This window comes from Micromonospora sp. NPDC048839 (assembly GCF_040649915.1).
In the GTDB taxonomy this organism is placed as follows: Bacteria; Actinomycetota; Actinomycetes; order Mycobacteriales; family Micromonosporaceae; genus Micromonospora.
The window spans coordinates 222789-279289 of sequence record NZ_JBEZGL010000009.1 but is presented as its reverse complement, the minus strand read 5'-3'; the positions used below and the strand labels follow the sequence as shown (position 1 = coordinate 279289).

Below are 56501 nucleotides of genomic sequence, written 5' to 3'. Positions count from 1 at the left end.
GTTCGACTCCGTCTTCGCCGACGGCTTCTCCGAGATCGACGTGAACGTCGCGGCGAAACCGAAGGTGGAGCTCAGCGAGATGGAGGGCGAGCAGACCTCGGCTCCGCTGCCCGCCGCCGTGGTGGAACGGGTCAAGCAGGTGCCGGGGGTGGCTTCGGCGACCGGCATCGTCAACGCCGACGGCGCCCGCGTGGTCGGCAGCAACGGCAAGGTGATCACCTCGTTCGGTCCGCCCCAGTTGGGCGAGAACTGGATCGGCGAGAGCGACCTGATGCAGTTGCGGGAGGGGCGCGCGCCGCAGGCCGAGGACGAGGTCGTGCTCAACAAGGCGCTGGCCACGGCGGCGAAGGTGCAGGTCGGCCAGAAGGTGGGCGTGCTCACCGCGTTCGAGTCGAAGAAGCGGGACTTCACCCTGGTCGGCATCATGGGCTACAGCGGTGACCGGGACTCGATCGGCGGGGTCAACGAGGTCTTCTTCACCACGCCGGTGGCGCAGCGGCTGATGCTCGGCGAGCCGGACACGTTCAGCAGCGTCACCGTCCGCACCGCCGGTGGGGTCTCCGACGAGACGCTGCGCGACGACGTGGCCCGCGCGCTGGGGCCGGACTTCGAGGTGAAGACCGGTGAGCAGGTGGCCGCGGACGCGTCGGCCGGCCTGAAGGAGGGCTTGTCCTTCTTCAACAAGATCCTGCTCGGCTTCGCCGCAGTGGCGTTGCTGGTCGGCACGTTCCTGATCCTCAACACCTTCTCGATCATCGTCGCGCAGCGCACCCGGGAGTTGGCGTTGATGCGCGCCATCGGGGCCAGCGGTCGGCAGATCATCGGCTCGGTGGTGTTGGAGGCCATCGCGGTGGGGCTGATCGCCTCGGTGCTCGGTCTCGCCGCCGGCATCGGGGTGGGGGCGCTGCTGGCGTTCCTGTTCGGCAAGCTGGCCGGTGGGCTCACCCTGGCCGGGATCGGCGTGCCGGCGGCCGCGGTGATCGGCTCGTTCGCGGTCGGTCTGGTCATCACCGTGGTGGCGGCGCTGCTGCCGGCGCTGCGGGCGTCGCGGATCCCGCCGATCGCAGCCATGCAGGACGTGGCCACCCCGGACCGGCCGTTGACGAAGATCACCGTGACCGGGTCGGTGGTCACCGGCATCGGCGCGGTGCTGCTGTTCCTCGGGCTCAGCGGCAACGCCCGGGGCAGCACGCTGCCCACCATCCTGGGTGGGGTGCTGTTCGCCTTCATCGGTGTGGCGCTGCTGACCCCGCTGATCAGTCGGCCGGTGGTGAACCTGCTCGGCGCGATCTTCTCCTGGTCGGTGCCGGGCAAGCTGGGCCGGCTCAACTCCGGGCGGAACCCGCGCCGCACGGCGATCACCGCCGCGGCGCTGATGGTCGGCATCGCGCTGGTCACCGGCGTCACGGTGATCCTCGACTCGGCCAAGGGCAGCATCAGCGCGCTCGCCGAGGACACCATCAAGGCCGAGCTGGTGATCTCCGGCCAGCAGGGCGGTCCGCGTCCGCCGAGCTTCGACCCGGCGGTGCTGGACAAGGCCAAGGCCCTGCCCGGCGTGCAGCTGGTCGACGGCGAGTACGGCGACATGGCGAAGCTCGACGGCGAGAGCACCTGGGTCGGGGCGAGCAGTGACATCGCGTCGTTGCGGCAGATCTTCGGGGCGAAGGCCACCGCCGGTGACATCGACCGGCTCGGGCCAACCGAGATGCTGTCCAGCTCGGACACGGCCACCTCGCGTGGCTGGTCGGTGGGTTCGACGGTCAAGGTGCAGTTGACCCGGGGTGAGGTGCGGACGTACACCGTCAGCGGCATCTACGAGTCGTCCCAGCTGACCAACCCGGTGATGTTGCCGGTGCAGGCCGCGAGGGACTTCACCATCCCGCAGCCCAGCCAGGGATTCATCCAGCTAGCCCCCGGTGCCCGGGTCGCCGACGTGCAGCCCCAGGTGGAGACGCTGCTGGCGGACAGCCCCGAGGTGTCGGTGGCTGACCGGGACGCGTTCATCAAGCAGCAGACCGGTCAGCTCGACGGGCTGCTCACGATGATCCAGATCCTGCTGGCCCTGGCCATCGTGATCGCCGTGCTCGGCATCATCAACACCCTGGCGCTGTCGGTGCTGGAGCGGACCCGGGAGTTGGGTCTGCTGCGGGCGATCGGCCTGCGCCGGGGCCAGACGATGGGCATGATCACCGTGGAGGCGGTGGTGATCTCCGTGTTCGGCGCGCTGCTGGGCGTGGCGGTCGGCACCGGTCTCGGCGCCGCGGTGGTCGAGGCGCTCAAGGACGAGGGCATCACCGACCTGATCCTGCCCTGGGGACAGATGGGTATCTTCCTCGGTCTCGCCGCGATCATCGGTGTGGTGGCCGCGGTGCTGCCGGCCATCCGGGCGGCCCGGATCAACGTCCTGGGAGCGATCGCCCACGACTGATCGGCAACAGCCGACGCCCCCGGTCGCCCAGTGCGATCGGGGGCGTCGGCCGTCTCGGGGCGATGCGTCCCCGGTCGACGCTCAGGCGGCTGGGCGCCGAATCTCAGCCGGTCGCCGCGGCCCGGTCGGCCAGCAGCGTCGCGAGCAGCCCCAGGTCCACGCCGGTCAGGCTCTCCACCTGGTGTACGCCGGCAGTGCGCGCAAGCGCCACCTCCGCCGGTACGGCCAGCACCGCCGCACCGGAGGCGAGCGCGCTGGCCACCCCGGTCGGCGAGTCCTCGATCGCCACGCACCGCGCGATCGGCACACCGAGTAGCCGGGCGGCGGTCAGGTAGGGCTCCGGGTGCGGCTTGGCCGCCACCACCTCGTCGCCGGCGACCACGGTGTCGAAGTTGTCCCGGCCCAGGGTGTCCAGGGCGATCTCGACAAGCGCCCGAGGGCTGGAGGTGACAAGCGCGGTGGGGATTCCCGCCGCGCGGACCGCGCGCAGCAGCTCGTACGCGCCGGGCCGCCAGGGCAGTCCGCTACGGAACAGCTCCAGGATCCGGGCGTTGATCCACGCCGCGCTGATCTCCGGATCCCGTTCGGGCTGCCGCAGGTCGTCGTGCAGGATGCGCATCGACTCGGCCATGGCCGTGCCGATGATCGACCGGCGGGCGTCCTCGGACAGCTCCCCGCCGTACTCCTGGGCGAGTTCCTGGAGCGCGACGTCCCACAGCTTCTCGCTGTCGACGAGCGTGCCGTCCATGTCGAAGAGCACGGCGGCGGGGTGGTGGTGGCTGCTCAGCGGATCCTCCAGGGTCGTGGCCGACACCGGCGATCCTGCCAGGCCGGCGTCCCGCCGGTGACCGCGATGGACGCCGACGTGATCGGGGCAACCCGCTCAGCCCAGGTCGCAGGCCGCCAGTGAGCGCTCGTAGCCGCGGAAGAACGAGTCGGTGCGCTGCTCGGCGGTGCCGTGCGAACCCTCCGCGAACCACGGCTGGTCCGGGTCGTCGCCGACGGCCGCCAGCCCCTCGCGGAACTCGTCGAGGTCACCATCGGCCAGGGTCAGGACCTTGGCGCGCACCGAGTCACCGAGGTACGCGCCGGCCATGCAGTCGGCCTGCAACTCCTGCTGGATGGTGAAGCTGTAGTTGATGCCGAGCCGTACCTGGATGCCGTGAGCGTACTCGTGACCGAGCAGGTAGAACACGAACGCGTCGCCGACCTGGCGGAACGCCGCCACCGACCAGGCGACGTCGTACGCGATGAAGTCGCCCTGCGAGCAGTAGACGGCGTTGTTGCGGGGCAGCGGCTCGCCCCCGCAGGACACCTCGCCCGCCCGCTGGTACGGGGTGATCCGCCGGATCGGTTGGAACCGCTGCCCGGACTCCTTGAACTGCGCCGCCCAGTACCGTTCGGCGATCGTCTGCGCGTCGGCGACGTCCTGCTCGAATTCGGCGACGCTTGTGGTGCCGTCGGCCCGGGTGGTGTTCGGCGTCGGGGAACCCTGCGAACGGGCGGGCGCGGGGCGCTCGCCCTCCGGCTCGGCCAGCCCGCCCCCGGCGCAGGCGAGCGACAACAGGGCGGCGATCAGCAGGGCCGCAACCGGTCCCCCGGCGGCGCGTCCTGACCGTGTGCCCACTGTGCCTCCCCAGACATCCGTGCTCGCGCTGGTAGTACCCCGACAAGGTGACCGAAACGCCCGTCACCGGATTCACGTGCGCCGGCTGCGGATGGTTCACGGCAACCGTGTCGTACGGCCAGAATGGCCGGGGGCGGGTGCGGCCGTCCGGCGCGGAGGGTCGTGGTGCACGAGCTGGGCAGTCGCCGTCAGCCGGCCTCGCGGCCGCGCTGCCAGGTGTCGCCCTGGTCGCCGTGTCGCTCGGCCTCGTAGCGCTGCTGCCGGCCGTGGGCGTCCCGACCGGCCGCGCGTGCGTCGCTCCCGATCTCGCCCGTCCGTCGCCCCCGCCGAACCACCACCCCGAACGCGACAACAGCTACTGCCGCGAACCCTCCAACCACGACCCAGACCACCGCCATGCCCGCCAACCTAACCCACCCCACCCACCCCACCCCACCCACCACTCCCCCGTTGATCATGGAGTTGTTGCCACCGGCATCGGCGTGTCGGAGCTATAACCTCATGATCAACGGATCGAATCGGGCGAGGGTGGGGTGGGGTGTCCGGGTTGGGGGTTGGGTTTCGACGTTTCTGGTGAGCGGCGCCGGAGGCGGTGCCAGCGACACGAGGAGACACCCGTGAAGTACATGATTTTGCTGTACGGCTCCCAGCAGGACTACGACGTGTTGTCGGGGCGGGCTTCCGAGCGGCCCGCGATGTCGGCCGAGCAGATCGCGGCGATGCACCAGCACATGGAGACGTTCCACCAGGCGCTGGCCGAGTCCGGGGAGTTGGTGGACGCCCAGGGCCTGAGCGAGCCCGTGCACGCGCGCCGGGTGCAGGTACGCGAGGGCGCACCCGTGGTCACCGACGGCCCGTACCCGGAGACCCAGGAGGTCCTCGCCGGTTACACGATCGTGGAGTGCGCCAGCTTCGACCGGGCCACCGAGATCGCCGCCGGACTGGTCGACCCGGACGCCCCCGGCGGCTACGTGGACGTGCGGCCGGTGCTGGAGGGCATCGGGGACCTGGCCGGCTGACCGATGCCGCAGACACCCGTCGAGGACCTGCTGCGCGCGCTGGCGCCGCAGGTCCTCGGCGCGCTGGTACGTCGCTACGGGCACTTCGACACCGCTGAGGACGCCGTGCAGGAGGCGCTGATCGCCGCGGCCGACGGTTGGCCGCGCGACGGCGTACCGGACAATCCGCGCGGTTGGCTGATCACCGTCGCGTCCCGCCGGCTGACCGACCTGCTGCGCCGGGAGCAGGCCCGGGTGCGGCGGGAGGACACGGTGGCGCGGTGGGTGCTGCCCGAGCAGTGGTGCGCCCCCGCCGCCGACCATCCGCCCGCGGACGCCGACGACACGCTCATCCTGCTGTTCCTGTGCTGCCACCCGGCGCTGTCGCCGGCGTCGCAGATCGCGCTCACGCTGCGGGCGGTCGGCGGGTTGAGCACCGCCGAGGTGGCGCGCGCGTTCCTGGTGCCGGAGGCGACGATGACCCGGCGGATCAGTCGGGGCAAGCAGCGGATCCGCGACAGTGGGCTGCGGTTCGCGCCGCCGACGGGCCCGGAGCGCGCCGACCGGCTCGCCGCCGTGCTGCACGTGCTCTACCTGATCTTCACCGAGGGGTACGCCCGCACGGCCGGGCCCGGGTTGCTGCGCGCCGACCTGACCGCCGAGGCGATCCGGCTGACCCGTCTGGCGCACCGGCTGGTGCCCGAGGATCCCGAGGTGACCGGGCTGCTCGCGTTGATGCTGCTCACCGACGCCCGAGCGCCGGCCCGGATCGGCGCGCACGGCGAGCTGGTGCCGATGGCCGAGCAGGACCGCTCCCGGTGGCGGGCCGACCAGATCGCCGAGGGGGTCGGGTTGATCAGCGCGGCGCTGCCGCGCGGGGTCGTCGGGCCGTACCAGGTGCAGGCGGCCATCGCAGCCGTGCACGATGAGGCACCCAGCGCGGCAGCCACCGACTGGGCGCAGATCACCGCCCTGTACGAGGTGCTCCTCGGGATGTCCGACAATCCGGTGGTGGCGCTCAACCGCGCGGTGGCGGTGGCCATGAGTCGGGGCACGCCGGCCGGATTGGCGCTGCTCGCCGACCTGGCCGACGACGCGCGGCTGGCCGACGACCCGCGGCTGCCGGCCGCCCGCGCCCACCTGTGGGAGCTGCTGGGTGAGCGGGTCGCGGCGCGGGAGGCGTACCGGATGGCGGCGGCGCGCTCGACGAACCTGGCGCAGCAGCGCTACCTGAACGCCCGCGCGGACCGCCTCGCGGGCGACCCGCCGCCCGCCGGCTGAGCCGGCGGCGGACGGTCAGGGGCTCGCGGCCAGGAAGACGAAGGCGGCCAGCAACACCAGGTGTACGCCACCCTGCAGCACGTTGGCCCGGCCCGGCACGACGGTCAGCACCGCGGTCACCGCGGTCAGCGCGAGCAGGGCGAGCTGGGTGCCGCCGAGGCCGAGCAGCAGGGGGCCGTCCAGCCAGATCGAGGCGATGGCGATGGCCGGGATGGTCAGGCCGATGCTGGCCATCGCGGAGCCGAGGGCGAGGTTCAGGCTGATCTGTACGCGGTCGCGGCGGGCGGCGCGCGCGGCGGCGAGGGTCTCCGGCAGCAGTACCAGCAGGGCGATGATCACACCGACGAACGCGTGCGGCAGGTTCGCGGCCGCGACACCGGCCTCGATGGTCGGCGACACGGTCTTCGCGTCGCCCACCACCGCGATCAACGCCACCAGCAGCAGCCCCAGGCTGATCAGCGCCGCGCGGGTCGACGGCGGCTTGGCGTGCTCCTCGGCGTCGATCACCCGGCCCTGGCTGTCGACCGGCAGGAAGTAGTCGCGGTGCCGGCCGGTCTGGACGAGCACGAACAGCCCGTACAGGGCCAGCGACGCGACGGCGGCGAAGGTGAGTTGGGCCGGGCTGAACTCCGGGCCGGGGCGGGCTGTGGTGAAGGTCGGGATGACCAGACTCAGCGTGGCCAGGGTGATCACGGTGGCCAGCGCGCCACCGGTGCCCTCCGGGTTGAACACGGCGACGCGCCGGCGCAGCGCCCCGAGCAGCAGCGACAGGCCGAGGATGCCGTTGCAGGTGATCATGACGGCGGCGAAGACGGTGTCGCGGGCGAGCGACTGGGTCTTCTCCGGCCCGCTGATCATCAGAGTGACGATGAGGGCGACCTCGATCACGGTGACCGCGACGGCGAGCACCAGCGACCCGTACGGCTCCCCCACCCGGTGGGCGACCACCTCCGCGTGGTGCACGGCCGCCAGCACCGCGCCTCCCAGCAGCACCGCGACCACCACGATGATCGGAGCGGGCAGGTCCCGTCCCCAGGTGGCGAGCAGCACCAGCACGGCGAGCACGGGTACGGCGACGGTCCAGTCGGTCATCCGGGAGCGGAGCAGGGCGGCCATGCCGTACAGAGTGCCAGGCCACCTGATCATGTGCCCACCATCGACGCAGGCGGGTCACCAAATCCGTAACCTATGGGTTACGCTTCCGGCGTGGACGAGGTGGCCACCGCAATCGCGGACCCGGTGCGACGGCACATCCTGACCATGCTGCGCGCCGAACCCCTCTCCGCCGGCGACATCGCCCAACGGTTCGCGATCAGCCGACCCGCCATCAGCCGCCACCTACGGGTGCTGCGCGAGAGCGGGCTGGTCCGCGACGAGGTCGTCGGCCGACGCAGGATCTACCGCCTCGACCCCGGCCCACTCGCCCCGCTGGCCGACTGGCTCGCCGGGCTGGTCGGCGCCGACCGGTGGGAGCGACACCTCGACGCGCTGGAGACCGAGATCTATCGCACCCGCCGAGAGCGCCGCAGCAGCGGCCCGGCGGAGCATCGAAGGGAGCACACGGCATGACCCGTACGCCCACCGGACGCCTGTTTCGCACCGACACCGGCCACGACCTCGTCCTCACCCGGACCTTCCGCGCCCCGGCGGAGGACGTCTGGGCCAGTCTGACCGAGCCGGAGCGCACGGCCCGCTGGTACGGCCCGTGGGAGGGCGACGCCGCGCCCGGACGGACCGTCCGGCTCCAGATGGCCTTCGAGGAGGACCAGCCCTGGTCTGAGGTCCACATCGACGCGTGCGAGCCACAGCGACGCCTCGCCGTGTCGCTGATCGACAGCTACGGCACCTGGCGGCTGGAGCTGGCGCTGACCGAGACCGACGGCACCACCGAGCTGCGGTTCGTCCAGCACCTCACCAGCGTGGAGGGCATCGCCGAGGTCGGCGCCGGCTGGGAGTACTACCTGGACCTGCTCGTCGCCTCCCGGGAGGGCTCACCCCGGCCCGAGTTCGACGAGTACCACCCCGCCATGCAGCCCTACTACCAGGGGCTCGCCGGGCAGCTGGTGGACGAGGGCCGGCAGTGAGGGGCAGCAGGTCACCCGAGGTCGTGAGCGCGACGCGCACCGACCGCTGCGCCGAGTGCGGAGGGGCGCTGCCGACGAGCGGCGACTGCTGGACGCGACTGCACGAGCTGCTGGAGATCGAGACCCGTGTGCTGCCCACTCTCGACCCGCAGGCGGGAATGCGCGCGCACTTCTTCGCCGTGGCCACGTACCAGCTTCAGCATCCGTCCCGGCTCACCCGCGAGGCGCTCGACGGCCTACACGCCGCGGTCGACGCGATGACCGGCGCCTCTCCGCCTCCGATCGCGCACCTGCGCCGCGACACAGGCCGCTTCGCCGCCGGCTCGCGGAAGGTCACCCGGTCGGCGCCGCCCACCGATCGTTCGCACATCGACAGGCGCTGGCCGGTGTCATGGTCGGTCACCGCCCATGACGTGACGGAGGAAGCGGAGACGGAGTACCCCGACGCCGTCGGCCGCTGGGCGGTCGCGACGCTCGCCGACCTCCGTGTCGCGATGGCCGCCACGTCACGGTGAGCCGTCACCAGTCCGACAACGGATCCACCAGGCACGGCTACCCGGGGTCGAGCTCCCGCCGCAGCCTGGCGAACTCGGCGGTCAACGCGGGCAGGGGGAAGTGCGCGTTCAGGCCGCTGGGGTTGGGCAGCACCCACACCCGGGCCGGACCCAGCCGATCCGGCTGCGGACCCAGCCCGGCCTTCGGTCGGACAAAGGCGATCCGGTACGCGGTCACCCCGAGGATCGCCACGCACCGCGGCCGGTACCGCTCGGCCTTCACCGCCAACCCCGTCACCCCGGCCACCAGCTCCGCCGAGGTCAGCTCGTCGGCGCGGGCGGTGGCGCGGTTGCTCAGGCTGGTGATGCCCAGACCCTGGCGCAGCAACTCGTCGTGCTCCCACGGGTGCAACTCCCGGTCGGTGAAACCGCCACCGTGCAGGGCCGGCCAGAACCGGCTGCCCCGGCGGGCGAAGGGCAGCCCCACGGCGGCGGAGTAGAGACCCGGGTTGAAGCCACAGAACAGCACCCGCAGGCCGGGGCCGATCACGTCGGCCAGGCCCCGGCCGGCCGCCGCCGCCACCTCCTGCGGGGTCGGCCGCCGAAACGGCCCGGCCCGCTGCGCGTCCACCCCACCGATCCTGCCGTACGCGCGGGCACCGGACGCGGCGCACGCCGATGATCACAACGTGGCACCCTCAACGGATGGATTCAGCCGACCACCTCGCCGCCAGCCGCCACGCCCGGATGCGTTGGAACACGCCGCTGGCACCGGAGCACGCGGCGTTGCTGCTGCAACGACTCGACGTCCGCCCCGGCGCGCGCGTCCTCGATCTCGGCTGCGGTTGGGGTGAGCTGCTGCTGCGCGCGGTCACCGCCGGCGGCGTGTCCGGTCCGGTCGCGACGCGTGGCGTCGGCGTCGACACCGACGGCGACGCCCTGGAACGGGGACGGCGACTGGCCGCGGACCGGTCGCTGAACCGGCACGTCACCTTCGTCGAGGGTGAGGCGGCGGCCTGGCAGGAGCCGGCCGACCGGGTGCTCTGCATCGGATCGGCGCACGCCTTCGGCGGCACCCTGCCCGCGCTCGACGCCCTCACCACCGTGGTCCGACCCGGTGGCCGACTCCTGCTCGGTGACGCGTACTGGGAGCGCCCTCCGACACCGGAGGTCGAGGAGATCTTCGGCTCGGACGTGGTGACCCTCCCGGGGCTGGTCGAGGCCGCCCGGGAACGCGGCTGGCGGGTGCTGCACCTGAGCACCGCCGACCAACGGGAGTGGGACGACTTCGAGTCCACCTGGCTCGCGGGCCGCCAGGAATGGCTGCTGACGTACCCGGAGGATCCCCGCGCGGCCGACGTCCGCACGCAGCTCGACGACAGGTTGCGCGAGTACGTCGACGGCTACCGGGGCATCCTCGGGCTCGCCTACCTCGTCCTCGGTCGCTGACGGACCGTGTTGCCGCCACTGGCTACGCTGCCGGTGGTGAACGCCAACCCTCGCGTCGCCCTGCCCGGGCGGATCCTCGTCGTCTACGCGGGCGCCGTGCTGGTGTGGCTGGCGCTCGGGGCTCTGCTCGACCGCGAGTACGACCGTCCGACCCATGCCGCCGGGGCGGTCCTCACGACGGCGCTGGTCGTACCCCTGGTCGTGGTTGCCCGCCGCCGGCTCGACCGACGCCCCTGGGCCGGTCTCGGCCTGCCCTCGCTGCGGTCCGGTTGGCGGCGCCTGCTGCTCGGGATGGCCTGCTGGCTGGTGCCCGCCGCCCTCGGGTTCGCGCTCTGCCTCGGTCTCGGCTGGGTCGAGATCAGCGTCCGGACGTCCGTCGGGGACGCGCTGCGGGTGGCGGCGCTGTTGCCCGTGCTCGTCCTGCTGAAAGAGGCGCTGCCGGAGGAACTCGTCTTCCGTGGCTACCTGCAGCACAACCTCGCCACCCGGTGGCCGGCCGGGCCGGCGGTGATCGGGCAGGCGGTGTTGTTCACCCTGTTCGGGTTCCTCACCGGGGCCGCCCGGTCCGTCGACCGGATCGCGCTGTTCCTCGTCTTCGCTCTCCTGCTGGGCGCCTTCCGTGCCGCCACCGGCGACATCTGGGCGAGCATCGGCTTCCACGTCGCCTTCCAGACGGTCGCCCAACTGTTCGGTGACGTCGGAGCGGTCTTTGACGTCACCGGTTCGGCCGTCCTGGGAGTCGTGGCCATGGGCGCGATCCCGTTCTCGGTCGGCTGGCTGGTCGTCCGTCGTCACTACCGCGACCGACTGGACTGGCGGGCGGTCGCACCGGACCCGGTGCGCTGAGGGCGCGAGCGTCGGCGTTTCGCCCACCGGCGCGACCGTCCTGGGGAAGAGTGGCAGGCGAGAGCTGTCGTCGACGACCCAGCGGTGGCACGGCGTCGCCCCGCCCGCGGAGGTTTCAGATGAGCGACATGTCCCCCGCCATGCAGGCGCGCAACGTCGTGCTGGTCCACGGCGCGTACGCCGACGGCTCCTCCTGGTCCGACGTCATCCCTCTGCTCCAGCGCGCCGGGCTGACCGTCACCGCGGTGCAGAATCCGCTGACGTCCCTGGCCGACGACGTCGCCGCCACCAACCGTGCCCTCGACCGCCAGGACGGGCCGACGGTGCTGGTGGGCCACTCCTGGGCCGGCACGGTCATCAGCGACGCCGGTGACCATCCCCGGGTCAGCGCCCTGGTGTACGTGGCGGCCCGCGCGCCGGACGCCGGCGAGGACTTCACCGCGCTCGCGGCGACGTACCCCACGCCGCCGGCGAACGCCGGTCTCGTGCACCACGACGGGTACGCCCAGCTCAGCGAGAGTGCCTTTCTGACCGACTTCGCCGGCGGGGTGGAGGAGGCCCGCGCCCGCGCCCTCTACGCGGTGCAGGGGCCGATCGCCGGGGACCTGTTCCAGGGCCGCACGACGACGGCCGCCTGGCGGAACCGACCCTGCTACTACTCGATCTCCACGCAGGACCGCACGACCGCGCCGGAGCTGGAACGGTTCCTGGCCGACCGGATGGACGCAACGACGATCGAGGTCGAATCGTCGCATCTTGCCATGGTCACCCACCCGGAGACGATCGCCGACCTCATCCTCATGGCGACCCGGGGCACTCGCGGTGGCGCGTCGGACGAGCGGGGTTAACCACCCGACGCGCACCGGGGTCGACGGGGCAAACCGGCAGCGTCGCGCCCTGATCGGCGCGAAGTTCTCGTCTTGGCGGGTGGGCCTGCCGCCGGCCACGCGTCGTGTCGCGCTGCCCGCGCCGCCCGCGGAGCCGGACCTCTGGGCCGGAGCACGTGGGCTTGACGAGGGCCAGACATCGGAGGTTTACTGCGTCAGCGATGCCAGTCGATACAATTGATCGTCCACAGTGTCGGTCGAGTCGGCCGACTGGCGCAGCGCTCCGTCCCCCATTCACCCCACCACCCCCGCACCACCTCAGCCGAGCATCGGCGGCCCGGCTTCCGCACCACCGCCACTGCGGCCCCGGCCTGCCCCCGTGCACAGCCTGAGGTCGACGCTCAGCAGAGGAGCAAGACCATGCGTTCCCGTCCCCGTTTGTTGGCTCTCATCACCGGCCTGGCCGTGCTGGTGGCCGGCCTGATAACCCTGCCCACGCAGGCCTCGGCCGCACCGCTGACCAAGGTCCTGGTGTTCAGCAAGACCGCCGGCTTCCGCCACTCGGCCATCCCCAACGGCATCGCCGCGATCCAGCAGCTCGGCTCCGCCAACGGCTTCAGCGTGACCGCGACCGAGGATGCCGGCCAGTTCACCACCTCCAACCTGGCCCAGTACCAGGCGGTGGTCTTCATGTCGACGACCGGTGACGTCCTCAACTCCAGCCAGCAGACGGCGTTCGAGTCGTACATCGCCGGTGGTGGCGGGTACGTCGGCGTGCACGCCGCCGCCGACACCGAGTACAGCTGGCCGTGGTACGGCGCGCTGGTCGGGGCGTACTTCGACTCGCACCCGGCGATCCAGACGGCGACCGTGAAGATCGAGGACCGCACCAACCCGTCGACCGCGCACCTGCCGAGCACCTGGTCGCGCTCCGACGAGTGGTACAACTACCGCACCAACCCCCGGTCCACCGTGCGGGTCCTCGCCAGCCTCGACGAGTCGTCGTACAGCGGCGGCAACATGAACGGCGACCACCCGATCACCTGGTGCAAGACGGTCGGCAGCGGACGGGCGTGGTACACGGGCCTCGGGCACACCGAGGCGTCGTACACCGACCCGAACTTCACCCGGATGCTGCTCGGCGGCCTGCAGGTCGCCGCGGGTTCCGTGAGCGCCAACTGCTCGCCGGGGACGTCGCCGACCACCCCGCCGCCGACCACCGCCCCGCCGACCACCGCGCCGCCGACCACGGCCCCGCCGACGACGGCCCCGCCGACCACCCCGCCGCCCGCGGCCGTCGGTTCCACCCTGCGGGCCCGCGCCAACAACCAGTACGTCAGCGCGCCCAACGCCACCACCCCGCTGATCGCCAACAAGACCTCCGTCGGGACCAGCGAGCGGTTCGAACTGGTCAACCTCGCCAACGGCAACGTCGCGCTGCGCGCCAAGAGCAACGGTCAGTTCGTCGCGGCGGAGAACGCCGGAGCCTCCGCGCTGATCGCCAACCGGGGCAGCGCCGGCGCCTGGGAGACGTTCCAGCTCGTCCGCAACTCCGACGGCACGGTGAGCCTGCGGGCCACGGTGAACAACCGTTACGTCGCGGCTGACAACGGTGGTGGTTCTCCGCTGATCGCCAACCGGACCTCCATCGGTCAGTGGGAGAAGTTCGACCTCGTCACCACCAACTGATCGCGTCTCGACGCGCTCTTCACCACCCCCACCTGGCCGTGGTGCGCCCCCGCACGCCCCGGCCCTGGTCGTCGAGAAAGGACGATCATGCTTTCGAACCCCCGGCGCTGGTCCCGGGCACTCATCGCGGCGGTCACCACCGTCGCGAGCGTGACCCTGGCCGTGGCCGCTCCCTCCACCGCGCAGGCGGTGGTCATCCCCGCCTCCGATTACCAGCAGGTCAAACTCGCCACCGGCTCCGCCGAGCTGGGTGAGGCCATGTCCCTGGCCGTGCTGCCCAACCGTTCGGTGCTGCACACCGCCCGCAACGGTGTCCTGCGGGTCACCGACGTGAACGGCAACACCAAGACCTCCGGCACCCTGTCGGTCTACACGCACGACGAGGAGGGGTTGCAGGGCGTCGCCGTCGACCCCAACTTCGCCACCAACCGGTGGATCTACCTGTACTACTCGCCCACGTTGAGCACCCCGTCCGGGGATGCCCCGACCACCGGCTCGCAGTCGGACTGGGACCGGTGGAAGGGGCACCTGCGGCTGTCCCGGTTCACCCTCAACAGCGACGACACGCTCAACCTGAGCACCGAGAAGATCGTGCTCCAGGTCGCCAACGACCGTGGGCAGTGCTGCCACGTCGGCGGTGACCTGGACTTCGACGCCGCCGGCAACCTGTACCTGACCACCGGCGACGACACCAACCCGTTCGAGTCGTCCGGCTACGCGCCCCTCGACGAGCGGACCAACCGCAACCCGCAGTTCGACGCCCAGCGCTCGGCGGGCAACACCAACGACCTGCGGGGCAAGGTGCTGCGGATCAAGCCGCAGGCGGACGGCACGTACACCGTCCCGTCGGGCAACCTGTTCGCCCCCGGCACGGCGAACACCCGCCCGGAGATCTACGCGATGGGTCTGCGTAACCCGTTCCGGATGAGCGTCGACAAGGCCACCGGCGTCGTCTACCTGGGCGACTACGGCCCCGACTCCGGGTCCACGAACTCCAGCCGCGGCCCCTCCGGTCAGGTCGAGTTCAACCGCATCGCGGCACCGGGCAACTTCGGTTGGCCGTACTGCACCGGCAGCAACAGCAGCACCGAAACGTACAACGAATACACCTTCCCGTCCGGGCCGTCGCAGTCCAAGTACAACTGCACGGGCGGGCCGACCAACAACTCGTTCCGCAACACAGGGCTCGGCACGCTGCCCGCGGCGAAGCCGGCCTGGATCAAGTACGCCGGCGACTCCGGTTCCCCGTCGGAGTTCGGCAGCGGATCGGAGTCGCCGATGGGCGGCCCGGTCTACCGGTACGACGCCTCGCTCAACTCCAGCATCAAGTTCCCGTCGTCGCTCAACGGCCAGTTCTTCGCCGGCGAGTACGGGCGGCGTTGGATCAAGCCCATCGCGATCAACTCCGACGGCTCGCGCGGGGAGATCTCCACCTTCCCGTGGAGCGGCACGCAGGTCATGGACATGGCCTTCGGCCCGGACGGCGCGCTCTACGTCCTGGACTACGGCACCGGCTCGAACAACCAGGCGCTCTTCCGGATCGAGTACATCGGTGGTGGCAACCGCAACCCGATCGCGGTGGCCGCGGCCAACCCCACCTCGGGATCGAACCCGTTGACCGTCAACTTCTCGTCGGCCGGCTCGTCCGACCCGGAGGGTGGGTCGCTGAGCTACCTGTGGACGTTCGGTGACGGCACCACGTCGACGGCGGCCAACCCGACGAAGACGTACACCACCAACGGCACCTACTCCCCCACCCTGAAGGTCACCGACCCGACCGGCCTGTCCGGCACGGCGAGCCTGGTCATCACCGTGGGGAACACCGCGCCGACGGTGACGCTCACCTCGCCCGCCGACGGACAGCTGTTCACCTTCGGTGACACCGTGCCGTACCAGATCTCGGTGAGCGACCCGCAGGACGGCACGATCGACTGCTCGAAGGTGAGCCTGACCTACGCGCTGGGCCACGACAGCCACGCACACCAGATCACCTCGAAGACCGGTTGCAGCGGCTCCATCACCGTCCCGACGGACGGGGAGCACGACTCCGCGGCCAACATCTACGGAGTCTTCGACGCCGCCTACACCGACAACGGTGGGCTCACCACGCACAGCATCAAGACCCTGCAGCCGAAGCACCGTCAGGGTGAGCACTTCAGCGCCCAGTCCGGCGTCCAGGCGACCGACCACACCAACGCCGAGGGTGGTCGCACCGCCGGGTTCATCGAGAACAACGACTGGATCTCGTACCAGCCGTACAACCTGTCCAACGCCAACCGCATCACCGTGCGGGCGTCGTCGGCCGGCGCCGGTGGCACCATCGAGGTCCGGGCCGGGTCGGCCACCGGCACCCTGCTGGGCACCGTCACGGTGCCGGTGACCGGTAACTGGGAGACCTTCGTCGAGTCGTCCGGCACGATCAGCAACCCGCCGAGCGCGTCGACCACCCTGTACCTGGTGTTCAAGGGCGGGTCCGGCTACCTTTTCGACGTCGACGCGTTCACCTTCACCACCGGCACCACCACCCCCAGCGGAGGGATCACGCTGCGGGCGCAGGTCAACAACCAGTACGTGTCGGCCGTCGGCACCAACCCGCTGATCGCCAACAAGGCAAGCGTCTCGACGACCGAGCAGTTCGACCGGGTGGACGCCGGCAACGGCAACATCGCCCTGCGCTCGCGCGCCAACGGGTTGTACGTCTGCGCTGACAACGCGGGCGCGAGTCCCTTGGTCGCGAGCCGTACGACGGTCGGGCCGTGGGAGACCTTCACGATCATCAACAACTCGGACGGCACGGTCGGCCTGCGGGCTCTGGCCAACAACCAGATCGTGGCCGCCGAGAACGCCGGGGCGGGCGCGTTGATCGCCAACCGTACGTCGGTCGGGTCGTGGGAGAGGTTCATCCTGACCAGCTAGCCGGCGGTGCCCGGCCTGGTCGGCGGCCGGGACCGCCGAACGGCGGGAGTCCGGGGCGGACGGTGAAAACCGTCCGCCCCGGTTCTTTGTGCCACGCGCCCCGGGCTACGAGAGGTAGGTCGAGCGGCTGCTGGGTGGGCCTTCGCCTCGGGGGCGCGACCGGCGCAGCGGACCGGTGCCCACGGTGGCTTGACAAACCCCCCGGTCCGGACTGGACGATGCACCGTGCGGATTCTCGTGGTGGGTGGCAGTGGCCTGATCGGCGCTCATGTCGTGGACGTGCTGCGCGAGCGCGGGCATGCCACCACCACCGTGGCGCGGACCGCCCAGCCGGGGGTCGATCACCGGCTCGATGTCGGGTCCGCCTCGATCGAGGACCTGCGGCCGATGCTCGCCGGTCACGACGGTGTCGTGTACGCCACCCGCACCGACGAGCAGCGGCCGCTGCGCAAGCCGATCTACCCGGAGTTCCGCCGCGACAACGTCGAACCGGTGGTACGCCTGTGCACCGCCGCTCGCCAGGAGGGTCTCACCCGCGCGGTCGTGATGGGCTCGTACTACACCTATTTCGACCGGCTGCATCCGCAGTGGCGGCTCGCCCAACGGCACACCTACATCCGGTGCCGTGTCGAGCAGGCCCGGGAGGGACGGGCGGCCGCCGGCCCGGCTCTGCCGGTCGCCGTTCTCGAACTGCCCTTCGTCTTCGGTCGGGCCGGTGACCGGCTGCCGAACTGGGCCGGGCCGCTGGACCGGTGGGCGCGGTCGCGTACCCCGCTGGTCGTGCCGACCGGCGGAAGCGCCGCGGTCGCGGTGCGCAGCGTCGCCCAGGTCGCGGCGGACGCCTTGGAGCAGGCCAGCGGCGCGGACATTCCCGTCGCCGACGAGAACCTGACCTGGGACGACATGATCGGGCGCATCGCCGAGGCGGTCGGCCGACGCCGCCGGGTGAGCCGACTGCCGGCCGGCGCGGCGAAGGCCGCGTTCCGACTCGGCGGCACCTTGCAGGGCCTCGGGGGCAAGGAGTCGGGCATCAACGTGACCCACCTCGCGGACCTTCTGCTCGCCGAGCTGTTCGTCGAGCCGACGACCGGCCGGTCGCTGGACCCCGCGCTGCGCGAGACCTTCCCCGTCTAGGGCTGTCTCGCCGGGCCGAGCGCCTAGCTCTCGGAAGCCGGTGGTCGCGCCAGGTACGCGGTCTTGACGTCCGGCGCGAACCCGCAGGCGCGGTAGAAGGCGTGCGTCGCCGGGGTACGCGACCCCGTCATCAGCATCGCCTTGTAGCAGCCCGCGTCCCAGGCGGCCTGGAGGGTGCCGGCCATGATCTGCCGGCCGAGCCCGGTGCCGCGCCGCGACTCCTCGACGACCACGTTCTCGATGACGGCGTACGGCGACGCCGACCGGCTGAGGTTGGGGATCAGGTTGAGGTACGTCGTGGCGACGACGACCCCGTCCAGTTCGAGAACGAACAGACGCAACCCCGGTGTGTCCACGATCTGCTGGAAGACCTGCTCGTCGGATCCGTCGTCGAGCACCGGGTCGTCCGGGTTCAGTTGCCGGTAGAGGCGGATGATCTGCGCGAAGTCATCAGGCCGCGCCGCACGGAACATACCCTGAGCGTAACCAGGAAGCCGGAAGCCGCCACCGCGCGGGCACGCGCCGTGCCGCTAACGGTCGACGCGTCGGACACCGCGGTAGACCGCCGTGATGACCACGAAGAGCGTGCCCACGAGCACGATGGTGATGGCGGCGTTGACCACCACGGGCAGGTCCCGGACCAGGTACTGCTTCACGTAGTTGCAGCCGAGGATGACGCACAGGTAGACCCACCAGGGCGCCCATTTGCTCCTCTGTTCTTCGTTCCCGCTCACGTACTGCCCTCTCTCGATGTGGCTGTCGGGACCTCGACCCGTCGACGACGGCCGTGGCTCCGCGGCCGGCGATGCGACACTGCGTCCACTCTGGCCCCGAAATACGGCCGTGCCATCGACACCGGGAACGAGAGGGACCTCATCAGTTGGTACTACGACCGCCCAGCTCAGCGAGTGATTTCCTCGTCAATGGCGGCGGGGTCTGGGCCTGTGGCAGGGTGTGGCGGTGCAGAACGTCGATATCCGCGCCGCCACTCCGACTGATCTCGCGTTCCTGGTCGACATGCTGGTGGAGGCGGTGAACTGGCTGCCCGAGCGCGACTGGTCTCGCGAACGGATCCTGGCCGACCCCGCGCTGGCGCACTACGTCACCGGGTGGATGCGGCCGGACGACTTCGGGGTGGTCGCGGTGGAGCCGGCCGGTCAGCCGGTCGGCGCGGCCTGGCTGCGGCACCTGACCGCCGCGGACCCGGGATACGGGTACGTGAGCGACGACGTGCCGGAGCTGACCATCGGCGTGGTGCAGTCGTGGCGGGGTCGAGGGGTGGGCCGGATGCTGCTGCGCGCTGCCCGGGAGGCCGCACGCGCACGCGGCATCCCTCGGGTGTCACTGAGTGTGGAGCGTGCGAACTTCGCCGCGAAGCTCTACGCCGCCGAAGGGTTCCGCACGATCGAGTCGTTCGAGAACGCGGACACGATGGTCACCGACATTCGCGCCTGACCCTCGCGGCGCTGGCCTTCAACCGAGCTGTTCGGCCAGGCCGACGATGATGCCCTCCGGGCCGCGGACGTAGCAGAGCCGGTAGGTGTTCTCGTACTGCGCCAGCTCACCGACGAGTTCGGCCCCGTGCGGACGCAGGCGGGCGATGACGTCCTCGACGTCGTCGACGGCGAACATGATCCGACGAATGCCCAGCGTGTTCGCGGGCGCGTCCGTCGACTCGGCCCGGACCGCCGCCGGCGTGTGGAACATCGCCAGTTCGACCTTGCCGTGGCCGTCCGGGGTCCGCAGCATCGCGACCTCCTGCCGAACGTCGTCGAGCCCGATCACCCGCTCCACCCAGCGCCCCTCGACCGGACCCCTGCCCTCCAACTCCATGCCGAGTTCGACGAAGAACGCGATGACCGCGTCGAGGTCGTCGACAACGATGAGGATGTTGTCCATCCGCTGGATCGCCATGCCGGGCCTGCCTCTCCTCGGTGCGGTCATGGTGGCCGCTCACCACTGGGACGGAACCGACCGGCCGTTCTCGACGTCCTGTCCTGTCCGTTGGCGCAGCACAACAAGATGGACATGGCGGCGGCGATACCAACGAGCAGGCCGTGCGCGACGGACGGGTTGGACCGACAATACCGGCGCGGCCCGGTCGGGCAGGGAACAATGGATCCCGCTGCCGCTGCCGCGCGGCTGTTCGACGCACACCCGGTGGGTCCGCGCCGATCGCTGTGGGAGGAGGACGCGATGCAGGCCATCCAGAAGATCCGCCACCGACAGGCCGACGTCGACGGCCTGTCGGTGTTCTACCGCGAGGCCGGCCGGACCGGGCAGCCGGTCGTACTGCTGCTGCACGGATTTCCGAGCTCGTCGCACACCTTCCGCGAGGTCATGCCCACGCTGGCCGACGTCGCGCACGTGATCGCACCCGATCTCCCGGGCTTCGGCATGTCCTCGTCGCCCACCGTCGACGAGTACGACTACACCTTCGAGAATCTCTCCCGGACGATCGATAACCTGCTCGACCAGCTCGACGTCGAGCGCTTCTTCGTCTACCTGCACGACTTCGGCGCACCGGTGGGATACCACCTGGCCACCCGCGCCCCGGATCGCATCCGCGGCCTCATCGTGCAGAGCGGCAACGCGCACTCCGACGGTCTCGGCGAGCAGTGGGACGACGCCAAGGCGTACTGGGCCGACCCGACCGACCAGCGGCGCGCCGCGCTGCCGGACTGGTTGACCTTCGAGGGGACCCGTGACCAGTACCTCGCCGGGCTACCCGGGGACGTGCGTGCGTGGCAACCTCCCGAGTCGTGGCACCTCGACTGGGAGCGCATGCGACGACCCGGCAACATCGACGCCCAGTTCGCGCTGTTCACCGACTACGCCAACCATGTCGCCCGCTTCGCTGAGCTGGCCGACTACCACAGAGCCCACCAGCCGCCGGCGCTCGTGCTCTGGGGACGGCACGACCCGTTCTTCGGCGTCGAGGAGGTCCTCGCCTACCACCGTGCTCTCGATCGGATGGAGGCGCACATCTACGACGGCGGGCACTTCCTGTTGGAGACACACGCGGCCGATTGCGCCGACCTCATCCGGACGTTCGTGCTCGACAACGCCTGAGCCGGCGCGTGGTGCGGCGGGGTCATCGACGTCGACCGGATGCTCACGGTCGGACCGAGCGCGTACCGCGGGTGTCCGGAACGCCAGGTCATGGCGCGGCCGTGGAGCCCTGGTCATGGCACCGGTGTGCTGAGCCAACTCTCGATGCGTGGCATCGCGCCGCCGAGCGTCTTGGTGATGTGGTGTGCGCCGGTGAGCTGGGCGGCGGAGTGGGTGGTGGTCAGTGCGATCACGGTCATCCGCGCCGCGCGAGCTGCTTCGATTCCCGCCGGTGCGTCCTCGATGACCAGGCAACGCTCCGGCGGGGTTCGCAGAAGGTCGGCCGCGCGGAGGTAGCCTTCCGGGTCTGGTTTTCCGAGGGCGACCTGCGTGCTGTCCACAAGGACCGGGGGGTCAGGTAGACCACCTGCTCGCAGTCGTTGCCGCACGGTAGGGGCTCGGCCCGAGGTCACCACACCCCACCGCCGGTCCCGGATGGCCGTCAGCACGCCCGGGGCGTCGGGGTACACCGGGAAGGCGTCACCTTCGTCAGCCATGAAGTCGCGTACCACCTGGTATTCGGCTTCGGTGTCGAGGTTTGGAGCGACGACTGCGATGGTGTCGATCGGGCGGCGGCCGTGGGTGTGACTCCAGACGGTCTCCGGGTCCAGGCTGTGGTGCAGCGCCCAGCGGTCCCAGATCCGGCGATACGTGGCGTAGGAGTCGACCAGAACGCCGTCGACGTCGAACAACACGGCAGCGCCGCGGTCGGCGTCTGCGCTGACGCGAGCGAGGGAGGTCATGGGTACGAAGTCCCGTCTGCCGCCTGCATCGCGCGGCCCATCTGCTCGATGACGTCGACGGTCTGCGCCGTGAGTTCGTGGATGAGCCGGCCTGCTGGCCGGACGTCCCTGACGAGCTCGACCGATTGGCCGGCGTAGAGGGCCATGTCCGCCAGGGCGCCGGTCATGCCGGGTAGGGGCATCAGATCCTCGTACCGGTAATGGGCCTGGCCGGCGGCGTCGACGGCCACGACGTCGCCCTCGCCCGGGCGCCCCGGCGCTGGGGGTGAACCGGTCAGCTCCCACCGTCGCAGGGTCGGATTCCGCAGTGCGCGGTGCGCGGCGTCGGGCCATCCGCCGTCGAAGCAGTGGGTGTGGACGGCGTCCTCGGCGGTGGCAGCGAGGAGGTGCTGCCGATACAGCTGGTGGGTGAAAGCTTCGGTGGTCGCCAGGAAACGCGTACCCATCCATGCGCCCTGTGCGCCCAGGGCCAGGACGGCGGCGAGGCCGCGGCCGTCGCTGATTCCGCCGGCGGCCATGACCGGAATCGGGTGCACCGCGTCGACGACGGCTGGCACCAGAACCATGGTGGCGGTCGTACCGCGAACATGACCGCCGGCCTCCCAGCCCTGCGCCACGATGACGTCGACGCCGCAGCCGGCGGCGTGCACAGCCTCCCGCACACTGCCGACGGTGTGCATGTGCAGCGCACCGGCAGCACGGATCCGGTGGCTGACGGGTTCTGGATCACCCCAGAAGGTGGAGATGACCGGCACAGCCTCGTCCAGGCACACCGCCAGCGTGTCGATGACGGGAAAGTCCAGCACCAGATTCACCCCGAACGGCCGCGCCGTCCGCTGCCGAACATTGCGGATGCCGAGGCGCGCGCGTTCGGGACTCTGCCAGGTCGACGCCAGCATGCCGAGCCCACCGGCTTCGGCCACCGCCGCAGCCAGTTCGGGCGCCGCCGCGGAACCTATCGGCGCCTGCACCACCGGCACGTCGATACCCAACCGCTCACACAAAGCGGTACGCAACCTTGACGTCATGTGTGCCCGACCCCCTGCGCTTCGGAAACCGAATCACTGGCGAGGAGGTAGCGTATCGGAAAAAGAAGCACCAGGAGAAGTGGGACGAGCCAATGGCAGTGCCGAGGCCGGGAACCCCGGTTCGCGGGTCGAACACCGGGCGCCCCTTGATGGCGGCACTCGACCTCTTCGGACGTCGATGGAGCCTGCGCATCGTCTGGGAGTTGCAGCGCGGCGCACTCGGCTTCCGCGCGCTGCAGCACCACTGCGACAACATGTCGTCAAGCGTCCTGCGGCAGCGGCTGACCGAGCTGATCGAGGCCCGCCTCGTCACGCAGGAACCGGACGCCGCCTATGCCCTCACCCAGCTCGGACAGGGCGCCTACCGAGCCCTGCGTCCGCTCGTGCGCTGGTCGGACGACTGGGCCGGCGCCCTCGCCGACGGCGACCCGGCCACCGAGGAGCAAACCCCGACATGACCGGAAGCAACGACAACGACGTGACGATCGTCGACGCCTGCACTCGCCGCCGGGAAGGTGGCAGCCCAACCGCCGTGCTGATCGACGACAGCACGCTCAACGACAGCAGTCGGCGCGCGATCGTCCGGCGCGCCGGCACCTCGCACGCGGCGTTCGTCGACGCCGACGCGGAAACCACGCCCACGGTACGGTTCTTCACCGCACACGGTGAGCTCACCAACTGCGGGCACGGGACAATCGCCGCCCAGGCGTTCCTGCTGCACCGTCGCCGGGTCCAGGAACATCGCGTACGTCAGCGGACCGGTGGCCGCACCTTCGACACCACCGCGATCCAGCGCGACGACGGCATCGAGGTCTGGTTCGACCAGGGCACGGTGGAGCTTCAGGGCGGCACAGCCGCAGGACTCGACAGCATCCTCGGCGCCCTGGGCATCACACCGTACGACATGGCCGCCGACGACGCCCCGTGCGTCGCCTCACCGGGAACGCCACGCCTGCTGGTACCGGTCAGAACGCTGCCGACCCTGCTCGCGATGCGCCCTGACCTGCGTCGACTCGCCGCCGAATGCCGTCGTCTCGGCTATCTCGGCTGCTTCGTCTACCTGCTCTCCCCAACCCGCAGGGCGGCGTCCGCGCGCATGTTCGCGCCGGCGATCGGAGTCGGCGAGGACGTCGTCAACGCCAACAGCACCGGATGCCTCGCCGCGCATCTGTTCGCGAGCCACGGCCACCGCAGCATCGACGTCGAGCAAGGGCACACCGCAGGTCGCCCCTCGTCGGTCTTCGCCACCGCAACCGCCACCACGGAAGGCATTTCCGTCCGGGTCGGCGGAATGGCCACCATCCGATCCGGAAGGGTGGACCATCGATTGAGTCCGATGAGTTTCGGGTGACGGCGAGAAGCCTCCACCACCCGTCGTCGCCTGTGCCACATCCGCGTACAGGGGACCAGAGACGTAGCCGGCGAGGAAGGTCGTGCTGGTCTGCTTCCAGTTCGGCTCGCAACGCCGTGATGAGTTCCCGCAGATCGGGATTCAAGGGAGGCGTTGTGTTGACGCCTCCACCAGTCAGGGTCCGCGACCCGCCGTCGTACAGGAGGCGCGGCTATCCACACTTTCGTCGGTCGCTCTTGCCTGAGCCATGCCCGCACGGAAGGGTTCCGGGAGTGATCCCCCCAGAACTCGGCGCGTTGTCGCCGACGGAGCAGCGACTGTGGGACGCCTTTCCGCGTGGCACGCGGGTAGTGCTGACCGGTGACACTCCTCGCACGGTACGCGCCACGGTGATCCGGTCTCTGCTCCTCGGCGCTCGTGAAGCCGAACCAGGCCACCGCGCGGCGCTGCACCTGTGTGGCGCCGACGTCGTTGGCTGCCTCGATCTCGCCCAAGCCGAGATCGAGCCTGCGGTCGACCTCATCGGCTGCACATTCGATGCGGTGCCGTTGCTGTCATTCGCGCGCCTCCGCGGCGTGTCCTTCGAGGGCAGCACACTGCCGGGTCTCGACGCGTTCGCGGCGACTGTCCAGGGCACCCTCAGCTTCGTGAAATGCACCTTCACCGGCGCGCTCGTCGTCTACGGCCTGCACGTCAGCGGTGACCTGGACCTCGACTGGGCTCGACTGGCCGCCGACCGGCGTCCGGAGGAACTCTTCGGCGACCGGACGGCCGCAGTGTTCGGCGACGCGGTCCACGTGGGCCGGCATCTCTATCTGCAGGGCACGGCCGCCACCGGCAATGTTGAACTGGCCGGCATGCGCGTCGGGGGCACGATGCACGGCCACCAAGGGCTGCGGGTCGACGGCGAACTTCGGCTGCGCCGTGCCGAGGTGTCGGGAGAAATCAACCTGACCGACGCGGTCCTGTTGAACCCCGGTGGCGTGGCCCTCGGCGCGTGGGGCCTGCGGGCCGGGCAGTTGTCCCTGCTGCCTGAGCGCATCGACGGCGCGGTAGACCTACGGCACGCCCGAGTCGACGTGCTCCGCGACGATCCGGACCGCTGGCCAGCCCAGCTACTGCTGGACGGCGCCACGTACACCGCGCTGGAACCGGTCGGCACCACTGGAGAACGGCTGAACTGGCTGGACCGGGATCCGGCCGGATACCGGCCGCAGCCGTACGAACACCTGGCCAGGTTCCTTCGGCAGATCGGGCACGAGGCCGACGCGCGCACCGTACTGCTGGTCAGGCAGCGACGCCGCCGGCGGCAACTGTCCCCGGCAGGCGCGGCGTGGGGCCTGCTGCAGGACGGATTGGTCGGATACGGCTACCGCCCGACGTGGGCGGCGCTGTGGCTGCTGGTGCTCACCGCGCTCGGTACCACCATTTTCAGCCTGAACCCGCCGGCGAGTGGGGCAGGCGGCACGGCTTTCAACCCACTCGTCTACACCCTGGACCTGCTGATCCCAATCGTCAACTTCGGGCAGGAACGCGCGTTCGGCATCGGCGGGCGGGCGCAATGGCTGGCGTACGTCCTGACGGCGATGGGCTGGATCCTGTTCACCGCAGTGGCCGGAGCCCTGACGCGTACCTTCAACCGCTCGTAGACGAACCGCGTGACAGTCTGCGCCTGTGGGAGGCAGACCATGGACGACTGCCCGGCAGGACCGCCGGCATGTTGACTCCTGCCGGGCGTCCTGCCTGTCTACCGGCAGCGGACGTTGCTTGACTCAGCGGCATGACATCACTTCGGAAAGTGATCACCCGTACGGTGGTCGTCGGGGCACTGATCGGCGCGACGTCGCTCACCGGTCCCACCTCCGTGTACGCGGAGCCCGGCCAGCCGGCGGCCGCCGGGGCCGCCACGTCCCTCCTGGACATCATCCCGGCACAGACCCTGGACGAGATGGTCGCTCAGGCCCCCCTCGTCGACGCGGCCAATGTCATCCGCACCGCTGTGGAACGCGGGCCGGCACGCGGCTATGCGGGCATCGGCCTGGTCGGCGACCACGTCACCGTGTGGTGGAAGGGCGCGCCGCCCGCCGACATCGCCGCAGCCGTCACCGCCGCCCGCCGCACCGCACCGGTCGAGGTGGTCAACGCCAGCTACTCCCGCGCCGACCTGCGCAAGGCGGCCGCCAGACTCACCCCGGTGGTGGAGGGCGACCCGACGGACGCCAGCCACTCGGTCCGGCTGCGCACCGACGGCACCGGCATCGAGATCGCCGTTGACCACACCCCGGGCGCCAAGCTGCCGAAGCTGCCGGCCACCGGCGTCCGGACCAGCATCGTCGAACGCGACCGGATGGTCGAACGGTCCCGGGCCAACGACGCCGCGCCGTTCGACGGCGGGGCCGGCATCGGGTTCACCACACCCGGGTGCACCGCGGGCTTCGGCGTACGCAACGCGGACACCAACGCCGGTTACATCCTCACCGCCGAACACTGCGGAGCCATCGGCTCACCCTGGCACGTCGGCTGGAACACCACCACCGGCGCCGGCACCCTGGTCGGCTACGCGGTCGACAGCAACGACAACCACGACACGATGATCATTTCGACGTCGACGCCCGGCAACCACCTCTACGTCGGCGGCCAGCAGGACGAGGTCCGCGCCCAGGTGGTCGGTTGGACCGAGGTCTTCCCCGGCCAGCTGCTGTGCCAGTCCGGCTACACCTCCGCGGGTGCGATCGGCGGTCCGGTCTGCAACCTGCGGGTCGACTTCCACTACGACGACATCGAGGACCTCGTCGAGGCCACCCAACTCGACGGCCAGGAGGCCGCGCGGGGCGGCGACAGTGGCGGCCCGGTCTACGCCGTCAACGCCAACGGCAGCGTGCTCGCCGCCGGCACCACCACCCGATCGGCCGGTCGGGGCTTCGGCTTCCAGGACTTCGCCACCGCTCGTGACGACTACGGCAACATCGTGCCGGCGACACCGATCGCCAGCACGTGCCGGGTCTCCTTCGTCGTCACCAACTCGTGGGGCACCGGCTACAGCGCCAGCGTCACCGTCTACAACGACGGCCCGGCCACCAACGGCTGGTCGCTCGGCTTCGCCTTCCCGAATGGACAGCTCGTCCAGGGCCACTGGAACGGCAACTTCCAGCAGACCGGCGCGGCGGTGACCGTCACCAACGAGAACCACAACGCCAGCATCCCGACCGGCGGCGCCGTCAACTTCGGCTTCACCGCGAACGGCTCCCCCGCCACCCCGGTGCCGTTCACCCTCAACGGCACCACCTGCAACTGACCCCTGTCCGCGCACACCGGGCCCCGCCGCATCGTCGGCGGGGCCCGGTCCGTGTCCGGGATCAGGACTCGGCCAGTTCCCGTCGCAGGGTGGCGCGCAGGGTCCGCACCTCCGGGGCGTCCAGTTCGCCGCACCGGTCGAGTGCGCGCTGGCGCAGCAGGCGGGCGTCGGCGGCCCGGCCCGGCGCCGAGCCGGCCAGCGCCGCGAGCGCGGACAGGGTCTGCGCCTCCCACCACGGACAGCACAGCGCGGCATACAGGGCCAGCGCCGCCCGCAGCGCCACGGCCGCCGCGTCGACCTCGCCCAACGCCTGAAGCGCGAGCCCGTAGCGATGGATGGCGATGGCCTCGCTGAACGTCGCGCCGCACCTGTTGAACACCCGCCGGGCGCGGGCGTACTCGTCGGCGGCGCTGCGCCAACGGCCCATTCCGGCCAGATCCGCGCCCAGACTCATCATCGCGCCGGCCCGGGCCACCGCCGCGCCGGTAGGGCTGAGACCGTTGCCCTGGACGTAGAACGCCAACACGTCGCGGTGCAACTCGGCCGCCTCGGCGAACCGGCCGAGCGCGGCCAGCGCTCCGCCCAGCGCGCTCGCCGCGCTGTGCTCGCCGAGGGCGTACCCGATCTCGCGGAACAGGCCCACGGCCCGGCGGCAGTGGTCGACGGCCCACCCGCCGCGGCCGATCCGAATGAAGATCGCGGCGGTGTAGGTCAGCGCCCACGCCTCCTCCCGCCGGTCCCCGATCCGCCGGGCCAGTTCCAGCGCCCGGGACAGGGCGTCCAGCCCGTCGGTGTTGCGGTCCCGACAGAAGTACCGGGCCCAGCCCAGGAAGTTCAGCAGGACGGCCTCGTCGCGGGGGCTGCCGGCGGCCCGGGCCGCGGCCACTCCCAGCGAGAAGATCTCATCCCAGGAGTGCCGGTGGCTGTTGGCGTCCGAGTACCAGTGCAGAGCCCTGGTGACCGCGACCACGTCGGCGTGCCGACCGCGCCGGGCCGCGTCGCGCAACGCCGCCAGCCAGTTGCCGGACTCCCGATCCAACCAGTACGCCGCCGCTCGATCGTCGTCGAACGGGGACTCGGCCCGACAGGCGACCGGTTCGAACATCAAGCCCGCCTGCCGGGTACGCCGCAGCAGCCAGCCGACCATCTGATCGTGCGCAGACGTCCGGCAGGCCTGTGGTTCCTCGGCGTCGAGGCGTTCCTGGGCGTAGAGCCGGACCAGGTCGTGGAACTGGTACCGGTCCCCCATGCTCAGGAGAACACCGGCCTCGACCAACTCCTCCAGCGCCGCCGCCGCGGTCTCCTCGTCGGTGCCGGTCACGGCGGCGACCAGCGCGGGTTCGAAGTCGGTGCCGGGAATCAGCGAGGCCCGCCGGAACACCCGCGCGGCCATCGGGTCCAGTTGCCGGTAGGAGACCTCGAACGCGGATCGGACCCCGAGGTCTCCAGCGGTCAGCACGGTCAGCCGTCGACGCTGGTCGTGGAGCAGGTCCACCAGCCAACCGACCGACCATTGTGGTCGGCTGGCGAGGCGGTTGCCGGCGATCCGGACGGCCAGCGGCAGCCGGCCGCAGAGTTTGACGACCTGGTCGGCCGCGGCCGGCTCGGCGGCGATCCGGTCGGCACCGACGATCGCCGCGAGCAACAGTCGACCGGCTGCCGGGGCGAGCAGGTCGAGCGGCAGGCGGACCGCACCGGCAAGACCCGTCAGTGGACGCCGGCAGGTGACCAGCGCGAGGCATCCCCGCCCGGCCGGCAGCAGCGGGCGTACCTGCGCCTCGCTCGCGGCGTTGTCCAGGACCACCAGCAGCTGCCGGTCCCGGGTGAGGGTGCGGAACAGTCCACCCCGCTCGGCCGGCGACACCGGCACCCGGCTGTCCGGCACCCCGAGCGACCGCAGCAGTCCGGCCAGCGCCTCGGCCGGGTCGACCGGGCCGTCCGGCGAGGCGCCCTGCAGGTCGACGAAGAGCTGTCCGCCGGCGAAGGCCGGGCTGAGTCGATGTCCAGCGGCGACGGCGAGGCTGGTCTTGCCGATCCCCGGCGGCCCGTGCAGCACCACCACCGAGGCGGTGTCCGGCCGCTCCGCGCTGACGTCGGCGGCCAACGCCGAAAGCCGTTCCAGGATCTCGGCCCGGCCGGCCAGGTCCGGAACGGCGGCGGGCAGTTCCCCGGGTACGACCACCGCCGGCCGGTCGTGCGGCACCGGCGAGCGATCGTGCGGCACCTCCGCGCGGTCGCCCGGCACCGCGACGCGATCGTCCGGCACCACCGCTCGGTCGTCCGGCACCGCCGCTCGGTCGTGGGGCTGCCGCTCGACCCGGGCCAGGGCGACGAAACGGTCGCGGTCCGCCCCGGCCAGCCGCAGGGCATCGGCGAGCAGCACCACCGTCCGTCGTTGCGGGCTGCGCACCCGGCCGCGCTCCATCTCCCGGATGCCGCGGACACTGGAACCGGCCGCCTCGGCAAGCTCCTCCTGGGTCAGCCGCCGCTCCAAGCGGAGGGTTTTGAGGAGGCCCCCGAACTGGTCACGTCGCACCTGACTCTTGGGCATGATCCCCCAACCACCCAACGCCCACAGTTACGTAACGTGCGTTGATGCTTGCACGTGCGTGACGAGTTACCGACCACTGTGCACAGAGTGTGAGTATCGCCATGACTAATCCTCGACAAGTCACCGGAATCCAGGGTGCGATCGGCCGGCGGCCTGTCCGGCGACCTCAGGTGCGGGTCAGGGCCAGTGCGGTGCTCGGGCCGGCACTATCGTGACCCGATGACGACCGACAGGTGGGCACAGTGGTTGTTGACGCGCCGAGACGGCGGCAGCCCTACCCTGCGCGCCCGGCACGCCACAGACCTGGCGTGGTTCCGCGACGGCGTCCTCGACCGAGCCGATCTGAAACCCGATGACGTCCTCCTCGACGTCGGATGCGGAACCGGACTGATTGGGTTTGGTGCGCTCGACCGTCTCGGCCCGGACGGCCGCGTCATCTTCAGCGACGTGTCGCAGGACCTGCTCGACCAGTGCCGGCGGATCGCCGACGGCGATGAGCGGTGCAGCTTCGTAGAGTCGCCGGCCGAGGACCTTACCGGCGTGGCGGATGCCTCCGTCGACGTCGTCACCACCCGGTCAGTACTCATCTACTCCGACCGCAAAGCCACCGCGTTCGCGGAGTTCTTCCGAGTGCTGCGGCCAGGCGGAAGGCTCTCCCTCTTCGAGCCCATCAACCGCTTCCAGCTGCAACACCGCCCCGACGAATTGTTCGGCTTGGGCGGCTCCCCCGTCGACGAACTGGTCGCCAAGGTCAACAACCTGTACCGGGGACGCGTACAGCCGATGGTCGACTTCGACGAGCGCGACCTCATGACCTGGGCAGAGACTTCGGGCTTCGAGGCGGTGGAGCTGGACTACCGCGCCCGGCTCGACGTACCCGCCGAGCCGATCAGCGACTGGGACGCGCTCAAGCGGGTCGCCCCCAACCCCCTGGTCCCGACGTATGGCGAAGCCATCGCCGCCGCGCTGACCGACGACGAGTGCGAGCGCCTCGACGCGCACATGGCTGCCCTAGCAGCTGCCAGGACGCCTACCCGCCGCACTGACGGCAGATGAGTTCCCCGCCACGATTGGGACACCGCCAACACCAGTCGACGTCGATGAGCCGCCTCCCTTCGACTTCTGGCCCTACTACGACGCCATCCTCCATGACCACTTCGCCGACCACGACTTCAGCCGGGAGGAGGTGACGAACGTCTGGCAAATGCCCGACGGCATCTACCAGCATGTCCTCATCGCGTCCGGAACCCCGAACGTGTACATGGCGCTCGTGCTCGACCTCCGAACAGCCGCAGTGCTCGGCCACCACCTGCTCGACCTCAACGAGCTCTACGGGCTCAGTCAGGCGCCCGTGACACCTTGATGACGGCGCCCAGGTCCTTACCGAGATCCCCGGCACCACTCCGAAGGCGGTCGCCCGGTTCAAGGTCCGCACCACCACGAACCCGTTAAGGTGCACTCTCAGCCCGTCGGCAGAGGACACACATGGATAACCGAACCGACCCAGTTTTGATCATCGCCGGGGTGTCAGAGAGCGACGGCAAGCAGCGCGCCTTGGAGGTGTGGCTCTACAAAGCCACCAAGGAAGGCTGGTCCGTGACGGTGGAGTCAACCTCGGTAGACGAGCCAGGTGACCAGTGCGCAGTCGTACACATCGAAGGTCTGAAGTATCGCATCCGCCACGCGAAGCGCGTCCGGCAGCACGTCACCATCGTGCCGGCAGGGCAGCACCTGGTCGATGCGGCCGTCAACCTGCGCATGGGCGAATCAAACGGCGTCACGCAGACCTGGGAGTTCGGCCACGCGGCTTGGGCCGAGCCTATCGTCGAGGACGACTAGGTCATGCCGGCACTTGGCGTTGTATTGATCAAAGGTAAGGCATAGTCGATCAACACGGAAAAGATGCCGTCTGAGCTGCTCGTTCATTGGTCATCGGTGGTCAACGTTCGTTGCTCTTGGTTCACCTCTGACGGCCTGGATACGGCCTGATCTTGGGACTCGCCCGGGCGACGTCGGGATGGACTACGACGGCGCTTTGCCCATCATCTAGATACGAGAATGTCGTGACCTGGTGGGGGCGCTGTAGTGCCTTGCTGCGGCTCGCATGGACTCGATGAGCGTGAAGCCCGGGTAGTAACGCGGGTCGGAGTACAAATGCCGGTAGTAGCAGGCCCAGTAGCTCGCCACTCGCTCACGCGTGACGGCGAGGAAGGCCGGGTTCGCGGCGAGAACCTGTCCATAGACAGCGTGCTGCGGGGTCGTGGGGTCGTCGAGCTCGACGAGTTCACGGCGGACGTCGAGCAGGATCTCTAGGACGTACTCCCCGACCAGCCGGACCACGAATGGGACCACCCACGGCTCGTTCAGCCTCAGAACGTGCTCAAGCCGTCGCTGCCGTACTCGACCGTCGTGGTGACGCGTATAGAGGCAGTTGAGAATCGCGAACTGAGTCGGCGGCAGACTGGCCTCCGCACCGGCTGGGGGTTCGGCTTGGTAGATGCGGTACGGGATGACCAGTGGCTGCTCATCGACGGTTACACCGAACGGCAGGGCCGGCTCCAAGGGTGCCGACGGTAGGAGCTTCAAGACGGTCTGCACGTCCCGCTGAAGGTGGGCCGGGAAGGCAGCAGCCAGTGACGGCCCGGTAGGGGTCCTCGGCGCAGGGCTTTGCACGGTCGGACGGTACAGCCTTCCAGCCGTCGGGACTGGCCCACAGCGGGATGGTCCTTTCCCGGGAGGTAAAGCCGCGACCGGCCGCTGTCAGCCGGCCTACCGGGCTGCCATTGACCGCTACGTCGGGCAGGCATCGGGCATGCCGACCGAGCCACTCATCATGACTCAGTCGCAAGGGGACGTCCTGCTTCAAGTGCAGCGCGGCCGGCATCCGTGACCATCGCCTTGGTCAGCACTGGCTCACCCGACTTCTCTATCACGAAGCCTTGCTCAACTAGGTACGTCGTGACATCACATCCCGTCTGGAGAGCGGGCCGCCGCCCGGCCCGCCACGTCAAGACGGCCCTTGACGCACGGTCGGACGCTGGCGGGTCGGGCGGTGGTCTGCTCGGCTTGCCCGGGTCGATGGCAGGCGGGATGGCTTACCGTAACCACCCACGGAGCGCAACGCGCCGACGGGTTTGCAGCCATCTCGGAGCCCGAGCGCCCCCGCCGGAGGCGCAGTAACCACGACCCCACGCGCCGCGCCATCGACACCGCGTTTGGCGAGGACCAGGCCGCTACTGACGGCCGGGAAGCCGTTGACGGCCTGGAGACGGCATGAACATGGTTCAGCGGCCTTCCGGACGATGATCAGGCGCAGGTCAGGGCACCTGCGCCCGTTACTTGGCGTTGAAGTAGCTGGCCTCCGGGTGGTGGACCACGATCGCGTCGGTGGCCTGCTCCGGCATCAACTGGAACTCCTCGGACAACTCCACGCCGATCCGCTCCGACCCGAGCAGGTCCACGATCTTCGCCCGGTCCTCCAGATCGGGGCAGGCCGGGTAGCCGAACGCGTACCGGCAGCCCCGGTAGTCGTTGCGCAGGATCCCCGCCAGGTCCATCGGGTCGTCGGTGGTCAGCGGACGGCCGTCGGGCAGCGTCAACTCGGCCCGGATGCGCCGGTGCCAGTACTCGGCCAGCGCCTCGGTGAGCTGCACGGACAGCCCGTGCACCTCCAGGTAGTCGCGGTACTCGTTGCGGGCGAACAGCTTCGCCGCGTACTCGCTGACCGGCTGACCCACGGTGACCAGTTGCAGCGCGACCACGTCGAGCTGGTCGCCCTTGGGCTTGAAGAAGTCCGCCAGGCAGAGCCGACGCTCCTGGCGCTGGCGGGGGAACGAGAAGCGGGCGCGCTCCGCGTGCCCGTTCTCGTCGAGCACCACCAGGTCATTGCCCTCGGAGTACGCGGGAAAGTAGCCGTACACCACGGCTGCCTCGAGGACCTGGTCGGCGATCAGCCGGTCCAGCCAGTACCGCAGGCGCGGCCGACCCTCGGTCTCCACCAGTTCCTCGTAGGACGGACCGTTGCCGCCACGGGCGCCGTTCAACCCCCACTGCCCGCGGAAGGTGGCCCGCTCGTCGAGCAGCGCCGCGTACTCGGCCATCGGCACGCCCTTGACCACCCGCGTGCCGAAGAACGGCGGGGTGGGCACGACCACGTCCGTGGCCACGTTGGAGCGGGTCGAGGAGTCGTGCAGCTCGGGCAGGGACTCGGTCACCATGGACCGTTGCCGTTCCCGGCGGGCCCGCCGGGCCGCGAGGGCCGCCTCCCGCTCCGGGTCGATCACCGGGGCTCCGCCGCGCTTGGCGGTCATCACCTTGTCCATCAGGGACAGCCCCTCGAAGGCGTCCCGCGCGTAGTGCACCTGGCCGGGGAACATCGCCCGCAGGTCGTCCTCGACGTACGCGCGGGTCAGCGCGGCCCCGCCCAGCAGGACGGGCCAGCGCTCCGCGACCCCGCGCGTGGCCATCTCAGCCAGGTTTTCCTTCATGATGACGGTGCTCTTGACCAGCAGCCCGGACATGCCGATCGCGTCGGCGCGGTGCTGCTCGGCGGCGTCCAGGATGGCGTTGATCGGCTGCTTGATGCCGATGTTGACGACCTCGTAGCCGTTGTTGGACAGGATGATGTCGACCAGGTTCTTGCCGATGTCGTGCACGTCGCCGCGCACGGTGGCGAGCACGATGCGACCCTTGCCGCCGTCCTCGATGGTCTCCATGTGCGGCTCCAGGTACGCCACCGCGGTCTTCATCACCTCGGCGGACTGGAGCACGAACGGCAGTTGCATCTGGCCGGAGCCGAACAGCTCACCGACCACCTTCATGCCGTCCAGCAGGATGTCGTTGATGATCGACAGTGGAGACCGGCCGCCGGCCATCGCCTCGTCCAGATCGGCCTCCAGGCCGTTGCGCTCACCGTCGATGATCCGCCGCTTGAGCCGCTCGTCCAACGGCAGCGCCGCCAACTCCTGCGCCCGGCTGGCCCGGGCACTCGTCACGTCGACGCCCTCGAACAGCTCCAGGAAGCGCTGCAACGGGTCGTACCCCTCGCGGCGCCGGTCGTAGACCATGTCCAGGGCAACCTCGCGCTGCTCGTCGGGGATCTTCGACATCGGCAGGATCTTGCTGGCGTGCACGATCGCCGACGTCAGACCGGCCTGCACGCACTCGTGCAGGAACACCGAGTTGAGCACCTGCCGGGCCGCCGGGTTGAGCCCGAACGAGATGTTCGAGATGCCGAGGGTGAAGTTGATCCCGTCGTAACGCCTGGCGATCTCCCGGATCGCCTCGATGGTCTCCAGCCCGTCGCGGCGGGTCTCCTCCTGCCCGGTGGCGATCGGGAAGGTCAGCGTGTCGATCAGGATGTCGGACAGGTCCATCCCCCACCGGCCGGTCAGGTCGTCGATGGTGCGCGAGGCGATGCGGACCTTGTCCGCCGAGGTGCGCGCCTGCCCCTCCTCGTCGATGCACATCACCACCACGGCGGCGCCGTGCTCCCGGATCACCGGCATCACCCGCCCATAGCGGGACTCCGGGCCGTCGCCGTCCTCGAAGTTCACCGAGTTGACCACACACCGGCCGCCGAGCATCTCCAGCCCGGCCTCGATCACCGCCGGCTCGGTGGAGTCCAACATGATCGGCAGCGTGGAGGCCGTGGCGAACCGGCCGGCCAACTCCCGCATGTCCTGCGTGCCGTCGCGGCCGACGTAGTCCACGCACAGGTCGAGCAGGTGTGAGCCGTCGCGGGCCTGACTGCGGGCGATCTCCACGCAGGCACGCCAGTCGCCGGCGAGCATCGCCTCCCGGAACGCCTTCGAGCCGTTGGCGTTGGTCCGCTCCCCCACCATCAGCACCGACGCGTCCTGGGCGAACGGCACCGGGTGGTACACCGACGAGACGCCCGCCTCGTGCCGGGGCTCCCGGGACGGGGCGGTGACGCCGTGCAACCGCTCCGACAGCACCCGGATGTGCTCCGGGGTGGTGCCGCAGCAGCCGCCGATCAGCCCCACGCCGTACTCGTTGATGAACCGCTCCAGGGCCTCGGCCAACTCCACGGGAGTCAACGGGAAGTACGCCCCGTCGGCGGTCAGCACCGGCAGGCCGGCGTTCGGCATCACCGACAGCGGGATGCGGGAGTGCTGCGACAGGTAGCGCAGGTGCTCGCTCATCTCGGCCGGGCCGGTCGAGCAGTTGAGCCCGATCAGGTCCACGCCGAGCGGCTCGATCGCCGCCAGGGCCGCACCGATCTCACTGCCGACAAGCATCGTGCCGGTGGTCTCCACGGCCACGTGACAGATGATCGGCACCGACTGGCCCAGCTCGGCCATCGCCCGCTTGGACCCGACCACGGCGGCCTTGACCTGGAGCAGGTCCTGGCAGGTCTCGATGATCAGCGCGTCCGCGCCACCGACGATCAGACCGGCGGCGTTCTCCTGGTACGCGTCGCGCAGGGTCGCGTAGGGGGCGTGGCCGAGGGTGGGGAGCTTGGTGCCCGGCCCGATCGAGCCGAGCACGAACCGGGGCCGCTGCGGGGTGCTGGCCGCGTCGGCGGCCTCCCGCGCGATCCGGGCGCCCGCCTCGGACAGCTCCCGGATGCGCTGCGGGATGTCGTACTCGGCGAGGTTGGCGAGGTTGGCGCCGAAGGTGTTGGTCTCCACGCAGTCCGCGCCGGCCGCCAGGTAGGCGTCGTGCACCCCACGCACCACGTCCGGCCGGGTGACGTTGAGGATCTCGTTACACCCTTCGAGGCCGTCGAAGTCGTCGAGCGTGAGGTCCGCGGCCTGCAGCATCGTGCCCATCGCCCCGTCGGCGATGAGAATCCGGTCGGCCAGCACATCCATCAACGAAGTCCGCACCCGTCCAGGTTAGTGCGGCGCCCGCCCCGCCCACTGACCGTCAACGGGCGATCCCACATTGTGTCAGCGGGATCACGCTGTCCGGTCCGTTCCTGTCTGACCGGGCCTGGAAGCGGCCGACCGGCGCGGCCGACAGGCCGTACCTCCGCCCGGGACGTAGGCTGACGGACGTGAAGGACAACAGCGACGCCGCCGTGCCCCACGGTCTGACGACCGGGCGCCATCCCGGCGCCGGCCGCGACGAGCAGGGTGAGGTGACGGCGTGACCGAGTTCGACGGACTGCCGGTGCTGCGCTCCCCGGTGGCCATCGCCGCGTTCGAGGGCTGGAATGACGCCGCCGACGCGTCCACCGCCGCCGTCGAGCACCTCGAGCAGGTCTGGAACGCCCGGCAGATCGCCGAGTTGGATCCGGAGGACTTCTACGACTTCCAGGTCAGCCGGCCCACCATCACCATGGCCGACGGGGAGACCCGCCGGGTGGAGTGGCCGACGACCCGGTTCATGGTGGCCAGCCCGGAGGGCACCGACCGTGACGTCGTGCTGATCCGCGGCATCGAGCCGAGCATGCGCTGGCGGACGTTCTGCGAGCAGGTGCTGGAGATCTGCCACAGCCTCGAGGTGGAACGGGTGGTGCTGCTCGGGGCGCTGCTGGCCGATGTTCCGTACACCCGGCCGCTGCCGATCAGCGGCAGCGCCTCCGACGCGCAGGCCGCCGAGCGCTACCAGCTCACCCCCACCCGCTACGACGGGCCGACCGGGATCGTCGGTGTGCTGCACGACGCCTGCACCCGCGCCGACGTGGATGCCGTCTCGTTCTGGGTGCACGTGCCGCACTACGCCAACAACCCGCCGTGCCCCAAGGCCACCCTCGCCCTGCTGCACCGGGTGGAGGAGGTCGTCGACCTGCCCGTGCCGATGGCCGACCTGGCCGAGGAGTCCGCCGAGTGGGAGCAGCGGGTGCGGAGCGCCGCCGAGCAGGATGCCGAGCTCGGCGAGTACGTCCGCGAGCTGGAGGAACGGGTCGGCGACGAGGGCATCACCCCGCTGACCGGTGACGAGATCGCTCAGGAGTTCGAGAAGTACCTACGCCGCCGGGGCGGTTCGGCCGGCCCCACCGCCGGCTCCTGGTAACACCGCTCGCTGCGGGCCCTCGGACCTTTGTGGTCCGGGGGCCCGTTTTCGCGTGTCCGGGGTGGCGCCGTCACACCCTCTAAGGCATCCTAGGAACCTAGATGTGATCAAGGAGGTGGGTGTGCAGATCAACCCCGGGGCCGCCGAGTTCCCGCACCGACAGATCGCCGCGCAGCTCAAGGCCCAGGTCCGCCGCGGCGACTGGGGGCCCGGCGAGCGGCTGCCGTCCATCCCGGCCATCGCCGAGATGTTCGGCGTCGCCAAGCAGACCGTGCAACGCGCCGTCGACCAACTGCGGGTCGAGGGCATCCTGATCACCAAACCCGGCTCCGGTACGTACGTCCGGGGCACCCGCCGCCGACTCAACCGGCTCTCCCGAGGCCGGTACGGCGGCTTCCGCGGCTACCACACCGACCTGGCCGCCCGATACCGCCAACAACTCGTCTCCGTCGGGCACGCCCCCGCCCCCGCCGAGGTGGCCGACGCATTCGGCGTGGCGGACGGCACCAGCCTGCTCTGCCGCCGGCACCTCGTCCGCACCGACGACTCCCCCGTCGAGGTGGGCGCCTCCTGGTTCCTGCCCCGCGACACCGCCGGCACCTCGTTGGAGCGCACCGAGGCGTTCGGCCGCCCGCTCTACCAGGAGGCCGAGGAAGCCACCGGGCGGCGGTACGTCTCGGCCACCGACACGATCAGCGCCCGCCAGCCCAGCCGGGAGGAGGCCGAGACCCTCCAGATCCGGCCGGACACCCCGGTGCTGCACCTGCTGCACGTCGCGTACGACGCGAGCCGCAAGCCGATCGAGGTGGCGCAGGCGACCTGGCCCGGCCCGATGGCCACCCTGACCGAGGAGTACAAGATCCCCGGCCCGACCCCCGACCCGGAACCGGACCCCGGCCTGGTCCTGGGCTGACTGTCCCGCCCCACCCCCGCGCACCTGCGCCCACCCTGGTCGATCATGAGGTTGACGGGTCCGGCAGAGATCGACATGCCCGCCAACCTCATGATCGACCGAGGTTTGGGTGATCGGCGCGGCGGCTGGAGTGCTCCGCCGCCGGAGAGCGACGACCATCGTGCATCTATACACTCGGTGTATATACTGCGGTTGTACCGATGGCCGGACGGCTCGGTTCCGGCGTCGACAAACCCAGGGGGATCCATGCCAACCGTGAAGCCTGTCGGTCAACGAGGGATGACGCGCCGTGGCCTCGTCGGAGCCGCGCTGGCGGCCGGGATCAGCGTGCCGATGGGCATCGCCAGCGGTGCCGGCCGCGCCACGGCGGCGACGGCCAACCCCGGGCCGGACCGGCTCACCCTGCCCGCGCCGACCGGGCCGTACCGGGTGGGAACGGTGTCGCTGCACCTGGTCGACCGTTCGCGGCTGGATCCGCTGGCCGGCCCGGGGCGGTACCGGGAGCTGATGGTCAGCGTCTGGTATCCCGCCCGGGACGTGCGCCGGTACCCGCGTGCCCCCTGGATGACCCCCGCGTCGATGCGCATGCTGCTGGACTCCGCCGGGTTCGCACCCGACGCCGCGCTGGCGCCCCTGACGGCCGGGCACGAGGGCGCCCCGGTGCGGCACTCGGGCCATCGGTTGCCGGTGGTGCTGTACTCGCACGGCGCCGGCAGCCACCGTTCGGACACCACGATCGTGGTGCAGGAACTCGTCAGCCACGGGTATGTGGTCGTCACGGTGGACCACACGTACGACGGGGTCGGCGAGTTCCCCGACGGCCGGGTCACCATCCAGGAGGAAGCCTCCGACGTCACGCCGTGGACCTACACCCACGACGTCCGGTTCGTCCTCGACCAGATCGCCGACCTCGCCGCCGGGCGCAACCCCGACGTGGACCACGCGCCGCTGCCGGCCGGACTGGGCGCCGCCCTCGACCTGAGCCGGATCGGCATGTTCGGCTGGTCGAAGGGCGGTACCGCGACGGCCCTGACCATGGGCACCGACCGACGGATCCGAGCGGGGCTGAGTCTCGACGCCCCGATGGTGTCGCAGCCGCTGCCCGCCACCGATCTGTACCGGCCGTTCATGCTGATGACGGCGGATTACACCCGGGCCACCGAGCCCGCCGTCGCCGAATTCTTCGCCCACCTACGCGGATGGCGGCTCAACGTTCAGGCCGCGGGAGCGATCCACGTGTCATACGGCGACAACCAGTGGCTCGTGCCGCAACTGGCACGGATCATCGGCATGAGCGACGAGGACCTCGCCGACTGGATCGGCACTCTCGACCCCACCCGCGCGGTCCGCATCGGGCAGGCGTACCCGCTGGCGTTCTTCGACAGGCACCTGCGGCACCGGGGCGGCCGCCTACTGGACGGCCCGAGCCGGTCCTTCCCGGAGGTGGCGTTCATCGCGTAGCCCGGCCGTCCGCGCCGCCCCGACCCCGACCTAGTCCTGGGGTGAGGCGTTTGATCGACTCGGCTTCCTGGAAATCGGTGCGTCGCACGCGTCGGGACACCGCGACTTCCTGAAAACCGAGTCGATCAACGCGCCTGGGCTAGAGGCGGATGCCCAGGAGGGCGTCCATCGTCTTCGCGAAGAGGGCCGGGGCGTCCGTGTCGTCGGCCACGCCGGCCAGCGTCGCGTCGGCCCACCGGTCGGCGGCCGCCAGGGCGCCCGGGGTGTCCAGGTCGTCGGCGAGGCGCTCGCGTACCCCGGCCAGCAGCTCGGCCCCGGACGGCCCGGCGGGCGCGGCGGCGGCCCGCCGCCAGCGGTCCAGGCGCTCCTGCGCGGCCGTGAGCAGCTCGTCGGTCCAGGTGCGGTCGCTGCGGTAGTGCCCGGAGATCAATGCCAGCCGGATCGCCATCGGGTCCACCTTGTCGGCGCGCAGCCGGGACACGAAGACCAGGTTGCCGCGGGACTTGGACATCTTCTCGCCGTCCAGACCGATCATCCCGGCGTGCACGTAGTGCTCGGCGAACGGCGCCTGACCGGTGAGCCGCTCGGCGTGCGCGGCGGACGCCTCGTGGTGCGGGAACAGCAGGTCGTTGCCGCCGCCCTGCACGTCGATCCGGTCGCCGAGCAGGTTGAGCGCGATCACCGCGCACTCGATGTGCCAACCGGGGCGGCCCGGCCCCAGGTCGCCGCCCGGCCAGGACGGCTCACCCTCGCGGGCGCCGCGCCACAGCAGCGGGTCCAGGGGGTCGCGCTTGCCGGCCCGGTCGGGGTCGCCGCCGCGCTCCGGGAAGATCTCCAGCATCTGCTCGCGGGTCAGGTTGGACTCGTAGCCGAACCGGCCGGTGGCGGAGATGTCGAAGTAGACGTCGCCGGTGCCGTCGTCGAGGCGGTACGCGGCACCGTCCTTGACCAGCACCTCGACCTTTTCGGCGATGTCCGGGATCGACTCGACCGCGCCCACGTAGTGCGCCGGCGGGATGATCCGCAGCGCCTCCATGTCCTCGCGGAACAGCGCCGTCTCGCGCATCGCCAGGACCACCCAGTCCTCGCCGTCGCGGGCGGCGCGTTCCAGCAGCGGGTCGTCGATGTCGGTGACGTTCTGCACGTAGCGCACCGGCCGGCCGGCGTCGCGCCACATCCGCTGCACGAGGTCGAACGTGATCATGGTGGCGGCGTGACCGAGGTGCGTGGCGTCGTACGGGGTGATGCCGCAGACGTACATGCTGCCCGCGTCCGCCGGCTCGCTCGGGTGGACACCCTGCCGCGCCGAGTCGTACAACGCCAGTGGCTCGCCCCTGCCCGGCAGCCGTGGCACCTCGTGTCCCGCCCAAGACTCCATGGGATCAGCCTAGCCAGCCCGACGACGCCGCCGGAGCGCCCCACGGGTGATCAAGATGACAACGGCTCACATGGGTGGCCAGGGGATCGCCGGCCAGTCCTCCGGTGGCTGCGGGAAGCGGCAGGTCTCGCGCAACCTGTCGATCCGGGCGGCCACCTCGGTCACCTCGCTGATGGTGAGGTGGTCGGCCAGCTCCGCGCCGAGCGCCCCGGCGACCTGCCCGGCGAGCCCGTCGAGCATCTCCACGGCATCCGGGGGCAACTGCTTGCCGGCCCAGCCCCAGAGCACCGTGCGCAGCTTGTCCTCCACGTGGAAGCTCACCCCGTGGTCCACCCCGTAGATCCGGTCGTCGGCACCGACCAGCACGTGAGCACCCTTACGGTCCGCGTTGTTGATCACCGCGTCGAGCACCGCGAGACGGGCCAGCCGGGGGTCGTCGGCGTGCGCGAGGGCGTACGCCGTGCCGTCGTCGTCGCGGGCCGCGGCGATCGGGAACCAGCGTGGCGGCAGCTCCCCGGCCGGCAGGAAACCCACAAGCGGGTCGGCGTCCTCCGGCTCGTCGATCCACAGCTGGCAGGAGCCGGGGCCGAACGGGCCGTCGCGCAGCACCGTGGGCGGCACCAGGTCCCAGCCGGTGGCCCGGGAGACCAGGTACGCCGAGACCTCCCGCCCGGCCAGGGTGCCGTCGGGGAAGTCCCAGAGCGGACGCTCACCGCGGACCGGTTTGTAGACGCAGCGGGCGGTGGCCCCGTCCAGGGTCAGGATGCCGCGCAACGTGGTGTTCGACGCGTCGACCAGCCGACCCTCCAGGTCGAGCGTGCCGTCCCGCAGCAGCCGCAGCGCCGCGTCGCCGTCCTGGCGAGGCTGGAGGCCGGACGAGGTCACCGGTGATAACCGTTGTGCCGCGGGCAGAGGTGCCCGGCGGGGTCCAACGGTTGGCCGCAGAGCGGGCACGGAGGCCGACCCGCGTTGACCACTCGCCGGGCCCGCTCGATGAACTGACGGGTCGCCTGCGGGGTGAGCCGGACCCGGAGCCGGTCGAGGTCCTCGTCCGGCTCGTCGTCCTCGACATCGTCGTCGTCGGGGTCCTCGTCGTCCTCGTCGCCCAACTCGACCTCGGGCTCCACCTCGCCCGCGGCGATCGCCTCGATCACCACGGTCGCGGTGTCCACGTCGAAGGCCAGCCCGAGGGTCCCGACGCGGAACTCCTCGTCGACGGGCGTGTCCAGTGGCTCGTTGTCGCCGATCACCTGGGCCAGCTCGGGCAGGTCCACCCCGAAGCGACGCTGCGCCTCGGTGAGCAGCTCCTCCAGCTTCTCGGCGAGCAGGGACACCTGAACCTTTTCCAGCGCGACGCTGACCAGCCTGCCGCCGCCGCGGGCCTGCAGGAAGAACGCGCGCTCCCCCGGCGGCCCGACAGTCCCGGCGACGAACCGCTCCGGCGGTTCGAAGGCGTGCACCTGGTGGGTCATACCCACGACCCTATCCGGCCCGCCAGGGCACCGCGCACCCCACCGACCCGAATCGCCCCAGGGGCGGCGCGCCCGGCGTACCAGCGGCAATAACCGGGCGTGGCGGCCCCGCCGCCGGCCTCGGCCGGTCTCGGCCGACGATCAGGCGGGGTTGTCGCGGCGGGGTGGCCGCCCGGTGGCGTCGTCACGAGGACGCGCCGGCGCCACCGCCGACCGCGGCGTCCGAGTCGGCCGCGCGGGGAGCCCGCCGACGCCGCTTGCGCGGTGGCGGCACCAGGGCCGACAGGTCACCGCCGGTGTCGTTGAGCCGGACCAGGAACGGCCGCAGCGGGGTGAACCGGATCGCGGTCACCGACGCCGGGTCGGCCACGATCCGCTGGAAAAGATCCAGGTGTACGCCGAGCGCGTCCGCCACGATGGCCTTGATCACATCGCCGTGGCTACACGCCAGCCACACCGCCTCGGGCCCGTGCTCGGCGCTCACCCGGGCGTCCCACGAGCGCACCGCCGCGACCGCCCGCGCGGCCATCTCCGCCATCGCCTCCCCACCGGGGAACACCGCCGCGCTGGGGCGCTGCTGGACCACCGGCCAGAGCGGCTCCTTCGCGAGCTTCTTCAGCGGCTGCCCCTCCCAGCTGCCGTAGTCACACTCGATCAACCCGTCCTCGACGACCGGGGTGGCCTGCGGAAGCGCCAACTCCAGGGTCTGCCGGCAGCGGATCAGCGGGCTGGTCACCACCCTCGCCAGCGGCACCGCCCGCAACCGCTCACCCGCAGCGGCGGCCTGGGCGCGCCCGGTGTCGTCCAGTTCGACCGGTTGCCGACCGGCCAGGCCGCCGTCGGCGTTCGCCGTGGTCCGGCCGTGTCGCAGAAGCAGAAGGGTCGCCACGGGGACCACCCTATGACCTGCGTCCCGCCCGGGACGGCCGCGGGCTGCGAGCCACCACCTGAGGTACGCGCCGCCGGGGGTCGGCGCCGCCGGCCCGCGCTTCATGATCGACTCGATTTTCAGGAAGTCGGGCTGTCCGACCGTCCCGGACAGCGCGATTTCAAGAAAGTCGAGTCGATCATGCCTGGCGGGCGGCGGGCGGCGGGCGGCAGGCGGCGGGCGGCGGGCGGCGGGCGGCGGGCGGGGATGACGACCGCGGCCCCCGGTCCCGCCCGGAGGCAGGGCCGGGGGCCGTCGGCGGGTCGGTCAGGTGGCGTCGATCGCGCCGGTCAACAGCAGCGCCAGGACCAGCGTGCCCAACGCCACCCGGTACAGCACGAAGACGTACAGGGTGTGGTGGGCGACGTAGCGCAGCAACCAGGCGATGGCCGCGTACCCGATGCCGAAGGCGATGAGGGTGGCCACGATCGTCTGGGCCACCGTCGGCACGGAGGTGCCCGGGGCGGACGGCTCGAAGACGTCTCCGAGGCTGAACACGCCGGACATCACCACCGCCGGGATGGCCAGCAGGAACGAGTACCGTGCCGCCGCCTCCCGGGTGAGGTTGAGCAGCAGGCCGGCGGTGAGCGTGCCACCGGAGCGGGACACCCCGGGGACCAGCGCCATCGCCTGGGCGAAGCCCATCACGATGCCGTCCTTCATCCGGAAGTTCTCCAGGGTGCGGGTCTGCCGCCCCCAGTACTCCGCGAACGCCAGCACGAAGGCGAAGACGATGAGCGTGGTCGCCACGACCCACAGGTTGCGCCCGGCGGTCTTGATCTGGTCCTTGAACAGGAAACCGAACAACCCGATCGGAATCGAGCCGACGATCACGTACCAGCCCATCCGGTAGTCGAGGCTGGAGCGGACCGACGCGTCCCGGATGCCCACCAGCCAGGTCCGGGTGATCCGCCAGATGTCCTTGGCGAAGTAGATCAGCACGGCCGCCTCGGTGCCGAGCTGGGTGACCGCGGTGAACGACGCGCCGGCGTCCCGGTCGAAGAAGATCGCCGAGGTGATCCGCAGATGCCCCGACGAGCTGACCGGAAGGAACTCGGTCAGTCCCTGGACGATGCCCAGGACGATGGCCTCAACCCAGGTCACTCGCCGACTCCCGAAAGCTCCAGTGCCTCGGCGACGGTACGCAGGGTCTGCACACCGCTGTCCCGGTCGGCGACGAACAGGGTCACCGACAACGTGGTGACGCCGGCGGCAGCGTACTCCCGCATCCGCTCGGCGACGCGCTCCTTCGGGCCGAGCAGTGAGGTGCGGTCGATGAACTCCATGGGTACGGCCGCGGCCGCGTCGCGCTGCCGCTTTGCCAGGTACAGATCCTGCACGTCGCGGGCGGCGTCGCCGTACCCCATCCGGGTGGCGAGCTGGTTGTAGAAGTTCTGCTCGCGGCTGCCCATGCCGCCCACGTACAGCGCCGCGTACCAGCGGACCAGCTCGGCGCAGGAGGCCACGTCGTCGCCGATCACCACCGGCACCGAGGGCACCACGTCGAACCCGGCCAGGTCCTTGCCGACCTTCGCCCGACCGGCGCGGACCGACGCGAGCTGCTCCTCGGCGAACTCCGGCGCGTAGAACACCGCCAACCAGCCGTCGGCGATCTCACCGGCCAGCTCCAGGTTCTTCGGGCCGACCGCCGCCAGGTAGATCGGTATGTGCTCGCGGGGTGGATGGAAGCCCAACCGCAGGGCCTTACCCGGGCCGTCCGGCAACGGCAGCGTGTAGTGCTGCCCGTCGTAGGCCACCTCCTTGCGGGCGATGGCCAGCTTCACGATGTCGACGAACTCGCGGGTCCGGGCGAGGGGCTTGGCGAACCGCACACCGTGCCACCCCTCCGACACCTGCGGACCGGAGACACCCAGGCCGAGCCGGAACCGGCCACCGGAGAGCGCGTCGATGGTGGCGGCGGTCATGGCGGTGGCGGCCGGCGTACGGGCGGGGATCTGCATCACCGCCGCGCCGACGTCGATCCGTTCGGTCTGGCCGGCCATCCAGGCGAGCATGCTGGGCGAGTCGGAGCCGTACGCCTCCGCCGCCCACACCACCGAGTAGCCCAGCCGGTCCGCCTCCTGGGCGAGGGCCAGGTGGTCGGCCGGTGTGCTCCACGCTGTCTGGTATCCGAGACTGAGCCCGAGTCGCACTGGTCCTCCCCCATCCGTGGCACAGGTCGCACCAGGTTACGCAATGCCGAAAACGGACTCGATCACCGGCTCGACACCTTCGCTCCCCCCTCCATCGGGGCAGCCCACGGCGGCGGAACCGGCAGAACCGGCAGAGATACGGGAGCGAGGATATCCGTGGCGGCAGGTTCGAAATAAGGTTCACCCATGCAACAGCGACCGCTCGGCCGAAGCGGGCTGGCGGTTTCCCGGCTCGCGCTCGGCACCATGACCTGGGGCCGGGACACCGATGCCGACGACGCGGCCGCCCAGCTGAAGAGTTACCTGGACGCGGGCGGCAACCTGATCGACACGGCCGACGTGTACGGCGACGGCGACGCCGAGTCGGTGATCGGGTCGCTGCTGGGCACCCTCGTGCCCCGCGACGAGCTGCTGATCGCCACCAAGGCGGGGCTGCGCCCGGGCAGTGGTCGACGGCGCGACGGCTCCCGGGGGCACCTGCTGCGGACGTTGGACGCGTCGCTGCGCCGCCTCGGCACCGACCACGTCGACCTGTTCCAGGTGCACGGGTACGACCCGGACACCCCGCTGGAGGAGACCCTCGCCGCGTTGGACCACGCGGTGGCCAGCGGCAAGGTCCGCTACGTCGGTGTGTCGAACTTCTCCGGCTGGCAGACCGCACGGGCCGCCGCCTGGCAGACCGCCTGGCCGGGGCGGGCGCCCGTGGTCGCCACCCAGGTGGAGTATTCGCTGCTGGAGCGGGGCGTGGAGCGGGAGGTGCTGCCCGCGTGCGACGCGCTCGGCCTCGGCCTGCTGCCCTGGTCACCGCTGGGTCGCGGCGTGCTCACCGGCAAGTACCGGCACGGCCGTCCGGCGGACTCCCGAGCCGCGTCGCCGCACTTCGAGCGGTTCGTCTCGACGTACCTGGAGCCGCGCTGCTCCAGCATCGTGGAGGCGGTGGCCACCGCGGCCGGCGGCCTGGGGGTGTCGCCGCTGGAGGTGGCGTTGGCGTGGATCCGGGACCGGCCGGGGGTGACCGCGCCGATCCTCGGCGCGCGGACGGTCGGGCAACTGCTCGGCGCACTCCCCGTGGAACGGATCACCCTGCCGGAGGAGATCACCACCGCCCTGGACGACGTCTCGGCGGTGCCGTTGGGCTACCCCGAACGCGACGGCTGACCGACGATGTTCCTCGCCCCCGGTTGCGGCGCCCGGCAAGATCGTGCTCGATCCTTGGTGCGGTGGCATCCCGCGACGAGGTGGCCACCACGTCATGGATCGAGCGCGATCTTGGACGCGGCGCGGCGGCAGGTGCTTGCCGGGACAGGGCGTCAGGGCGACGGGCGCTGCCCGGGGAGGTCGTGGATCGCGGTCAGGAAGCGCGACTGGTCGTCGCGGACAGCGGGCTGGGTGAGTCGGATCCACGAGTCGTCGGCGAAGACGATCGTGGAGGTCAGCTGCACGAACCCGGCCGCGCCGCGCTCCGAGTCGATCCGGGCCACCCGGTCACGTGGCACACTCCACAGCACCCGCGGTTGGCGCCGGTCGGGGCGGTCGGCGTCCGGGCGGGGACCCATCCGCAGCAGGTGCAGGTGGGTGTCGGTCACCGCCAGCGGGGTGCCGTTGTAGCGCTCCAGGAAGAGCAGCAGGCTGCCGGCGAGGGTGGCGAGGTCGCCGCTGAAGACGTACCGGCGACGGTAGGCGATCTCGGCGAGCTGGTCGGCCAGCGGGCGGTACAGGCTGAGCCGGAACAAGGCGCGGAACGCCTCCTGTTCCTCGGTGAGCGGGATGGGATCCCGCTGCGCCCGCTGCGGTGGTGGGACCGGCTCCGGTTCGGCCGCCTCCGGCACACCGGCCGCGACGGCAGCGGCCTTGGCGGGCAGCAGCAGCAGGCCCGCGGCCAGCCGGACCGGCGTCAGCACCGCGTCCACCCAGACCACCGGGTTGACGATGTTGAGCAACCCGAACAGCACCTTCGGGTCGAGCGAGTCGACGAACTCGTCGGCCATCACACCGGCGAGCTGCCGCCCGGCCCTGTGGGTCTGCGGGGCACGGACCGGGCCGAGCCCCACGTACCGCAGCTCCTGTCCGGGCAGCAGTGGCGCGACGAGGGCACGTTCGGGTTCGTCGCTGGTGCGGAACTCCTCGCGCAGCTCACGGGCCCTGTCCCGGGCGGCCCGCGCGCCGCCGAGCACCGCGTCGGTGAACCGACCCAGCCGGCCCCGTTCCCCTGGCATCACGATGTCTCCAGTCGACGGACCGCCCGCACGTCGACGTCGATATCCGGCGGCATGCCGTTCCTCCCCCATGAGTCGAGCGCACCGACGATACGATTCCCGGCCACCCGGCACCACCCCGTGACACGGACAGCACGCTCCACGGCTCAGGGGCGCACAGGTCGGCACGAACCACCCCACGGCAGCGTCGTTGGTCACCCCCAAGGGGGTGGCGAACAGCCGCTGGGCTGGGCAGCATGGATGGCATGGACTACGAATACGCGCCACTGCGGCTGCCGCCGAACGTCGACCGGTTGACCGCGGCGGCGCAGTTGGCGATCCAGGCGGAGTTCTCCGGATGGGAGTTGGCCCGGGTGCGGTTGTACCGGGACGGCACGCGGCAGGTGGTGCTGCGGCGGCGGCGGGTCAACCAGCCGCAGCCTGGCCTGTCGTACTGACGGCCGGACGCCCGGGGCCACGTGGACCCCGGGCGTCGAACGGCCTTGGCGCGCCCTAGTGCTGGTGCCCGGCGTGGTCGTGATCGTCGTCGAGCTCCAGGAACGGGTGCTCGTCGAGCCGGCCGACCAGCCGGTCGTCGACCGCCGGCTGGAACGGGCCGACCGCGTCGTCGTCGTCGAACGACTCCAGATCGACCGGGGTGCCCACCTCGCTGACCATCACCACCCCGTCGAGGGGCTCCAGCTCGGGGACGTCCAGCGCGCCGAGCGAGCCGTCGCCGCTCTGCAGCAACTCCAGCACCGCCTCGCCGACGCCCTCCACCGGCGCCGGCTCGTCGTCCTCGGGGGTGCCCTCGCGGCGGGCCGCCTCGGCCACCCGCAGCAGCGCGGCGACGCTCGGCACCCGGTAGTCGCGACGCTGCCGCACCGAGATCACCCGGGGGTGCGGGTCGCTGGCCTCGGAACCCTCGGGGCCGCCGAAGCGCTCGTCGGCCTCGTCCGGGTCGATCGAGTCGACATCCCACGGCGTCACCTCGCCGAAGGCGTCGAGCAACCGCTCGTCGTACGCGAAGGAGGCGTTGTTCAACGCCACGTACGCCTGCCAGACGTCGTCGTCGTCGACGCGGCCCTGCGCGGCGCGTACGGCGGCCAGGTGGTGGCGGGCCGCTTCGATCACCCGCTCGAGAGCGGCGTCCAGCTCACCGTGCTGGTCGGTCATGTGGGGCAGTCCCTTCACGTTGGGGAGGTCGCGCGCCGGATGCAGCGCCGGGCGCGGCTAGCAGGTGCGGAGGAACCGGTCGAGAACCCGCACGCCGAACTGTAGTCCGTCGACCGGAACCCGCTCGTCGATGCCGTGGAACAACGCCGAGAAGTTCAGGTCGGCGGGCAGCCGCAGCGGGGCGAACCCGAAGCAGCGGATGCCGAGCTGGGAGAACGCCTTGGCGTCGGTGCCGCCGGAGAGCATGTACGGGACCGGACGCGCACCCGGGTCCTCGGCGCGCAGCGCCGCCGACATGGCCTCGACGAGGTCGCCGTCGAAGGTGGTCTCCAGCGCGGGCTGCCGCTGGATGTACTCGATCGCGATGTCCGGGCCGATGAGCTCCCGCAGCTGCCGCTCCAGCAGCTCGGACTGGCCGGGCAGGCTGCGGCAGTCGATCGTGGCGGTGGCGCGGCCGGGGATGACGTTGTCCTTGTAGCCGGCGTCGAGCCGGGTCGGATTGGCGGTGTTGCGGATGGTCGCCCCGATGATGTTGGCGATCGGGCCGAGCTTCGCGATGGCCGTCTCCGGGTCGTCCGGGTCCAGCTCGACGCCGAGCAGGTCGGAGACCTCCTCCAGGAAGGCCCGCACGGTGTCGGTGACCACCACCGGGAAGCGGTGCCGGCCGATCCGGGCGACCGCCTCGGCGAGCGCGGTGACCGCGTTGTCGTCGTGCACCATCGAGCCGTGCCCGGGGCGACCCTTGGCGTGCAACCGCAGCCAGTCGATGCCCTTCTCGGCGGTCTCGATCAGGTAGAGCCGCTGGCTGTCGTTGACCGAGTAGGAGAAACCGCCGACCTCACCGATCGCCTCCGTGCAGCCGTCGAAGAGGTCACGGTGGTTCTCCACCAGGAAACGCGCGCCGTAGTCGCTGCCCGCCTCCTCGTCGGCGGTGTACGCGAGCACGATGTCCCGCGGTGGCCGTACGCCGGTGCGCTGCCAGTGCCGCACCACGGCGAGCACCATCGCGTCGAAGTCCTTCATGTCGATCGCGCCGCGGCCCCAGAGGTAACCGTCGCGCAGCTCGCCGGAGAACGGGTGCACCGACCACTCGTCGGCGTCGGCGGGCACCACGTCCAGGTGGCCGTGCACCAGCAGCGCACCCCGGCTCGGGTCGGCGCCGGGGATGCGGGCCACCACGTTCGCCCGGCCCGGCGCGGACTCGTGCAGGACGGACTCCACGCCCACCTCGGCGAGCTTCTCCGCCACGTACTCGGCGGCGCGGCGCTCGCCGACGCTCGTGTCGTTGTCCCCCGTGTTGGTGGTGTCGATGCGCAGCAGGTCGCGGCAGAGGTCCACGACCTCCGCGCTGGGGTCGGGTCGGGTGGAGGCCGCATCGCTCGTCATCGCCTCTTCATACCAGCCGGCGCCGGCCGGCCGGGCGGCGCACCGGTGCGCGCGGGCCGGCACGCCGGTGGTCCCGGGCCGGCGCATCGACGGGCCCGGTTTCGCCGGGGCCGGGTTCGGGTACCGCCGCCCACGACCGCACATCCCTGCCGGAGCTTCCGCCCGCCAGTCGAGGAGGGCACCATGTCCGCCGTTCCCCTGCCGCCGCTGCCGCCCGCACCCGCACCCGAGGAGGGCTACCGACCCGGTGGCCGCAACATCGCCGACATCGTCGACCGGGAGCACCGTCAACTGGTGGCGCTGCTGGACCAGCTGACCGGCCCGGACGCCACACCGCGGGAAGGGCTGCCGGTGCTCACCGCCGCGTTGTCGCGGCACCTCTCCGCCGAGGAGCAGTACCTGCTGCCGGCGGTACGCGCCGCGCTGCCGGCGGCCGCCGAGCGGGTGGACGCCGAGATCAACGCCGACGCCAGCCTGCTCAGCGCCCTGAAGGGCGCGACCGACGAGGGGTTGGCCGAGATCGCCGAGCGGGTCCGCCACCACGTCGACGGGGTGGGTGCGCTCGTCACCGAGCTACGCGCGGTCGCGACCCAGGAGGAGCTGATCCGGCTGGGCAACCGGCTGGAGATCGCCGAGGAGGCCGCGCCGACCCGGCCGCACCCGGGCACTCCGGCCACCCCTCCGTGGAACCGGATCGTGGAGCCGGCGGTCGGGGTGGTGGACAAGGTGCTCGACGCGGTGACCCGCCGGCCGACGTACCTGGCGGACCTGCCGGAGTCGCCGCGGGACTGACGGCGGCGGCGATCCCAAGTGCATTCATTATCACCGATCCGCTCGGGCTATTCCGCCGGCTGACGTGTAGTCCTACCGTCACGGTATGAACCTGGAGCTGCGTCACCTGCGGGTGGTCTGCGCGATCGCGGAGACGGGGAGTGTGACGAAGGCGGCGTCGGCGCTCGGCCTGGCCCAGCCGGCGCTAACCGCCCAGCTCCAGCGCATCGAGCGGACCCTGGGCGGCCCGCTGTTCGACCGGGACCGGCGCGGCGCCCGGCCCACCGCTCTCGGTGAGCTGGTGCTGGCTCGGGCCCGGGTGCTGCTGCCGGCGATGAAGGGGTTGCAGGACGAGGCGGCCCGGCTGGCCGGGGCCGGCGACGCGCCGCCGTGCTACCGGTTCGGTGGGGTGAACAGCCCGATCCTGGGCCGGATGGTGCACCGCCTGGCGGCCGAGCAGCCGCCGGCCCAGATCACCACGCTCGCCTCCTGGTCGGTGGACGAGCTGGCGCAGTTGGTGGCGGGCGGCCGACTGGACTTCGCCCTCACCGGGGTGTGCGGCGACGCCAGCCCGTCGGCGGGGTTCGGGTTGAGCTGGCAGGAGGTGGCCATCGACCCGGTGCTGGTGCTGCTGCCCGAGACCCACCCCCTCGCGGCGCACGACGAGGTGCGCCTGGCGGACCTGCGGCACGAGCAGTGGGTGGCCGCCCCGGGCGACGGCTGCTTCGCCGACTGCTTCGCCACCGCCTGCGCCCGCGCCGGATTCACCCCCCGCAAGGTGTACGAGACCGACATCCGCGGCTGCGTCGACCTGGTGGAAGCCGGAGTGGCGATCGCGCTGTGCCAGGCGACGTTCCGCCCGGTGGCCGGGTTGGTCACCCGCCGCCTCGCCGGCATACCGCTGCGCTGGCGGCTCCTGCTCGGCTGGCATCCGGACTCCCCCGCCGCCCGGGAGGCCGACCTGATGGTGCAGACGGCGAAGGCGGCGTACGTCGACTCGTTGGCCCCGCATCCCGCGTACCTGGACTGGCTGCTGCGTCACCCGGCGTTCGGCGTCCGGCAGCCCACCGGGGTCCGACCGGGCTGAGCGGGAGGTAACCGGCCGTTGGCGGTGCGAACCGCCGTGGGCCGGGTATCTGGCGGACATGACCGACCTCTACCCGTCCGCCGACGACCGGGAACTGCTCCGCGAGGCGGCCGCCGCGCACACCGCCGCCACCCGTGCGGTGGAGGCGTTCCTGCGCCGCCTGCCGCAGGTGCCCGACCCGGCCGCCGTCACCGAGTACGCCAACCTGCTCACCCGGGAGGACCAGACCCGCACCGACCGCGACGCCGCCGCCGACGCGGCGGGGCTGACCATCGCCAGCCTGGAACCGGACCAGGGCCAGTAGCGCAAGACGCGACGGTGCCGTCCCCGCCCGGGACGGCACCGTCGCGCGTGGCCTCGTTCAGCGTTCGACGAGCGGGTCGTGTCCGAGGTCGAGCAGCGAGTGCCGCCAGGTGTCGTCGGCGTTGCCGCGCGACGGCTTGGCATCCATCAGCTCGCGGATCCGCTCGACCGCCTCCCGCATCACCTCGATGTCCTCGCCGGTGAGGTCCACCTTGCGCTTGTTCAGCACCTTGAGGATCTCCCGGCCCGGCTGGGGCAGGTCGAGGTTCGGGTTCGGGCTGAACGACTCCTCACCGGAACCCCTGGTCAGCAACCACGTCCGCAGCTGCTCCGACGGGACGTTGACCTCGGCGTGGAAGTCCTCCCAGAGCACTTCCACCTCGGGGTCGAGCCGCGCTTCGCGTACCATCAGGTCTCCTCTCCGGGCGGTTTCCCGGACGTCTCCGGGTCGTCCTGGTCGGTCCTGGGATGCAGGCCCTCCGCGGGCACCCGCGTGCGGCGGGGGTTCGCGGTGGGCGGCGCCAGGATCGGGTCGGGATGGTCGTCCTCGTCCCGGGCTTTCGTGGGCTCGTGCGGGTCCTCGTGGTCGTCTCGTCGCGCCGGCCCGCTCATCGCGGGTGGGTGGTCGTGGCGGCGGTGTACCCCCGCTCGCCTGCGGTCACGTCGAAGGTGAGCGCCCCGTCGCGAACGTCCACCGTGACCTTCTGCCCCGGTGAGATCGCCGACTCCAGCAGCATCCGGGACAGGTGGTTGTCCACCTCCCGCTGGATCACCCGGCGCAGCGGCCGGGCGCCGAACTCCGGCTGGTAGCCGTGCTCGGCGAGCCAGTCGATGCCGGCGGTGGTGAACTCCACCTGAAGGTCCTGGGCGTGCATCCGGCGGCGGGTCTCCTCCAACAGCAGCGCGGTGATGTCGCGCAACTGCTCGGCCTCCAGCCGGCGGAAGATGATGACCTCGTCGATGCGGTTGAGGAACTCCGGGCGGAAGTTCTCCTGCAGGCGGCGCATCAGCCGCTCGCGCAGTTCGTCGTTCTCCTGCTCGCTGCCCACGTCCCCGCTGCCGAAGCCGACGGAGCGCTGGGCGCCGGTGATCAGCTCCGAACCGAGGTTGCTCGTCATGATCAGTACGGTGTTCTTGAAGTTCACCGTGCGACCCTGACTGTCGGTCAGCCGCCCGTCGTCGAGCACCTGGAGCAGGATGTTGAACACGTCCGGGTGGGCCTTCTCGATCTCGTCGAGCAGCACCACCGCGTACGGGCGGCGACGCACCGCCTCGGTGAGCTGACCGGCCTCCTCGTAGCCGACGTACCCGGGTGGAGCGCCGACCAGTCGAGTGACCGTGTGCCGTTCCTGGAACTCGCTCATGTCCACCCGGACCATCCGGTCCGCCTCGCCGAACAACGCCTCGGCCAGGGCACGGGCCAGCTCGGTCTTGCCGACACCCGTCGGGCCGAGGAACAGGAAGCTGCCCATCGGTCGTTCCGGGTCGGCCAGCCCGGCCCGGGAGCGACGGACAGCCTCGGCGACCGCGGTGACCGCGTCGTCCTGGCCGACCACCTTCTGGTGCAGGTGCCCCTCCAGGCGCAGCAGCCGGTCGCGTTCCTCCTCGGTGAGCTGGCTGACCGGGATGCCGGTGGCCCGGGAGACCACCTCGGCGATCTCCTGCGGACCCACCTCGGGCACCTGTGAGGTGGACGAGCCGTCGTCGCCGTTCGCGCGGCGGATGTCCCCCTCCAACTCGGAGATCCGATCCCGCAGGGCGGACGCCCGCTCGTACTGCTCGTCGGTGACGGCCTGTTCCTTGTCCCGGCGTACCTCGTCGAGCTCCTGCTCCAGCTCCCGCACGTCGGAGGCGGGCGTACGGGTCCGCAACCGCACCCGGGCGCCGGCCTGGTCGATCAGGTCGATGGCCTTGTCGGGCAGGAACCGGTCGGTGACGTACCGGTCGGACAGCTCGGCGGCGGCGACGAGCGCCTCATCGCTGAAGCGCACCTGGTGGTGGGCCTCGTACCTGTCGCGCAGGCCGCGCAGGATCGCGATGGTGTCGTCGACGCTGGGCTCGGGCACCAGCACCGGTTGGAAGCGCCGGGCCAGCGCGGCGTCCTTCTCGATGCTCTTGCGGTACTCGTCGAGCGTGGTCGCGCCGATCACCCGCAGCTCGCCGCGGGCGAGGGCGGGTTTGAGCATGTTGGACGCGTCCATGCCGCCCTCGCTGCCGGCGCCGCCCGCCCCGACCAGCGTGTGGATCTCGTCCATGAAGATGATCAGCTCGTCCCGGTGCGCCCGGATCTCGTCGATCACCTTCTTCAGCCGCTCCTCGAAGTCCCCCCGGTAGCGGGTGCCGGCGACCAGGCCCGCCAGGTCGAGTTGGACGACCCGCTTGCCGAGCAGGGTCTGCGGCACGTCCCCGTCGCAGATCCGCTCGGCCAGCCCCTCCACGATGGCGGTCTTGCCGACGCCGGCCTCGCCGATCAGCACCGGGTTGTTCTTGGTGCGCCGGGACAGGATCTCGATGGCCTGCTCGATCTCGTCGGCGCGTCCGACCACCGGGTCGATCTGGTCCATCCGCGCCAGCTCGGTGAGGTCCTGCCCGTACTGGTCGAGGGTGGGCGTGCCACGATCCGGCTTCGGCCCGGTCATCGGCCCACGCTCGGCGTTGGCCGCCTGCAGCGACTCGGGTTGGATCCGGCCGGCGGCCAGCATCCGACCGGCCGGCGACTCCGGGTTGAGCGGCAGTGCCATCAGGATGTGCTCGGGGCCGATGTAGTTGGCGCCCATCGCCCGGGACAGCTGGTGGGCGTCGAGCAGCGCCCGCTTGGCGGCTGGGGTCAGCGACAGGTTGGGCGGCACCTCTCCGCGTGGCGCGCCGTCGCCCTTGCCGCCGAGCGCGTTGAGCAAAGTGTCCGGGTCTGCTCCGGCCCGGCGTACCAGGTCACGTAGCGGTTCGCGTTGCAGCGCCGCCCAGAGCAGGTGGTCGGTGTCGAGGTCGTTGCTGTGGCGTTGCGCGGCCCGCCGGGCGGCGTCGGCCAGCATTTCCCGGGCGTCCGCGGTCATGAGTCGGGTGATGTCGACCCGGTGCGGCGGTCGGCGTCCTCCCTCGCCCCGACCGAAGTACCTGGCCAGGAATTCGTCCCACGGGTCGGAGCCGGTGTCACCGGGTCCCATCATGTCTGTCCTCCGCAGTCGGGCGCGGCACGGTCGGCAGGGGCTACCCGGCGCGCGCCCCGACAAACGCCACGGGAGACGCCGTACCGGCATCCCGGGAGTGGCGTCGGGTCGGGACCGCCCGTTGGTGGCAGGCTGGCCGGATGAATGAGACCCCGCTGCTGATCGTGGATGGCGCCAACGTGGTGGGCTCCCGCCCGAACGGGTGGTGGCGTGACCGGGCCGGGGCGGCCGCCCGTCTGCGCGACTCGCTCGCGCCGGTGGCGACCATCGGGTTGC

Annotated in this window: 55 protein-coding genes (2 of these 55 cut by a window edge); 30 read left to right on the top strand and 25 right to left on the bottom strand. The window is 71.1% G+C overall.

The window, feature by feature from the left end; genetic code table 11:
- Positions 1–2428, top strand: the 3' portion of a protein-coding gene (locus AB0C25_RS19630) for an ABC transporter permease (RefSeq protein ID WP_357375001.1). The gene continues 128 nt to the left of window position 1, outside the view; 2428 of the gene's 2556 nt are visible here — the last part of the coding sequence; its start codon lies beyond the left edge, outside the window; its stop codon occupies positions 2426–2428.
- A gap of 103 nt (positions 2429–2531) precedes the next feature.
- Here the strand turns inward: AB0C25_RS19630 and AB0C25_RS19625 are convergent, their stop codons facing one another.
- The 3 genes from AB0C25_RS19625 to AB0C25_RS19615 all read right to left on the bottom strand — a co-directional run bounded on the left by AB0C25_RS19625 (position 2532) and on the right by AB0C25_RS19615 (position 4453).
- On the bottom strand, positions 2532–3188 hold the full coding sequence (locus AB0C25_RS19625) for an HAD family phosphatase (protein WP_357375053.1): 657 nt from the start codon (positions 3186–3188) through the stop codon (positions 2532–2534).
- Between the two features lie 123 nt (positions 3189–3311).
- A complete protein-coding gene (locus tag AB0C25_RS19620) occupies positions 3312–4055 on the bottom strand; it encodes a neutral zinc metallopeptidase (protein ID WP_357374999.1) in 744 nt (247 codons plus the stop codon).
- A 188-nt stretch (positions 4056–4243) separates the two neighbouring features.
- Positions 4244–4453: a hypothetical protein gene (locus AB0C25_RS19615; RefSeq protein WP_357374997.1), complete on the bottom strand. Its 210-nt coding sequence runs from the start codon at positions 4451–4453 to the stop codon at positions 4244–4246.
- 228 nt (positions 4454–4681) lie between these two features.
- On the opposite strand from AB0C25_RS19615, the gene AB0C25_RS19610 reads away from it, so the two are divergent.
- Both AB0C25_RS19610 and AB0C25_RS19605 read left to right on the top strand, forming a co-directional pair.
- The gene (locus tag AB0C25_RS19610) at positions 4682–5074 is read left to right on the top strand and encodes a YciI family protein (RefSeq protein ID WP_357375051.1); all 393 of its coding nucleotides are present in this window, start codon (positions 4682–4684) and stop codon (positions 5072–5074) included.
- 3 nt (positions 5075–5077) lie between these two features.
- Entirely contained in the window at positions 5078–6334 is a 1257-nt protein-coding gene (locus AB0C25_RS19605) for a DUF6596 domain-containing protein (protein WP_357374995.1), read from the top strand.
- Between the two features lie 15 nt (positions 6335–6349).
- On the opposite strand, the gene AB0C25_RS19600 is transcribed toward AB0C25_RS19605, so the two are convergent.
- Positions 6350–7450, bottom strand: a complete 1101-nt coding sequence (locus AB0C25_RS19600; RefSeq protein WP_357375049.1) for an ionic transporter y4hA — start codon at positions 7448–7450, stop codon at positions 6350–6352.
- A 90-nt stretch (positions 7451–7540) separates the two neighbouring features.
- On the opposite strand from AB0C25_RS19600, the gene AB0C25_RS19595 reads away from it, so the two are divergent.
- The 3 genes from AB0C25_RS19595 to AB0C25_RS19585 are packed head-to-tail and all read left to right on the top strand — an operon-like array spanning position 7541 to position 8933.
- A complete protein-coding gene (locus AB0C25_RS19595) occupies positions 7541–7903 on the top strand; it encodes a metalloregulator ArsR/SmtB family transcription factor (protein WP_357374993.1) in 363 nt (120 codons plus the stop codon).
- Complete coding sequence (locus AB0C25_RS19590) at positions 7900–8418, top strand: SRPBCC family protein (protein WP_357374991.1); 519 nt, start codon at positions 7900–7902, stop codon at positions 8416–8418. The genes AB0C25_RS19595 and AB0C25_RS19590 overlap by 4 nt, the downstream gene beginning before the upstream one ends.
- Positions 8419–8441: 23 nt before the next feature.
- A complete protein-coding gene (locus AB0C25_RS19585; RefSeq protein WP_357374989.1) occupies positions 8442–8933 on the top strand; it encodes a DUF5946 family protein in 492 nt (163 codons plus the stop codon).
- Positions 8934–8970: 37 nt separating this feature from the next.
- Here AB0C25_RS19585 and mug read toward each other — a convergent pair whose 3' ends face one another.
- Positions 8971–9543, bottom strand: a complete 573-nt coding sequence (gene mug / locus AB0C25_RS19580; protein WP_357374987.1) for a G/U mismatch-specific DNA glycosylase — start codon at positions 9541–9543, stop codon at positions 8971–8973.
- Positions 9544–9617: 74 nt separating this feature from the next.
- On the opposite strand from mug, the gene AB0C25_RS19575 reads away from it, so the two are divergent.
- From AB0C25_RS19575 to AB0C25_RS19550, 6 genes are all read left to right on the top strand, one after another.
- Positions 9618–10361 (top strand): methyltransferase domain-containing protein, encoded by a 744-nt coding sequence (locus AB0C25_RS19575; protein WP_357374985.1) that lies wholly within the window; start codon positions 9618–9620, stop codon positions 10359–10361.
- 36 nt (positions 10362–10397) lie between these two features.
- Positions 10398–11207 (top strand): CPBP family intramembrane glutamic endopeptidase, encoded by an 810-nt coding sequence (locus AB0C25_RS19570; RefSeq protein WP_357374983.1) that lies wholly within the window; start codon positions 10398–10400, stop codon positions 11205–11207.
- Positions 11208–11326: 119 nt separating this feature from the next.
- On the top strand, positions 11327–12055 hold the full coding sequence (locus tag AB0C25_RS19565) for an alpha/beta hydrolase (RefSeq protein WP_357374981.1): 729 nt from the start codon (positions 11327–11329) through the stop codon (positions 12053–12055).
- Between the two features lie 399 nt (positions 12056–12454).
- Entirely contained in the window at positions 12455–13723 is a 1269-nt protein-coding gene (locus AB0C25_RS19560; protein WP_357374979.1) for a ThuA domain-containing protein, read from the top strand.
- Between the two features lie 87 nt (positions 13724–13810).
- Entirely contained in the window at positions 13811–16639 is a 2829-nt protein-coding gene (locus tag AB0C25_RS19555) for a PQQ-dependent sugar dehydrogenase (RefSeq protein ID WP_357374977.1), read from the top strand.
- Between the two features lie 225 nt (positions 16640–16864).
- A complete protein-coding gene (locus tag AB0C25_RS19550) occupies positions 16865–17773 on the top strand; it encodes an NAD-dependent epimerase/dehydratase family protein (protein ID WP_357374974.1) in 909 nt (302 codons plus the stop codon).
- A gap of 23 nt (positions 17774–17796) precedes the next feature.
- Here AB0C25_RS19550 and AB0C25_RS19545 read toward each other — a convergent pair whose 3' ends face one another.
- Entirely contained in the window at positions 17797–18246 is a 450-nt protein-coding gene (locus AB0C25_RS19545) for a GNAT family N-acetyltransferase (RefSeq protein WP_357374972.1), read from the bottom strand.
- Between the two features lie 57 nt (positions 18247–18303).
- The gene (locus AB0C25_RS19540; protein ID WP_357374969.1) at positions 18304–18507 is read right to left on the bottom strand and encodes a hypothetical protein; all 204 of its coding nucleotides are present in this window, start codon (positions 18505–18507) and stop codon (positions 18304–18306) included.
- A 226-nt stretch (positions 18508–18733) separates the two neighbouring features.
- Here AB0C25_RS19540 and AB0C25_RS19535 point away from each other — a divergent pair, with 226 nt between their 5' ends.
- Complete coding sequence (locus AB0C25_RS19535; protein WP_357374967.1) at positions 18734–19228, top strand: GNAT family N-acetyltransferase; 495 nt, start codon at positions 18734–18736, stop codon at positions 19226–19228.
- An 18-nt stretch (positions 19229–19246) separates the two neighbouring features.
- Here the strand turns inward: AB0C25_RS19535 and AB0C25_RS19530 are convergent, their stop codons facing one another.
- Positions 19247–19687, bottom strand: coding sequence for a VOC family protein (locus AB0C25_RS19530; RefSeq protein WP_357374965.1), 441 nt, complete (start codon positions 19685–19687; stop codon positions 19247–19249).
- Positions 19688–19888: 201 nt separating this feature from the next.
- Between AB0C25_RS19530 and AB0C25_RS19525 the strand changes: the two genes are divergently transcribed.
- The gene (locus AB0C25_RS19525) at positions 19889–20845 is read left to right on the top strand and encodes an alpha/beta hydrolase (RefSeq protein ID WP_357374963.1); all 957 of its coding nucleotides are present in this window, start codon (positions 19889–19891) and stop codon (positions 20843–20845) included.
- Positions 20846–20958: 113 nt separating this feature from the next.
- Here AB0C25_RS19525 and AB0C25_RS19520 read toward each other — a convergent pair whose 3' ends face one another.
- Positions 20959–21627 carry an HAD-IA family hydrolase gene (locus AB0C25_RS19520; protein WP_357374961.1) on the bottom strand — a complete coding sequence of 223 codons (669 nt, stop codon included), beginning with the start codon at positions 21625–21627 and terminating at the stop codon, positions 20959–20961.
- A complete protein-coding gene (locus AB0C25_RS19515) occupies positions 21624–22655 on the bottom strand; it encodes a nitronate monooxygenase (RefSeq protein WP_357374959.1) in 1032 nt (343 codons plus the stop codon). Before AB0C25_RS19515 ends, AB0C25_RS19520 begins: the two co-directional genes overlap by 4 nt.
- A gap of 149 nt (positions 22656–22804) precedes the next feature.
- On the opposite strand from AB0C25_RS19515, the gene AB0C25_RS19510 reads away from it, so the two are divergent.
- From AB0C25_RS19510 to AB0C25_RS19495, 4 genes are all read left to right on the top strand, one after another.
- A complete protein-coding gene (locus tag AB0C25_RS19510; RefSeq protein WP_357374957.1) occupies positions 22805–23113 on the top strand; it encodes a helix-turn-helix domain-containing protein in 309 nt (102 codons plus the stop codon).
- On the top strand, positions 23110–24006 hold the full coding sequence (locus AB0C25_RS19505) for a PhzF family phenazine biosynthesis protein (protein WP_357374955.1): 897 nt from the start codon (positions 23110–23112) through the stop codon (positions 24004–24006). The genes AB0C25_RS19510 and AB0C25_RS19505 overlap by 4 nt, the downstream gene beginning before the upstream one ends.
- A gap of 272 nt (positions 24007–24278) precedes the next feature.
- On the top strand, positions 24279–25655 hold the full coding sequence (locus AB0C25_RS19500) for a hypothetical protein (protein ID WP_357374953.1): 1377 nt from the start codon (positions 24279–24281) through the stop codon (positions 25653–25655).
- 131 nt (positions 25656–25786) lie between these two features.
- The gene (locus AB0C25_RS19495) at positions 25787–27301 is read left to right on the top strand and encodes a cellulose binding domain-containing protein (protein ID WP_357374951.1); all 1515 of its coding nucleotides are present in this window, start codon (positions 25787–25789) and stop codon (positions 27299–27301) included.
- Between the two features lie 61 nt (positions 27302–27362).
- Here AB0C25_RS19495 and AB0C25_RS19490 read toward each other — a convergent pair whose 3' ends face one another.
- The gene (locus AB0C25_RS19490) at positions 27363–29852 is read right to left on the bottom strand and encodes a helix-turn-helix domain-containing protein (RefSeq protein WP_357374949.1); all 2490 of its coding nucleotides are present in this window, start codon (positions 29850–29852) and stop codon (positions 27363–27365) included.
- A gap of 219 nt (positions 29853–30071) precedes the next feature.
- On the opposite strand from AB0C25_RS19490, the gene AB0C25_RS19485 reads away from it, so the two are divergent.
- From AB0C25_RS19485 to AB0C25_RS19475, 3 genes are all read left to right on the top strand, one after another.
- Positions 30072–30908, top strand: coding sequence for a class I SAM-dependent methyltransferase (locus tag AB0C25_RS19485; RefSeq protein WP_357374947.1), 837 nt, complete (start codon positions 30072–30074; stop codon positions 30906–30908).
- A 130-nt stretch (positions 30909–31038) separates the two neighbouring features.
- A complete protein-coding gene (locus AB0C25_RS19480) occupies positions 31039–31215 on the top strand; it encodes a hypothetical protein (RefSeq protein ID WP_357374945.1) in 177 nt (58 codons plus the stop codon).
- A gap of 122 nt (positions 31216–31337) precedes the next feature.
- A complete protein-coding gene (locus AB0C25_RS19475) occupies positions 31338–31691 on the top strand; it encodes a hypothetical protein (RefSeq protein WP_357374943.1) in 354 nt (117 codons plus the stop codon).
- A gap of 207 nt (positions 31692–31898) precedes the next feature.
- On the opposite strand, the gene AB0C25_RS19470 is transcribed toward AB0C25_RS19475, so the two are convergent.
- Together AB0C25_RS19470 and metH are read right to left on the bottom strand one after the other, a co-directional pair.
- A complete protein-coding gene (locus AB0C25_RS19470) occupies positions 31899–32414 on the bottom strand; it encodes a hypothetical protein (RefSeq protein WP_357374941.1) in 516 nt (171 codons plus the stop codon).
- A gap of 773 nt (positions 32415–33187) precedes the next feature.
- Positions 33188–36703 carry a methionine synthase gene (gene metH, locus AB0C25_RS19465; RefSeq protein ID WP_357374939.1) on the bottom strand — a complete coding sequence of 1172 codons (3516 nt, stop codon included), beginning with the start codon at positions 36701–36703 and terminating at the stop codon, positions 33188–33190.
- Positions 36704–36965: 262 nt separating this feature from the next.
- Here metH and AB0C25_RS19460 point away from each other — a divergent pair, with 262 nt between their 5' ends.
- The 3 genes from AB0C25_RS19460 (at position 36966) to AB0C25_RS19450 (ending at position 40209) form a co-directional block, all read left to right on the top strand.
- Positions 36966–37835 (top strand): PAC2 family protein, encoded by an 870-nt coding sequence (locus AB0C25_RS19460; RefSeq protein ID WP_357254177.1) that lies wholly within the window; start codon positions 36966–36968, stop codon positions 37833–37835.
- A gap of 121 nt (positions 37836–37956) precedes the next feature.
- A complete protein-coding gene (locus AB0C25_RS19455; RefSeq protein WP_357375047.1) occupies positions 37957–38748 on the top strand; it encodes a GntR family transcriptional regulator in 792 nt (263 codons plus the stop codon).
- A gap of 279 nt (positions 38749–39027) precedes the next feature.
- Positions 39028–40209, top strand: a complete 1182-nt coding sequence (locus tag AB0C25_RS19450; protein WP_357374937.1) for an acetylhydrolase — start codon at positions 39028–39030, stop codon at positions 40207–40209.
- 139 nt (positions 40210–40348) lie between these two features.
- Here AB0C25_RS19450 and mshC read toward each other — a convergent pair whose 3' ends face one another.
- From mshC to AB0C25_RS19420, 6 genes are all read right to left on the bottom strand, one after another.
- Positions 40349–41587, bottom strand: coding sequence for a cysteine--1-D-myo-inosityl 2-amino-2-deoxy-alpha-D-glucopyranoside ligase (gene mshC / locus AB0C25_RS19445; protein WP_357374935.1), 1239 nt, complete (start codon positions 41585–41587; stop codon positions 40349–40351).
- A 66-nt stretch (positions 41588–41653) separates the two neighbouring features.
- Positions 41654–42472: an SCO1664 family protein gene (locus AB0C25_RS19440; RefSeq protein ID WP_357374933.1), complete on the bottom strand. Its 819-nt coding sequence runs from the start codon at positions 42470–42472 to the stop codon at positions 41654–41656.
- Positions 42469–43059, bottom strand: a complete 591-nt coding sequence (locus tag AB0C25_RS19435; protein WP_357374931.1) for a DUF3090 domain-containing protein — start codon at positions 43057–43059, stop codon at positions 42469–42471. The genes AB0C25_RS19440 and AB0C25_RS19435 overlap by 4 nt, the downstream gene beginning before the upstream one ends.
- A 184-nt stretch (positions 43060–43243) precedes the next feature.
- Positions 43244–43957, bottom strand: a complete 714-nt coding sequence (locus AB0C25_RS19430; protein ID WP_357374929.1) for an MSMEG_4193 family putative phosphomutase — start codon at positions 43955–43957, stop codon at positions 43244–43246.
- Positions 43958–44254: 297 nt separating this feature from the next.
- On the bottom strand, positions 44255–45091 hold the full coding sequence (locus AB0C25_RS19425) for an undecaprenyl-diphosphate phosphatase (protein ID WP_357374927.1): 837 nt from the start codon (positions 45089–45091) through the stop codon (positions 44255–44257).
- Positions 45088–46140, bottom strand: coding sequence for an LLM class F420-dependent oxidoreductase (locus AB0C25_RS19420; protein ID WP_357374925.1), 1053 nt, complete (start codon positions 46138–46140; stop codon positions 45088–45090). The genes AB0C25_RS19425 and AB0C25_RS19420 overlap by 4 nt, the downstream gene beginning before the upstream one ends.
- 186 nt (positions 46141–46326) lie before the next feature.
- On the opposite strand from AB0C25_RS19420, the gene AB0C25_RS19415 reads away from it, so the two are divergent.
- Complete coding sequence (locus tag AB0C25_RS19415) at positions 46327–47298, top strand: aldo/keto reductase (RefSeq protein ID WP_357254155.1); 972 nt, start codon at positions 46327–46329, stop codon at positions 47296–47298.
- A 152-nt stretch (positions 47299–47450) separates the two neighbouring features.
- On the opposite strand, the gene AB0C25_RS19410 is transcribed toward AB0C25_RS19415, so the two are convergent.
- A complete protein-coding gene (locus AB0C25_RS19410; protein ID WP_357374923.1) occupies positions 47451–48356 on the bottom strand; it encodes a hypothetical protein in 906 nt (301 codons plus the stop codon).
- A gap of 245 nt (positions 48357–48601) precedes the next feature.
- Here AB0C25_RS19410 and AB0C25_RS19405 point away from each other — a divergent pair, with 245 nt between their 5' ends.
- Positions 48602–48793 carry a DUF5703 family protein gene (locus AB0C25_RS19405; protein ID WP_013734349.1) on the top strand — a complete coding sequence of 64 codons (192 nt, stop codon included), beginning with the start codon at positions 48602–48604 and terminating at the stop codon, positions 48791–48793.
- 55 nt (positions 48794–48848) lie between these two features.
- Here the strand turns inward: AB0C25_RS19405 and AB0C25_RS19400 are convergent, their stop codons facing one another.
- Together AB0C25_RS19400 and AB0C25_RS19395 are read right to left on the bottom strand one after the other, a co-directional pair.
- Entirely contained in the window at positions 48849–49511 is a 663-nt protein-coding gene (locus tag AB0C25_RS19400) for a hypothetical protein (RefSeq protein WP_357374921.1), read from the bottom strand.
- 57 nt (positions 49512–49568) lie between these two features.
- Complete coding sequence (locus AB0C25_RS19395) at positions 49569–50897, bottom strand: M20/M25/M40 family metallo-hydrolase (RefSeq protein WP_357374919.1); 1329 nt, start codon at positions 50895–50897, stop codon at positions 49569–49571.
- Positions 50898–51080: 183 nt separating this feature from the next.
- On the opposite strand from AB0C25_RS19395, the gene AB0C25_RS19390 reads away from it, so the two are divergent.
- The 3 genes from AB0C25_RS19390 to AB0C25_RS19380 all read left to right on the top strand — a co-directional run bounded on the left by AB0C25_RS19390 (position 51081) and on the right by AB0C25_RS19380 (position 53059).
- Positions 51081–51689, top strand: coding sequence for a hemerythrin domain-containing protein (locus AB0C25_RS19390; RefSeq protein ID WP_357374917.1), 609 nt, complete (start codon positions 51081–51083; stop codon positions 51687–51689).
- Between the two features lie 85 nt (positions 51690–51774).
- On the top strand, positions 51775–52755 hold the full coding sequence (locus AB0C25_RS19385) for a LysR family transcriptional regulator (RefSeq protein WP_357374914.1): 981 nt from the start codon (positions 51775–51777) through the stop codon (positions 52753–52755).
- Between the two features lie 58 nt (positions 52756–52813).
- Positions 52814–53059: a hypothetical protein gene (locus AB0C25_RS19380; protein WP_357374912.1), complete on the top strand. Its 246-nt coding sequence runs from the start codon at positions 52814–52816 to the stop codon at positions 53057–53059.
- 57 nt (positions 53060–53116) lie between these two features.
- Here AB0C25_RS19380 and AB0C25_RS19375 read toward each other — a convergent pair whose 3' ends face one another.
- The 3 genes from AB0C25_RS19375 to AB0C25_RS19365 are packed head-to-tail and all read right to left on the bottom strand — an operon-like array spanning position 53117 to position 56225.
- Entirely contained in the window at positions 53117–53467 is a 351-nt protein-coding gene (locus tag AB0C25_RS19375; RefSeq protein WP_357374910.1) for a DUF3140 domain-containing protein, read from the bottom strand.
- Positions 53467–53670, bottom strand: coding sequence for a hypothetical protein (locus AB0C25_RS19370; RefSeq protein WP_357374908.1), 204 nt, complete (start codon positions 53668–53670; stop codon positions 53467–53469). Before AB0C25_RS19370 ends, AB0C25_RS19375 begins: the two co-directional genes overlap by 1 nt.
- Positions 53667–56225 carry an ATP-dependent Clp protease ATP-binding subunit gene (locus AB0C25_RS19365; RefSeq protein ID WP_357374906.1) on the bottom strand — a complete coding sequence of 853 codons (2559 nt, stop codon included), beginning with the start codon at positions 56223–56225 and terminating at the stop codon, positions 53667–53669. The genes AB0C25_RS19370 and AB0C25_RS19365 overlap by 4 nt, the downstream gene beginning before the upstream one ends.
- 140 nt (positions 56226–56365) lie before the next feature.
- Here AB0C25_RS19365 and AB0C25_RS19360 point away from each other — a divergent pair, with 140 nt between their 5' ends.
- Positions 56366–56501, top strand: partial view of a hypothetical protein gene (locus tag AB0C25_RS19360; RefSeq protein WP_357374904.1) — the start only. It continues 245 nt past the right edge of the window; the window shows 136 of its 381 coding nt (coding positions 1–136); the start codon lies at positions 56366–56368; its stop codon lies off the right edge, out of view.

Coding starts and splice junctions, on each gene's coding strand:
- mshC (WP_357374935.1), bottom strand. CDS start 41,587: ATGGAGTCTTGGGCGGGACACGAGGTGCCACGGCTGCCGGGCAGGGGC.
- AB0C25_RS19370 (WP_357374908.1), bottom strand. CDS start 53,670: ATGAGCGGGCCGGCGCGACGAGACGACCACGAGGACCCGCACGAGCCC.
- AB0C25_RS19615 (WP_357374997.1), bottom strand. CDS start 4,453: ATGGCGGTGGTCTGGGTCGTGGTTGGAGGGTTCGCGGCAGTAGCTGTT.
- AB0C25_RS19405 (WP_013734349.1), top strand. CDS start 48,602: ATGGACTACGAATACGCGCCACTGCGGCTGCCGCCGAACGTCGACCGG.
- AB0C25_RS19390 (WP_357374917.1), top strand. CDS start 51,081: ATGTCCGCCGTTCCCCTGCCGCCGCTGCCGCCCGCACCCGCACCCGAG.
- AB0C25_RS19545 (WP_357374972.1), bottom strand. CDS start 18,246: ATGTTCCGTGCGGCGCGGCCTGATGACTTCGCGCAGATCATCCGCCTC.
- AB0C25_RS19505 (WP_357374955.1), top strand. CDS start 23,110: ATGACCGGAAGCAACGACAACGACGTGACGATCGTCGACGCCTGCACT.
- AB0C25_RS19380 (WP_357374912.1), top strand. CDS start 52,814: ATGACCGACCTCTACCCGTCCGCCGACGACCGGGAACTGCTCCGCGAG.
- AB0C25_RS19475 (WP_357374943.1), top strand. CDS start 31,338: ATGGATAACCGAACCGACCCAGTTTTGATCATCGCCGGGGTGTCAGAG.
- AB0C25_RS19450 (WP_357374937.1), top strand. CDS start 39,028: ATGACGCGCCGTGGCCTCGTCGGAGCCGCGCTGGCGGCCGGGATCAGC.
- AB0C25_RS19495 (WP_357374951.1), top strand. CDS start 25,787: ATGACATCACTTCGGAAAGTGATCACCCGTACGGTGGTCGTCGGGGCA.
- AB0C25_RS19575 (WP_357374985.1), top strand. CDS start 9,618: ATGGATTCAGCCGACCACCTCGCCGCCAGCCGCCACGCCCGGATGCGT.
- AB0C25_RS19525 (WP_357374963.1), top strand. CDS start 19,889: ATGGATCCCGCTGCCGCTGCCGCGCGGCTGTTCGACGCACACCCGGTG.
- AB0C25_RS19375 (WP_357374910.1), bottom strand. CDS start 53,467: ATGGTACGCGAAGCGCGGCTCGACCCCGAGGTGGAAGTGCTCTGGGAG.
- AB0C25_RS19600 (WP_357375049.1), bottom strand. CDS start 7,450: ATGGCCGCCCTGCTCCGCTCCCGGATGACCGACTGGACCGTCGCCGTA.
- AB0C25_RS19485 (WP_357374947.1), top strand. CDS start 30,072: ATGACGACCGACAGGTGGGCACAGTGGTTGTTGACGCGCCGAGACGGC.
- AB0C25_RS19555 (WP_357374977.1), top strand. CDS start 13,811: ATGCTTTCGAACCCCCGGCGCTGGTCCCGGGCACTCATCGCGGCGGTC.
- AB0C25_RS19490 (WP_357374949.1), bottom strand. CDS start 29,852: ATGCCCAAGAGTCAGGTGCGACGTGACCAGTTCGGGGGCCTCCTCAAA.
- AB0C25_RS19415 (WP_357254155.1), top strand. CDS start 46,327: ATGCAACAGCGACCGCTCGGCCGAAGCGGGCTGGCGGTTTCCCGGCTC.
- AB0C25_RS19395 (WP_357374919.1), bottom strand. CDS start 50,897: ATGACGAGCGATGCGGCCTCCACCCGACCCGACCCCAGCGCGGAGGTC.
- AB0C25_RS19590 (WP_357374991.1), top strand. CDS start 7,900: ATGACCCGTACGCCCACCGGACGCCTGTTTCGCACCGACACCGGCCAC.
- AB0C25_RS19530 (WP_357374965.1), bottom strand. CDS start 19,687: ATGGCGATCCAGCGGATGGACAACATCCTCATCGTTGTCGACGACCTC.
- AB0C25_RS19605 (WP_357374995.1), top strand. CDS start 5,078: ATGCCGCAGACACCCGTCGAGGACCTGCTGCGCGCGCTGGCGCCGCAG.
- AB0C25_RS19435 (WP_357374931.1), bottom strand. CDS start 43,059: ATGACCCACCAGGTGCACGCCTTCGAACCGCCGGAGCGGTTCGTCGCC.
- AB0C25_RS19610 (WP_357375051.1), top strand. CDS start 4,682: ATGATTTTGCTGTACGGCTCCCAGCAGGACTACGACGTGTTGTCGGGG.
- AB0C25_RS19385 (WP_357374914.1), top strand. CDS start 51,775: ATGAACCTGGAGCTGCGTCACCTGCGGGTGGTCTGCGCGATCGCGGAG.
- AB0C25_RS19365 (WP_357374906.1), bottom strand. CDS start 56,225: ATGATGGGACCCGGTGACACCGGCTCCGACCCGTGGGACGAATTCCTG.
- AB0C25_RS19410 (WP_357374923.1), bottom strand. CDS start 48,356: ATGCCAGGGGAACGGGGCCGGCTGGGTCGGTTCACCGACGCGGTGCTC.
- AB0C25_RS19400 (WP_357374921.1), bottom strand. CDS start 49,511: ATGACCGACCAGCACGGTGAGCTGGACGCCGCTCTCGAGCGGGTGATC.
- AB0C25_RS19515 (WP_357374959.1), bottom strand. CDS start 22,655: ATGACGTCAAGGTTGCGTACCGCTTTGTGTGAGCGGTTGGGTATCGAC.
- AB0C25_RS19565 (WP_357374981.1), top strand. CDS start 11,327: ATGAGCGACATGTCCCCCGCCATGCAGGCGCGCAACGTCGTGCTGGTC.
- AB0C25_RS19520 (WP_357374961.1), bottom strand. CDS start 21,627: ATGACCTCCCTCGCTCGCGTCAGCGCAGACGCCGACCGCGGCGCTGCC.
- AB0C25_RS19560 (WP_357374979.1), top strand. CDS start 12,455: ATGCGTTCCCGTCCCCGTTTGTTGGCTCTCATCACCGGCCTGGCCGTG.
- AB0C25_RS19510 (WP_357374957.1), top strand. CDS start 22,805: ATGGCGGCACTCGACCTCTTCGGACGTCGATGGAGCCTGCGCATCGTC.